General features: G+C 63.8%; 51 protein-coding genes and 1 pseudogene (1 of these 52 running past the window's edge). 25 read left to right on the top strand and 27 right to left on the bottom strand.

What is annotated here, in order from left to right:
* The first annotated feature begins 276 nt into the window (after positions 1-276).
* Positions 277-1407: an AraC family transcriptional regulator gene (locus tag F7D09_RS06060; RefSeq protein ID WP_152234516.1), complete on the top strand. Its 1131-nt coding sequence runs from the start codon at positions 277-279 to the stop codon at positions 1405-1407.
* A 140-nt stretch (positions 1408-1547) separates the two neighbouring features.
* Here the strand turns inward: F7D09_RS06060 and F7D09_RS06065 are convergent, their stop codons facing one another.
* The 3 genes from F7D09_RS06065 to F7D09_RS06075 form a co-directional block, all read right to left on the bottom strand.
* A complete protein-coding gene (locus F7D09_RS06065; protein WP_152234564.1) occupies positions 1548-2837 on the bottom strand; it encodes a uracil-xanthine permease family protein in 1290 nt (429 codons plus the stop codon).
* A 132-nt stretch (positions 2838-2969) separates the two neighbouring features.
* Positions 2970-3653 carry a haloacid dehalogenase-like hydrolase gene (locus F7D09_RS06070; RefSeq protein WP_152234517.1) on the bottom strand — a complete coding sequence of 228 codons (684 nt, stop codon included), beginning with the start codon at positions 3651-3653 and terminating at the stop codon, positions 2970-2972.
* Entirely contained in the window at positions 3650-4789 is a 1140-nt protein-coding gene (locus F7D09_RS06075; protein WP_152234518.1) for a glycosyltransferase, read from the bottom strand. Before F7D09_RS06075 ends, F7D09_RS06070 begins: the two co-directional genes overlap by 4 nt.
* Positions 4790-5107: 318 nt before the next feature.
* Between F7D09_RS06075 and F7D09_RS11620 the strand changes: the two genes are divergently transcribed.
* The 7 genes from F7D09_RS11620 (at position 5108) to F7D09_RS06110 (ending at position 13446) form a co-directional block, all read left to right on the top strand.
* Complete coding sequence (locus tag F7D09_RS11620; protein ID WP_152234519.1) at positions 5108-6379, top strand: zinc ribbon domain-containing protein; 1272 nt, start codon at positions 5108-5110, stop codon at positions 6377-6379.
* A gap of 65 nt (positions 6380-6444) precedes the next feature.
* Positions 6445-8202 (top strand): hypothetical protein, encoded by a 1758-nt coding sequence (locus tag F7D09_RS06085; protein WP_152234520.1) that lies wholly within the window; start codon positions 6445-6447, stop codon positions 8200-8202.
* A gap of 33 nt (positions 8203-8235) precedes the next feature.
* On the top strand, positions 8236-9201 hold the full coding sequence (locus F7D09_RS06090) for a zinc-ribbon domain-containing protein (RefSeq protein ID WP_193312358.1): 966 nt from the start codon (positions 8236-8238) through the stop codon (positions 9199-9201).
* Complete coding sequence (locus tag F7D09_RS06095) at positions 9198-9650, top strand: hypothetical protein (protein WP_152234522.1); 453 nt, start codon at positions 9198-9200, stop codon at positions 9648-9650. The genes F7D09_RS06090 and F7D09_RS06095 overlap by 4 nt, the downstream gene beginning before the upstream one ends.
* 45 nt (positions 9651-9695) lie before the next feature.
* The gene (locus F7D09_RS06100) at positions 9696-11267 is read left to right on the top strand and encodes an AAA family ATPase (RefSeq protein WP_152234523.1); all 1572 of its coding nucleotides are present in this window, start codon (positions 9696-9698) and stop codon (positions 11265-11267) included.
* Between the two features lie 40 nt (positions 11268-11307).
* Positions 11308-11823 (top strand): hypothetical protein, encoded by a 516-nt coding sequence (locus F7D09_RS06105; protein ID WP_152234524.1) that lies wholly within the window; start codon positions 11308-11310, stop codon positions 11821-11823.
* Positions 11824-12387: 564 nt separating this feature from the next.
* Positions 12388-13446, top strand: coding sequence for a hypothetical protein (locus tag F7D09_RS06110; RefSeq protein ID WP_152234525.1), 1059 nt, complete (start codon positions 12388-12390; stop codon positions 13444-13446).
* Positions 13447-13468: 22 nt separating this feature from the next.
* Here the strand turns inward: F7D09_RS06110 and F7D09_RS06115 are convergent, their stop codons facing one another.
* Entirely contained in the window at positions 13469-15610 is a 2142-nt protein-coding gene (locus F7D09_RS06115; protein WP_152234526.1) for a hypothetical protein, read from the bottom strand.
* Positions 15611-15835: 225 nt separating this feature from the next.
* On the opposite strand from F7D09_RS06115, the gene F7D09_RS06120 reads away from it, so the two are divergent.
* From F7D09_RS06120 to F7D09_RS06135, 3 genes are all read left to right on the top strand, one after another.
* On the top strand, positions 15836-16726 hold the full coding sequence (locus F7D09_RS06120; RefSeq protein ID WP_152234527.1) for a hypothetical protein: 891 nt from the start codon (positions 15836-15838) through the stop codon (positions 16724-16726).
* 246 nt (positions 16727-16972) lie between these two features.
* Entirely contained in the window at positions 16973-19219 is a 2247-nt protein-coding gene (locus F7D09_RS06125) for a serine/threonine protein kinase (RefSeq protein WP_152234528.1), read from the top strand.
* 157 nt (positions 19220-19376) lie between these two features.
* Entirely contained in the window at positions 19377-19835 is a 459-nt protein-coding gene (locus F7D09_RS06135; RefSeq protein WP_152234529.1) for a hypothetical protein, read from the top strand.
* 82 nt (positions 19836-19917) lie between these two features.
* Here F7D09_RS06135 and F7D09_RS06140 read toward each other — a convergent pair whose 3' ends face one another.
* The gene (locus tag F7D09_RS06140) at positions 19918-20565 is read right to left on the bottom strand and encodes an alpha/beta hydrolase (protein WP_152234530.1); all 648 of its coding nucleotides are present in this window, start codon (positions 20563-20565) and stop codon (positions 19918-19920) included.
* A gap of 225 nt (positions 20566-20790) precedes the next feature.
* Between F7D09_RS06140 and F7D09_RS06145 the strand changes: the two genes are divergently transcribed.
* On the top strand, positions 20791-21642 hold the full coding sequence (locus tag F7D09_RS06145; protein WP_152234531.1) for a sulfite exporter TauE/SafE family protein: 852 nt from the start codon (positions 20791-20793) through the stop codon (positions 21640-21642).
* Positions 21643-21673: 31 nt separating this feature from the next.
* Here F7D09_RS06145 and F7D09_RS06150 read toward each other — a convergent pair whose 3' ends face one another.
* From F7D09_RS06150 to F7D09_RS06160, 3 genes are all read right to left on the bottom strand, one after another.
* Positions 21674-21997 carry a hypothetical protein gene (locus F7D09_RS06150; protein ID WP_152234532.1) on the bottom strand — a complete coding sequence of 108 codons (324 nt, stop codon included), beginning with the start codon at positions 21995-21997 and terminating at the stop codon, positions 21674-21676.
* Positions 21998-22092: 95 nt separating this feature from the next.
* Positions 22093-22308 carry a zinc ribbon domain-containing protein gene (locus F7D09_RS06155; RefSeq protein ID WP_152234533.1) on the bottom strand — a complete coding sequence of 72 codons (216 nt, stop codon included), beginning with the start codon at positions 22306-22308 and terminating at the stop codon, positions 22093-22095.
* A gap of 209 nt (positions 22309-22517) precedes the next feature.
* Positions 22518-22886: a metallopeptidase family protein gene (locus F7D09_RS06160; protein WP_152234565.1), complete on the bottom strand. Its 369-nt coding sequence runs from the start codon at positions 22884-22886 to the stop codon at positions 22518-22520.
* Between the two features lie 145 nt (positions 22887-23031).
* On the opposite strand from F7D09_RS06160, the gene F7D09_RS06165 reads away from it, so the two are divergent.
* The 4 genes from F7D09_RS06165 to F7D09_RS06180 all read left to right on the top strand — a co-directional run bounded on the left by F7D09_RS06165 (position 23032) and on the right by F7D09_RS06180 (position 26876).
* The gene (locus tag F7D09_RS06165; RefSeq protein WP_152234534.1) at positions 23032-23391 is read left to right on the top strand and encodes a YccF domain-containing protein; all 360 of its coding nucleotides are present in this window, start codon (positions 23032-23034) and stop codon (positions 23389-23391) included.
* A gap of 122 nt (positions 23392-23513) precedes the next feature.
* A complete protein-coding gene (locus F7D09_RS06170; RefSeq protein WP_152234535.1) occupies positions 23514-24071 on the top strand; it encodes a helix-turn-helix transcriptional regulator in 558 nt (185 codons plus the stop codon).
* Between the two features lie 490 nt (positions 24072-24561).
* Complete coding sequence (locus F7D09_RS06175; RefSeq protein WP_152234536.1) at positions 24562-24999, top strand: helix-turn-helix domain-containing protein; 438 nt, start codon at positions 24562-24564, stop codon at positions 24997-24999.
* 116 nt (positions 25000-25115) lie between these two features.
* Positions 25116-26876 carry a protein kinase domain-containing protein gene (locus tag F7D09_RS06180; protein ID WP_226836010.1) on the top strand — a complete coding sequence of 587 codons (1761 nt, stop codon included), beginning with the start codon at positions 25116-25118 and terminating at the stop codon, positions 26874-26876.
* A gap of 216 nt (positions 26877-27092) precedes the next feature.
* On the opposite strand, the gene F7D09_RS06185 is transcribed toward F7D09_RS06180, so the two are convergent.
* Both F7D09_RS06185 and F7D09_RS06190 read right to left on the bottom strand, forming a co-directional pair.
* Positions 27093-28049, bottom strand: coding sequence for a DMT family transporter (locus F7D09_RS06185; RefSeq protein ID WP_226836012.1), 957 nt, complete (start codon positions 28047-28049; stop codon positions 27093-27095).
* Between the two features lie 113 nt (positions 28050-28162).
* Positions 28163-29029: a DUF6591 domain-containing protein gene (locus tag F7D09_RS06190; protein ID WP_152234538.1), complete on the bottom strand. Its 867-nt coding sequence runs from the start codon at positions 29027-29029 to the stop codon at positions 28163-28165.
* Between the two features lie 257 nt (positions 29030-29286).
* On the opposite strand from F7D09_RS06190, the gene F7D09_RS06195 reads away from it, so the two are divergent.
* The 3 genes and pseudogenes from F7D09_RS06195 (at position 29287) to F7D09_RS06205 (ending at position 31748) form a co-directional block, all read left to right on the top strand.
* Positions 29287-30150, top strand: coding sequence for an AzlC family ABC transporter permease (locus tag F7D09_RS06195; RefSeq protein WP_152234539.1), 864 nt, complete (start codon positions 29287-29289; stop codon positions 30148-30150).
* Positions 30147-30482, top strand: coding sequence for a branched-chain amino acid transporter permease (locus F7D09_RS06200; RefSeq protein WP_152234540.1), 336 nt, complete (start codon positions 30147-30149; stop codon positions 30480-30482). The genes F7D09_RS06195 and F7D09_RS06200 overlap by 4 nt, the downstream gene beginning before the upstream one ends.
* A gap of 164 nt (positions 30483-30646) precedes the next feature.
* A pseudogene (locus F7D09_RS06205) lies at positions 30647-31748 on the top strand (IS630 family transposase).
* A 245-nt stretch (positions 31749-31993) separates the two neighbouring features.
* On the opposite strand, the gene F7D09_RS06210 reads toward F7D09_RS06205, so the two are convergent.
* A complete protein-coding gene (locus F7D09_RS06210; RefSeq protein ID WP_152234541.1) occupies positions 31994-32617 on the bottom strand; it encodes a DUF4236 domain-containing protein in 624 nt (207 codons plus the stop codon).
* Between the two features lie 322 nt (positions 32618-32939).
* On the opposite strand from F7D09_RS06210, the gene F7D09_RS06215 reads away from it, so the two are divergent.
* Positions 32940-35699 carry an FHA domain-containing protein gene (locus tag F7D09_RS06215; RefSeq protein WP_152234542.1) on the top strand — a complete coding sequence of 920 codons (2760 nt, stop codon included), beginning with the start codon at positions 32940-32942 and terminating at the stop codon, positions 35697-35699.
* A 520-nt stretch (positions 35700-36219) separates the two neighbouring features.
* Here F7D09_RS06215 and F7D09_RS06220 read toward each other — a convergent pair.
* Both F7D09_RS06220 and F7D09_RS06225 read right to left on the bottom strand, forming a co-directional pair.
* Positions 36220-36819 (bottom strand): GNAT family N-acetyltransferase, encoded by a 600-nt coding sequence (locus F7D09_RS06220; protein ID WP_152234543.1) that lies wholly within the window; start codon positions 36817-36819, stop codon positions 36220-36222.
* 16 nt (positions 36820-36835) lie between these two features.
* On the bottom strand, positions 36836-37477 hold the full coding sequence (locus F7D09_RS06225; protein ID WP_152234544.1) for a helix-turn-helix domain-containing protein: 642 nt from the start codon (positions 37475-37477) through the stop codon (positions 36836-36838).
* Between the two features lie 149 nt (positions 37478-37626).
* On the opposite strand from F7D09_RS06225, the gene F7D09_RS06230 reads away from it, so the two are divergent.
* The 3 genes from F7D09_RS06230 (at position 37627) to F7D09_RS06240 (ending at position 40855) form a co-directional block, all read left to right on the top strand.
* On the top strand, positions 37627-39144 hold the full coding sequence (locus tag F7D09_RS06230; protein ID WP_193312359.1) for an MFS transporter: 1518 nt from the start codon (positions 37627-37629) through the stop codon (positions 39142-39144).
* A 188-nt stretch (positions 39145-39332) separates the two neighbouring features.
* Positions 39333-40646: a Fic family protein gene (locus F7D09_RS06235; RefSeq protein WP_152234546.1), complete on the top strand. Its 1314-nt coding sequence runs from the start codon at positions 39333-39335 to the stop codon at positions 40644-40646.
* A 2-nt stretch (positions 40647-40648) separates the two neighbouring features.
* Entirely contained in the window at positions 40649-40855 is a 207-nt protein-coding gene (locus tag F7D09_RS06240; RefSeq protein ID WP_152234567.1) for a hypothetical protein, read from the top strand.
* A gap of 89 nt (positions 40856-40944) precedes the next feature.
* Here the strand turns inward: F7D09_RS06240 and F7D09_RS11420 are convergent, their stop codons facing one another.
* From F7D09_RS11420 to F7D09_RS06270, 6 genes are all read right to left on the bottom strand, one after another.
* A complete protein-coding gene (locus F7D09_RS11420; RefSeq protein WP_226836014.1) occupies positions 40945-41133 on the bottom strand; it encodes a hypothetical protein in 189 nt (62 codons plus the stop codon).
* A gap of 14 nt (positions 41134-41147) precedes the next feature.
* A complete protein-coding gene (locus F7D09_RS06250) occupies positions 41148-41963 on the bottom strand; it encodes a zinc-binding dehydrogenase (protein WP_152234547.1) in 816 nt (271 codons plus the stop codon).
* Positions 41963-42274: a DUF2442 domain-containing protein gene (locus F7D09_RS06255; protein WP_152234548.1), complete on the bottom strand. Its 312-nt coding sequence runs from the start codon at positions 42272-42274 to the stop codon at positions 41963-41965. The genes F7D09_RS06250 and F7D09_RS06255 overlap by 1 nt, the downstream gene beginning before the upstream one ends.
* Positions 42275-42370: 96 nt before the next feature.
* On the bottom strand, positions 42371-43195 hold the full coding sequence (locus tag F7D09_RS06260) for an HAD family hydrolase (RefSeq protein WP_152234549.1): 825 nt from the start codon (positions 43193-43195) through the stop codon (positions 42371-42373).
* 224 nt (positions 43196-43419) lie between these two features.
* The gene (locus tag F7D09_RS06265; RefSeq protein WP_152234550.1) at positions 43420-44508 is read right to left on the bottom strand and encodes a glycerol dehydrogenase; all 1089 of its coding nucleotides are present in this window, start codon (positions 44506-44508) and stop codon (positions 43420-43422) included.
* 27 nt (positions 44509-44535) lie between these two features.
* Positions 44536-45774 (bottom strand): MFS transporter, encoded by a 1239-nt coding sequence (locus tag F7D09_RS06270; RefSeq protein WP_226836016.1) that lies wholly within the window; start codon positions 45772-45774, stop codon positions 44536-44538.
* Positions 45775-45947: 173 nt separating this feature from the next.
* On the opposite strand from F7D09_RS06270, the gene F7D09_RS06275 reads away from it, so the two are divergent.
* Complete coding sequence (locus tag F7D09_RS06275) at positions 45948-46961, top strand: AraC family transcriptional regulator (protein WP_226836020.1); 1014 nt, start codon at positions 45948-45950, stop codon at positions 46959-46961.
* A 196-nt stretch (positions 46962-47157) separates the two neighbouring features.
* On the opposite strand, the gene F7D09_RS06280 is transcribed toward F7D09_RS06275, so the two are convergent.
* From F7D09_RS06280 to ychF, 3 genes are all read right to left on the bottom strand, one after another.
* Positions 47158-47574: a tautomerase family protein gene (locus tag F7D09_RS06280; RefSeq protein ID WP_152234553.1), complete on the bottom strand. Its 417-nt coding sequence runs from the start codon at positions 47572-47574 to the stop codon at positions 47158-47160.
* A 127-nt stretch (positions 47575-47701) separates the two neighbouring features.
* Positions 47702-48007 (bottom strand): hypothetical protein, encoded by a 306-nt coding sequence (locus F7D09_RS06285; RefSeq protein ID WP_193312360.1) that lies wholly within the window; start codon positions 48005-48007, stop codon positions 47702-47704.
* Between the two features lie 178 nt (positions 48008-48185).
* On the bottom strand, positions 48186-49283 hold the full coding sequence (ychF, locus tag F7D09_RS06290; protein ID WP_152234555.1) for a redox-regulated ATPase YchF: 1098 nt from the start codon (positions 49281-49283) through the stop codon (positions 48186-48188).
* A 70-nt stretch (positions 49284-49353) separates the two neighbouring features.
* On the opposite strand from ychF, the gene F7D09_RS06295 reads away from it, so the two are divergent.
* Positions 49354-51909 (top strand): beta-L-arabinofuranosidase domain-containing protein, encoded by a 2556-nt coding sequence (locus F7D09_RS06295; protein WP_193312361.1) that lies wholly within the window; start codon positions 49354-49356, stop codon positions 51907-51909.
* Between the two features lie 1017 nt (positions 51910-52926).
* On the opposite strand, the gene F7D09_RS06300 is transcribed toward F7D09_RS06295, so the two are convergent.
* The 5 genes in view from F7D09_RS06300 to F7D09_RS06320 are tightly spaced (at most 17 nt apart) and all read right to left on the bottom strand, a layout consistent with a single transcriptional unit that may run on beyond the window.
* On the bottom strand, positions 52927-54147 hold the full coding sequence (locus tag F7D09_RS06300; RefSeq protein WP_152234557.1) for a pyridoxal phosphate-dependent aminotransferase: 1221 nt from the start codon (positions 54145-54147) through the stop codon (positions 52927-52929).
* A 17-nt stretch (positions 54148-54164) separates the two neighbouring features.
* The gene (locus F7D09_RS06305) at positions 54165-54845 is read right to left on the bottom strand and encodes a methionine ABC transporter permease (protein WP_152234558.1); all 681 of its coding nucleotides are present in this window, start codon (positions 54843-54845) and stop codon (positions 54165-54167) included.
* Positions 54838-55995, bottom strand: coding sequence for a methionine ABC transporter ATP-binding protein (locus F7D09_RS06310; protein ID WP_152234559.1), 1158 nt, complete (start codon positions 55993-55995; stop codon positions 54838-54840). The genes F7D09_RS06305 and F7D09_RS06310 overlap by 8 nt, the downstream gene beginning before the upstream one ends.
* A complete protein-coding gene (locus F7D09_RS06315; RefSeq protein WP_152234560.1) occupies positions 55992-57020 on the bottom strand; it encodes an alpha-ketoacid dehydrogenase subunit beta in 1029 nt (342 codons plus the stop codon). The genes F7D09_RS06310 and F7D09_RS06315 overlap by 4 nt, the downstream gene beginning before the upstream one ends.
* Positions 57013-57671, bottom strand: partial view of a thiamine pyrophosphate-dependent dehydrogenase E1 component subunit alpha gene (locus F7D09_RS06320; protein ID WP_152234561.1) — the 3' portion only. 328 nt of this gene lie beyond the right edge of the window; 659 of the gene's 987 nt are visible here — the last part of the coding sequence; its start codon lies off the right edge, out of view — the gene reads right to left on this strand; its stop codon occupies positions 57013-57015. The genes F7D09_RS06315 and F7D09_RS06320 overlap by 8 nt, the downstream gene beginning before the upstream one ends.

Genomic DNA, 57671 nt, shown 5'->3' on the forward strand with positions numbered 1-57671 from the left:
GACATGGCTTGTGTCCTCGCTTCCAATCGCGGTTTTCTATGTTTGGCGACTGAAAATCGTACACAGGACACGGGCCATGTTCTCAACCCAAGCCAGAACCAAAGTGCGCAAAACTTCGGGCGTTATCTGACGAAGTATTAAAATAGTATTTCGACGGTGTGAAGCAACGGTGATAGGCGACAGGCGGCGGCAATGACGACAACGACGACAGCAACAACAACGGCAACGACGACACAGACGTCGGCAACAGCAGTGTCGGCGATGATACAGCCGACGATGATCGACGTTCCCCCGACGGACCGGACGGCGAAGAATGCCGCAAAGGCCGGCGGCCCGGCACCCCGACGGCACGGCTCGCCGGCAACGCAATCCACGCATGTGCACGCGGCATCCGCCGCCGCACCGGCGAAACGAATCGTCGTCTCCTCCGACCTGTCGGAGCGCGTGCCGTACAACGACCCCGAACTGCCGGTCTACGCCAGCTTCGATTCGCTCTCATCGTTCGCGGACTTCCGCTGCCCCTGCCACTGGCATCGCGACCTTGAGTTCGTGCATGTGAAGGACGGCGAGATGCGGTATTTCATCAACGGCGAGGTCGTCACGCTTCGCCGCGGCGACGGCCTGGTGGTGAACTCCAGCCGTCTGCATTACGGCTTCTCCCCCGAGCACCGGCAATGCTGGTTCACGTGCGTGGTGGTCGGCACGCAGCTGTTCGACCATCTGACCACGGCGACGACGGCCCGCTGCGAGCACGCCTTCGGCCAGGACATGGCCGACTATGTGCTGCTGTCGTCGGGAGTCGGCTGGCAGCGCGACGTGATGCAGGCCATCGACGATGCGGTGACCGTCGCGTCGGCGGCCCACGCTGAACGGGCCTCCCGCTCCTCCGGCCCGGCCGGCGGCGAGGCGGGACGGGTGGATGCGCTCGCCTTGACTGCGACGGCGATCAGGCTGTGCGACATGGTTCTGGACCGCTTCTCCCCGGTGTCGGGGAACGGCCCGTCCGCGGATGGCGCCGGAGCGGCAGTGCCGGCGAAGGACGGCAGACCCTCCGACGTGCAATCGCAGCGCGACCGGCTTGCCGTGCTCGCCATGACCGGTCTGATCCAGCGTGACTTCCCGCGCCCGCTGTCGCTGGACGACATCGCGTCGGCAGGCGGCATGGGCCGCAGCCGTTGCTGCCATCTGTTCCGCAGGTTCGTGGGCCGCACGCCGAACGAATACCTGATCGACCGCCGTCTCGAAGAGGCGAAGCGTATGCTCGACGGCACCGGCATGGGCGTGGCGGAGGTGGCGCGCGACTGCGGCTTCTCGTCGGCGAGCTACTTCATCAGCGTCTTCCGCCGCCGCTTCGGCATGACCCCCAAGGAATACCGCAACCAGCCCACCCCGGCAGCCTCCATATAACAACGTCGTTGTGTCACAGCGGGTACCTACCCGCTGTGACACAACGACGTCAATCATTGAAAATACCGGATTCCCTCTTTTTTGTCACAGCGTGCACCTACCCGCTGTGACAAAAAAGAGGAGAAGAGCGGCCGGAATCGCTACAGGATGTCCGGGTCGTTCTTCTCGATGGTGCCGGTGAGCTTGCCGATGGCCTTGAGGCCGTGGTAGGCGACGAGGATCACGATCGTGCCGATGGCGATGCCGTTGAACGAGATGCCGCTCACGGTGAACGCGAACTGGCCGATGGCGATGATCATCGTGATCGCGGCGACCATGATGTTGAGCGGCTTGTCGAAGTTGACCTTGTTCTCCACCCAGATGCGGATGCCGATCATGCCGATCATGCCGTAGAGCAGCGTGGTGACGCCGCCGAGCACGCCGGCGGGGATCGTGTTGATCACGGCGCCGAACTTCGGGCACAGGCTCAGGATCAGCGCGAACGCGGCGGCGCACCAGTAGGCGGCGGTCGAGTAGACCTTGGTGGCGGCCATCACGCCGATGTTCTCGCCGTACGTGGTGGTGCCGGAGCCGCCGCCGAAGCCGGCGATCGCGGTGCCGAGGCCGTCGGCGAACAGGGCGGTGCCCATCTGGTTGTCGTAGTCGCGTCCGGTCATCTGCGCCACGGACTTGACGTGGCCGACGTTCTCGGCGACGAGCACGAGCACGACGGGCAGGAACATCGGCAGGATGGAGAAGTCCGCCTGCGGCAGGTGGAAGCGCGGGAAGCCGATCCACGCCGCCTCGCCGATCGCGGAGAAGTCGACCTGGCCGCGGAAGCAGGCGTACGCGTAGCCGACGAGCACGCCGAGCAGGATGTTGAGTCGGCCGAGCAGGCCGCGGAACAGCACGGCGATGAGCAGCACGGCGAGCAGGGTCACGATGGCCGTGTCGGGGGCCTTCTGGAAGTTCGTCCACACGCTGGGCGCGAGGTTGAAGCCGATGATTGCCACGATGGCGCCGTTGACGACCGGCGGCATGATGATGTCGATCCACTTGGCGCCGGCGTAGTGTACGGCGATGCCGATCAGCGCGAGCAGCAGGCCGGTGACCATGATGCCGAAGCTGGCGACAGCCAGGCCCTTGCCGGCGGTCTTGACGGCGAGGATCGGCGCGATGAAGCCGAACGAGGAGCCCAGGTAGCTGGGCAGCACGTTGCGGTTGATGAGCAGGAACAGCGCCGTGGACAGGGCGGTGAAGAACAGTGTGGTGGAGGGGTCGAACCCGGTGAGGATCGGCACCAGGAACGTGGCGCCGAACATGGCGATGACGTGCTGCGCGCCGATGCCCGCGGTGCGGCTCCAGGTGAGCCGCTCGTCGGGCTCCACGACCTCGCCGGGCGCCAGCGTCTTGCCGTCGCCGTGCAGTTTCCATGTGAACAGACCGGTCAGGTTGCTCATGCGAACTCCTTCATTCTCTCAAGCGGGGCGCGAACGGCCGCCCCGTATAACCGAAGCCATTGTAGCCTGTCCGCCTGTGCGGCATGTTTCGTCGGCAAACGCAGGCGCGACCGCGGCCCGCGCTCACTTCACGCGCGTGATCGTGTTGCCTTTGACCATGTAGGCGGTGCGAGCGAGGTCGATCATCGGCGAGTCAAACGTGCTGTCGGTGTAGAACTCGTCGACCACGGCGTCCTCGCCGTAGAGTTCGCGGAACCGTTTCGGCTTGTTCGTGTTGAAGTTGAGATACGTGACCGTCAACGTTTCGGGATCGATGGTCGAGGCGACGAGACGTTTCAGCCCCAGCCTGCGGCATGCCTCGCCGACCGTCGCGTCGAAGGACGCGGTGAGGATCACGTCGTCGGGGCGCGGCCGGTACCATGGCTTGATCTTGCGCATGTTGCGGTCCCAGAACGAGCGCACGAGCGTTTCGAGGCCGCCGGTGGTGGAGCTCTCCTCGATGACGGTGACCTTGTCGGCGAGCACGTCGTCGCCGAGCCCCAGCTCGCGGGCGCCTTCGAGCGGTGCGGTGCGCAGGCCTTCGATGCGCCGCGAACGGGACACGTCACGCAGGTATTTGGAGGTGACGTCGCCGACGCCGCGCTCCATCTGCTCCAAGGTGCCGCGGCCGAGCTTGTATTTGATGGCGTAGCGCAGCACCGGCGCGAGATGCCGGAACACGCGCGGGTCGTAGCGCGCGCTGTACAGGTACAGGTCGAACAGGCTTTCGCCGTCGTATATCGTGCCGTCGAAGTCGAACACCCTCATCGTGCGGCCGGCTCCCTTCCGTCGTCGCCGTCGGCGGGATCGGCCGTGTCGCGCTCGACGCCGGGCTCAAGCACGCCGCGCATGTATTCCTTCCATCCGCGGCCGAGCTTCTTCCATTCCTCGCGCATCTCGCGGAATCCGTCGCGAGCACCGTCGACCGATTTGCGCAGTGTGTCGATCAGGTTCTTCGTGGATTCGGGGACCTCGCCGCCGTCATCGGCCACGTCCCTGCTGAGCGTGTCGATGCGCTTGCGGATCCGCTCCGAATCCTCGGGGTCGATCTTGAACTTGGCGACGATCGACTGCCGCATGGTCTCGTAATCCAGGTTGGCGAAGAACGTGAGCTGCTGGATCCGCATGAACGTGCGCAGTTCGGGGAACCGTTCGTCGATGTACGATTCGCGGTCGTCCACGGCCTGCATCCAGTCGCGGGTGAGCTGCATGTTCCAGCTGCCGGTGATCGAGCCGCGGCGCATCCGGTAGTGGTAGAGCACTTCGGGGATGCGCACGACGCGGTGCGACTCGCCGATCACGTTGCAGATGCGCGCCATGTCCTCGATCTTGCGGCCGATGGGGAACGAGAAGCCGTGGTCCCGGTAGATGGGCGCGGCGGCCATGAACGACCAGAAATACCCGTCGATCTCCGCCTTGACCTGCGCCTTGATGGCGTCGACCGGCGCCATGACCTTGATGTCGTCGTAGTCGTTGTGCTTGTACGCGCTGGTCAGCGGACGGCCGGTCTCGCTGATGGTGTCGAACTGGAACATGACCAGATCGGCGGCGTAGTCGACCATGGTGGTCACGCAGCGTTCCACGAGGCGCCGGTCCACGGTGTCGTCGGAGTCCACGAAGTAGATGCAGTCGCCACTCGCCTGCGCGAGCCCCGCGTTTCGCGCGTCGGACAGGCCGCCGTTGGCCTTGTGGATGACGCGGATGCGCTCGTCCTTCGCCGCCCATGCGTCGCACATGGCCGGGCAGCGGTCCGGCGAGCCGTCGTCGACGAGCAGGATCTCCAGGTTCCGGTAGGTCTGCGCGACCAGCCCGGCCACGCACTCGTCGAGGAACCGCTCGACCTTGTACACCGGCACGATGACCGAGACCAGCGGATGCTCCTTGTCACTCGTTCCAGTCGTCATATGGCTCCTCACCGCCCCTTGTCTCTCATGTCATGACCGGCTTGCGCCGCCTCATACTCGTTCCATGATAGACTCGTTATCGCTGTTAGGCACTCGCCTCCCCTTTGTTGACCACATCGCAATGATGTGTTCATCACGATGCCGGCGGAAGTTCCCCGTCCGTTCACGTTGCCGTGACCGGGCCGACATCGACGGTGGCCCATCATTGATGATGAATGCAGAATCAGGGAAGGGACGCGCCCGCGTGAGATCGAAGGGCTCCATCCTCCGCACGCCTTCTCGCCACACGGTGCCCGACAGGAGCGAAGGAGAGGGATCATGGCCGCGAACACGTCGTTTGACAATGAGACGCCGCGCCGCATCAGGGATTTCGGCATCCCCTACGGCGTCGAGGACCCGAAGACGAAACTGTACCGTTTCCTTGACCAGACCGAAGGCGGGGTGTTCTATTCCACTGCGCCGATCGAGCGCGTGCTCGACGCGGTGAACGCGCATCTGCAAGGTCTGGACCTGTCACGTTCACGGCATGTCGGCGGCGGCATGATGCGTATGGCCGAGGATGGCGACCTGTTCTGGATGCCGCTCGACGGGCCCGTCGGCTCCGCGGTGGTGTTCATCCCGGTCGGCGACGCGATCGACAAGCATGACGCGGAACCGTACCGGCAGCTACTGCCGGTGCCCGGCGCGCTGCAGGCCGGCCTGCCGTTGCGCGGCGGCGTCATCAGGGGGATGCTCACGCAGGCGGGGGCCGCCGACATCATCGGCAAGGGTGACGTATGCGCCGCTTGGGCCGTGCCCGGTTACGAGCTGACCGCCGAACCGTACGGCGGATCCGGCGAGCGCGGGCAGGATTCGCTCGTCATGCCGGCCTCACTGCGCCGCACGGTGGCCGGCTGGCGGCGCGAGATGTACAGCGCGTACGCCAAGGATTTCCATGATCATGAGGGCAACGCCTGCACGGTCGCGGTGATGATGGCGGTCGAAGACGCGTCCGGCCCCTCGCTGGTCATGCCGTTGTCGCGGATGTCCCGTCGCAAGGTGCGTTCGCGGTTCGGCGGCATGAGCGTGATGGGGTACGGCACGACTGTGCTGGACGGTGACGGCACCGGCTGCGTGTTCCGCACCATCACCGGATCGGAGACGGCGGCACAGCTCGACGAACTGGCGCAGTGCATGGTCGACGACGCCACGTACTGGGTCGAGCACCATGCGCCGCGACCCCGGACGACGCCGGCCGCGCAGCCGGCCACCGCGCAGCCGCCAGCTCCGGCGTTCCAGCAGTTCCGACAGACGGCGGCGACCATGCAGGCGCCGGCGACCAACGCACCAGCGCCGGCGCCAACGGCATACGCAGCCCCGGCGCCGCAACCGTCGCCGATGCCGTTCCCGCCGTATGCATCGCCGGCGGTCCCGCCGCAGCCGATACCGCCGGCGGCATCGGCTCCACCGGCGCCGGGCGCGCAGGCGGCAGCCGCCCAAGCCGTCACGCCGGCCGCAACGCCGGTGTTCCCGAAGCGGTTCTGCACGGAATGCGGGGCGAAGCTGCCGCCGAACGCACGGTTCTGCGGCAAATGCGGCACCAGGGTGTGACGTCGGGCGACCGATGACACCAGCCAGACCATCAGACAGCAACACCATCAAGGAGGAGGAACCGCATGGGGGATTACATCGACCTACGGCCGATTCTGCGGCAGATGCAGGATATCCAGATGCAGCTGAGCAACGAGATCGACACCGTCGACGTGCGCGTCAAGGAGGTCGACGGCAACGTCAAGATCATCAACTCCAAGGTCGAGCAGCTGGCAGAGGACTTCGACAACTTCGTCAACATGCAGACCAAGGCCAACCGTCTCGGCCAGGCCGAGACGAGGCTGGTGAAGATCCGTCAGGAACTGGAGAAGAAGTACGGCCACTACGATCTGGTGCGCCGCACGACGACCGGCATCCTGCAGGCGAACGACCTGGGGCTGGTGAAGAAGTCGACCATCACCAACGCCAGCGAGGAGCTGATGATCTCCACGCCCGGCTACTGGCTGGCACCCTGCCTGGTGGCGCTGGCCGCCTGGATCAACGACCAGCGGGACCTCGCCTACAAGGCGCTCGCCGAGGGCATACGCCGCGACGACGAGAAGACCTCGCTGTTCCTGGCGTTGGTCTGCCGCCGCGCAGGCCGCAAGCATGCGAGCCTGCAATGGGTGCAGCGGTATCTGGCCGCGCAGGATGAGGAGAACCTGAACCGCAACGCGGTCGTGATCCTGGACGCCTACGCCTCCGGCCTGCTGGGAACGGACACGGAAGGCACGGTCTCCAAGCAGATCGACACGTGGATGGGCCATCTGACCGCCAAGCCCGGGTTCGTCGAACAGCAGACGAAACAATGGTCGGACGCGATCAACCTCAAGCGCACGCCGATCACGGGCGACGAGGGATACCGGTATCTGTCACGATACAGCCACACGTGGCCCGCGCTCAAAGAGGTCATGGAAGGCGCCCGGCTGCATGCGACGATCCTCGACTACTTCAACGGCATCTTCGCGCAGAAGTCGTCCACCGACGAGGTCAAGGCGCAGCTGGACGAGATCCTCACCAGCCTGGTCACCGACTTCGACGACGAGGAGCTGCCGCTGCGCCGCAAGGAGCGATTCGAGCAGTTCGTCGTCGACTACCAGGGCGATGAGGCGAAGGCCAAGTCGAGCATGACGGTCGAGAAGACCGCGCTGGAGGAGCATAAGGACTTCACCCAGCTGCTCACCGACTCGGCCATGAAACCACAGGTCTCGCACGCGAACCCCTCGACGCAGAAGTTCGCCATCGCGCTGTCGCGCGACTGGATCCGCGACGCCTACAACGACATCATCGCGAAAAACCGGGCCGCGGTGCCCCACAACATCGAAATCAACGTGGACACGTTCAACTACTCGACCGTGGACGGCAGCAACGAGCAGGAGACGCTGCAACGGTTCAACGCGCTCATCGACCACGAAATGAACGATGCGCTGATTGCCCTCGCGATGACGCCGTTCGAGAAGTTCATGCTGCCTGGCGCCATCGGCCTCGGCGTCATCGCGCTGATCGGCTTCGTCGTCGGCGGGGGCGGATTGCTGCTCGGCGTCCTGTGCGCCATCGCCGGCATCTTCTGCGGCGTGAAATACTACTCCGCCAACAAGCGGGAGAAGGAAGGCCAGTCCAGAATCCGCTCCGACTACGAGACGAAACGCTCCGAAGGCACGCAGATCATCCGCGCGATGCTCGCCGAAGTGGTGGACTACCGCCGCGAGTTCGCGAAGCAGGACGCCCAGAGCGCACAAGTGCTCGCCTTCATCGACAGCATCACGCCCGAACAGTACGTGCGCAAGATGCCGAACTCGACACGTAAGGTGCGCGTGACCACGGTACCGGCCGCGAAGGCCTGACACAGGGAAATGCACTCGCGAAGAAGGAAGTCCATGATGAACAACGTCAACGCAATCAACCAGGCCGTCGCCGCGACGACGACCTGCCCGTCATGCCATGCCGTGAACCGGCCGGGAGCCAAGTTCTGCGGCGCTTGCGGAGCCAGGATCGAACAGCCCGCCGCCGCAGGAACCGAGACGGCTACGCCATCCCAGCGCGACGTTCCCCGGCCGGATGTCCCCCAGCCGGCTGCGCAGTCCGTCCCCCTGCCGAACGCAGACGCATCGTCCCAGCCGGCTCCCCAGCCGGACGTCGCCGCGTCCGAACCGGCCGTCGCGCCGATTCCCATGCCGACCGGCGCGATACCGGTACCGGCCCCGTCGCACGATGTCACAGCACACACCGACGACGCAGAACACGGTGACGCAACACAAGGTGACGCAACACAAGGTGACGACGCCGAGAGCAATACGTCGGACACGCCGGAGCCCGTGCCCGACACGTCCGCCGAGACGGGTGGCGAGCAAGCGTTCCCGGATGATTCCGGGCAGTCCGGCGCGGCGGCGTCGCAGCCGGCGTTCCCGGCCCCGCCGCACGACGAGCCGAAACAGGAATCCCCGGCCTCGGAAACCGCATTCCCGCAGCCGTCAACGGACGCGCTGCCGTCACTCGATGCCGTAGCGGGCACCGCTCCGGCGAGCGCCGCTCCAGCAGACACCACTCTGTCAGATACCGCGGCACCGGTAGCATCGCCGGCACCCGTTCCCGAGCCGACGGCGTTCCCTGCAACACCGGCACAACCGGCATCCGTGCCGTTCCCCGCCGCCACACCGTCTGCCGGCGCGACATCAGCAACGTCAGCGGCCCCGGCATTGCCGGCGTTCCAGTCGCAAGCCGCCGATGAGCCGGAAGACGACGAACCGACCGCGGTGTTCGCCGAAGGCCTGCCCGACTGGGACATCACGCCGCCGAACATGCCGGTGAGAAGGAAGCACCGCAAGAAGGAGGCCCTGCAATGACCATCACACCACCGCAGACCTACGCCCAATGGATGGACGTCATCGACGCGCTTGCCGCAGGCGGCAACGACGACACCGTAATCGCCGCAATGAACCAGGGCACGCTCGTCTGGCAGTCCGGCGTCTCGGAGCGCTTCGTCCAGCATCTCATCGAAGCCATCAACCAGCGCCTGTCCTCGGCGGCCGACCGGTTCGCCAAGGCGCAGTCCCGTGCGCGCAGCGAACGCGACGTCATCCAATCGTTGCTCGACCTGCGCAAGAACCTCGCCACGCTCGCGCAGGCCGGATCCATACCGGCGATACCCGAACCGTACCGGTCCCAGATCCGCGGCTTGGTCGTCCAGCAGGCGAACGACATCCAGAACACGCTGGAACGTTCCGCCGCCACCGTCGACCGCACCGGCAGAATGGCGCACATCATCCGCACCCATCCGGTCAACACGCTGTGAGACGCAAACCTGCACGACCGCACTTGAGACCACAGAAAGAGCACCATGACCAACATCGCACAATCGCATGAACTGCTGAAACGGTATTCGATCGCCCGGATCCCGTTCATCGCCATCAACACCATCGAACGCTCCCGCATCCTCGACACGCTCAAGGACATCGGCGGCGAGCTGAACCTCCCCTTCTACGTGCATACCCTGTCGAAAGGCCTGTACGACCTCGCCTCCGGCCAGGTCGTCAACGACGACAAGTCGATGTACGGCGCCATCGACTACATGAGCGAGCAGATGAAGCGCAAGCAAAACCTGACGCTGATCCTCACCGAGATCCCCGACCTGTCGACGGAGAACCCGGATTCGCGCCAGCTGCTCGACCTGGTGACGCTCGCCAACGAGAACGGCGGCGTCATCATGGTGCTGACCAACAACTCGGTGTGGAACCAGCTGCAGCGCCAGGGCATGCTCATCACCGTGGACCTGCCGAACGAGGACGAGATGTACGGCATCATCAAGGAGTACATCGACGACTACCTCAACGAGATCCCCATCGAATGGGACGACAACGACGTGCGTGAGGCGGCCACGACGCTTGCCGGCGTGACGCAAATCGAGGCGGAGAACGTGATCGCCGCGCTCATCGCCAACCGGCGCATCACCAAGGCCGACATGGACGAGGTGCGCAACGCGAAGAACCGCCTGTTCTCCGACATCTCCGGACTCGAGAAGATCGAAGTGGACGACAGCGTCAAGGAGGTCGGCGGACTCGCCGGGCTGCGCCAGTGGCTCGACGAGAAGAAGGCGCTGCTGTCCGCCGCCAAACGCGAGGAGCTCAAGGCCAAGGGGCTGCAACCGCCGCGCGGCATCCTGCTGGTCGGCGTGCCCGGATGCGGCAAGTCGCTGAGCGCGAAGTCGATCGCGGCGAACTGGAAGCTGCCCCTGTACCGTCTGGACTTCGCCACCGTGCAGGGCCAGTATGTGGGCCAGTCCGAGCAGCAGCTCAGGGACGCGCTCACCACCGCCGAGAACGTGTCGCCGTGCATCCTGTGGATCGACGAGATCGAGAAGGGCCTGGCGGGAGCCGGTGGCTCCGGCGACGGCGGCGTCTCCACGCGCATGGTCGGCCAATTCCTCTTCTGGCTGCAGGAGTGCAAGAAGCACGTGTTCGTGGTCGCCACCGCCAACGACGTGTCCATGCTGCCCAGCGAGCTGCTGCGCCGCGGACGCTTCGACGAACTGTTCTTCGTGGACCTGCCGACCGCGGCCGAACGCCGCGAGATCCTCAGCCTCTACATGCGCAAGTACCTCAACGTGAGCTTCGCCGGTGCCCTCGCCGACCAGATCGTCGAACAGACCGAAGGGTTCACCGGAGCCGACCTCGAATCCACCGTGCGCGACCTCGCCTACCGGTCCGTGGCCAACCCCGCGTTCACGCTCACCGTGGAGAACGTGGTCAACGCCTTCGACAACGTGGTGCCGCTCTCGCAGACCAGTCCGGAGAAGATCGAGGCGATCCGCAACTGGGGCAAGGAACGGGCGGTGCCCGCATCCGGCCGTCCCATCGGCGAGGAGCGTCTGAACAAGCCGGCATCCCCGCGGACCCGCAAGGTGCTCATCTGACGGCGACCATGCCGCGAACAACGCAACAAGGAGGCACATCATGCCACGACCAATGCTCAGGCCGACCGGCGGACAGACGTCCGCCCGGACCACATCGCAGAACCGGCTCGCCATGTCGCTCGGCAACGAGCAGCGGCAGCACGAGCAACAACGCGCCGCCACCGACCATGCCATGCTCGAGAGGACGCTGCGCAAGCGCCGCTCCCCTGGCTACATGGCGGCCATCGCCAAACTGGACGCCGGCGGCCACACCATCACCCAGGCGCAGATCGACGGCATCGTCAACGCCCTGCGCGCCGAATTCCCCGACGTGAGCATCACCGGCATCCTGCAGGGGGTGACGGCGAAATGCTATCTGGGAGCCCCGTTCGAGGTGCATAGCCTCGACCCGATCGGCGGCATCGTGGAGCATTACGAGGTCGGCCGCCCCATGCCCGGCGCGTTGGAGAAGTCCCGTTCGCTCGCGGCGTTCGGCAACTACGCGTTCATCGAGGTGTACAACGACTGCCTGCGCGCGGTGGATGACGGCGGCAACGTGTCCGTGATCCCCGTGTGACGGCGGATGCGCGAACGCGAGGTGGGGCCGCAACGGCGCGGCCTCACCGCTCGCCGCGGGCCGATCGGGCCACGGTAATGACGTCATGGTACGATACCCCATGAGTTCGAAGCACTGGCTTCCTCCCTTCAGTCACAGCCGATTCATCGTCAGCTAGGCGCGCGTGTCACGCGAACGCCGACGCCGACGTTCAGGGAGAAGAAGCAGCGCATGTCCCCAATGGCAAACATCGCAGACCGCAGGTCCGCGCCCGGCACAACCATGCCCGGTTCCGGATACGGCCAGTCAACTCGCAAATCGCTTAGGGGGGGGCTTGCTTCACGGCCTCGCTGATGTGACTTCACGCTTCGCCGCGACACATGTGTCGTGACGTTCCGCATCACACGTCAGCCGTCAGTACAGCCTTCCATAGAGCGCCATGTTTGCCAACACCCATACAGTCTTTCTTCCGGACGCATCATCGATTCTCGTATCCGAATCCCGTGTCATCTCGACATCACCGTCTGCGACAGATATCGCAGAGCGACGCCGACCGTCAGTCGGCGTCGAAGGAGGATTCCGGACATGCTGACGTTCCTTGATGCCAATCCCGCAACCGTCACCACCACAATGCAGGCTCGCCGCCTCGCCGCGCATATCGCCGACGAACGGCGCGTCAGGGCCGTGCTGGTGGTTTCGACGCGCAACGGGGCACCTGAACCGGATATCATCCCCGAATCCATCGTGCAGCAGGTCGAGGGGCGTATCGACGTCGTGGTCATCGCCGACGACCGGCTTGCCGAAACGATGGCCGAAGAGCTGGACGCGCTTGGCTACGGCATGCATCCGGTGTACAACGGCGCGGCGCGACTGTTCATGCCGCGCGACCCCAGCCGTGACGGCACGCCGCTGTACTACACGGATACGAACAGCCACCGGCAGCGGCTCGTCGCCGACCTGCGGCGTCGTTTCTCCCTTGGCTCGCAGCCCGCCAGCGGTACCGGACCGGCCACACAGTCAAGCACCACACAGTCAAGCACCACACAGTCAGGCACCACGCAATCCGTAACGACGCACGCCGGCAACGCCAACGGCTCCGGCGCCGGCGTGCATGGCGACGGGACGGACAATCCGCTGCACTTGCGCGACCCGCACACCGGCTCGCCGATCAGCGGAAGCCCGCAGGAGGTCGAGAACCTGCGCCGCTCCTATCGTCCGCTGTTCGTGCGCACACCGCAACAGGCGCGCGACCTCGCCGGACTGCTGCTCTCCGACACACGGGACAAGCCGGTCGTGGTCGTCTCGAAATCGCCGACGCAGGACAAGCCGTTCGTCGACGTGAACCTTATCGCCGGACTCGTGCACAATCGCGCCGTCGTCGCGCAGATCGACACGAAGGAAGCCGCCGACACGCTCAAGAAGCTCATCGCCAAGCCGGCTTGGGTGTACGGGGACGCGGGACGTGTGTTCCCGGTCGGGTCGGCGTGGAACAGCGAGACGGCCAAGCTGCGTCTGTTCCTGCCCAACGTGCACGTCTCACGCATGCTGCTGACGAACATGATGATCGTCGAGGTGCTCGCCCAGTGCTTCGGTCAGCCGTCGCCGCAATCGCAAGCCGAAAGCGGTCGCGAAACGGGCCGCTGAGCCGCACACGGACACATCCGACTCAGCGGCCCGCGTTCAGGATCCGCTCAAGATCAAGCATCACGCGCTGGGCATCGGCGTGTTCGCCGCAACGCTCCAGGCATACAGCCGCCCGCCGGAACTGCGGCTCCCATTGCGGCCGTTCGGCGCCCGCGCCGGCGAGCGCCGAGCCGAGCGCCCATCTGGCCTTGCCTTCGAGCCGCACGTCGCCCATGCTGAGCGCGGATTCGAGTATGGATTGCGCCACCGCCGTCTTGCGTCGCTCATCGTCGAGCGCATCGTACAGGTTGAATTCGGCGTCCACGACGAGACGGCGGTCGTGGGCGCGGCGTGCCGCTTCGACCTGACGGGTGCGGGCCGTGATCTGCATGGCGCGGTTGCCGAGCCGGGTTTCGGCGTATACGGCCACCCAGCCGTGGACGTCGGCTTCCAAAGCGGCGGTGCGGCGCGACTCGAACGGGGTGGGCCACGCGAAGGTCGGCGCAGCGTCGAGCTGGCGAATCACACGGTCTGCGAGGATGAGGAGGTCCTGTTGCGATTGTGGCGAGGCATGGCATTCGGATGCGAGCCGACGGTACAGCAGGTAGGCCATGGATTGCGCGTCGTCGGGGTCGCGGTAGATGGTGTTTCCAGGGGCCGGCTCGTTGCCATGTGCGGTGTCGAACGCGTGGATGAGCCGCGTGTATTCGGCCACCGCGTCATCCCATTCGCCGATCTGCTCCAAGGCCAGTGCGCGGCGTGCCGACTTGATGGTTTTGCGTACGGTCGCGCCCGGTCTGCCGGGACGCATCGCCGCGCCTTCATGGAAGGCCTGTTCGATTTCGTCGCGGCTGACGGTCTGCACCGGGTTCGGGTCTGCTGCGATACGGCCGGAGGCTTGGTCGCCGGCGAGTCCCTGCAGCCAATCCAGTTGGGCGTTGAAGCATGCGATGGCGTACAGGTACGTGGTCCAGTCGTGGCCGAAGCCGAGCAGCCAGTGGACCGAGCCGTCGTCGTTGACGCGGAAGCCGACCATGGTGGGCACCGGGATGGTGGCGGCTTTGCGGTATTCGTCCTTGTTGACGCCGAGCGCGTCGAATGCGGGCCATAGCCGCTGTTCGATGCCGTCATCGATGGGCGGGATGAGGAACAGACATTTTCTCAGCAGGCCCCATTGTTTCAGATGCTCGATCTCCCAATGCAAGGAGACCGTAGCGCCCAGCGTGAAGATGATGCCTCTGACGCGGAAGGCGGTGAGCCGTACGCCTTCACGCCAGTCGTCCTGCGCATAGTAGCCGCGTACCGCGCCTGCTCGGGGCAACCGTTCTCCGGGACGGCCGACGGTGATGAGTCCGCGGGTGTTGGCCGCAGAGCAATTCGCGATCATCTCCTCGAATGAGATGCGCGGCCAGAGGAGGCTGCGCAGGTTCGTGTTGCTGTCGAATTCCGCGACCGGCGTCTGGATGGACTGCCTGTCGTCCTGAAAGGAGCGCAGGTACAGCATGGTGTCCTCGTCGGCGCGCAGTTCGAACCGCGGCGAGGAGAACATGCGTGACAGACGGCCAGCGAACCGGGTGACGCCGTAGGCGGTCCATAGGCCGGCGATGAATACCACGGCGCAGAGGCATGTCCACAGCCATGACGGGATTCCGGCGAGCATTGATGATGCGGAAGGCCCGGCGGCTGCGGCCCATGCCCGGATCTGCTGCGGGGCCGTGCAGCCGAAGGCCAATGTCGCGGTCAGTATGCCTGCGGCCAGCAGGTCGCCGATGATGGCCGTCAATGCCTCCGCTCTCGTCATGGGGACTTTCGCCGCGCCATTGCCGCTGTTTCGCATCGCGATCCGGTCGAGCATCGGCAGGAACGCGATCATCAGGCCGGCGAGCCACGTCCACTGCCAGACCAGGCCCGGCCACGCCCACGTCAGCAGATACGACCCGGCGATGAGCAGCACGACACGGTACGTGGTGTCGAACATGATTCTGGCACTGATGTGCCTGGCAGCCATCGAGATGTCAGCCAGCTCCCAGTCCACGCCGGCGGCGTTCGCCTCGGTCATCATGTCATGGTCGAAATGCCATCGGCCAATGCGGCTCGAAGCCAGCCAATGCTGGATGTTCACCCGGTTGACGCGCACGATGCTCTGCGCGGCCAGTATCAGCAGGAACGCCGTCAGCAACGTCATCGCCGTCTCCTTTTTCTCACGGCACTTTCTCCGTGTATTGGTGCGCGTCCGGATTGCGCCGCCGCGCAACGAGCCGCCGTCATATCATCAACGATACCGCGAAACCGTACAATGCGTTGATCACCGTATAGACGCCATCGAACGTCGGAAACCATTCCGTCATATGCTTGAGCCAATCGTCGTCGACGGCATAGCCGACGACCGTTCACGGAAGGAACCGTTACCATGACCTATCCATCCATGTCGTCGAATCCGGCGACGCAGGCGTACGCCGGACCCCAATCCCCCGCAACGCCGCCGAAATCCGCCAAGGACGTCGAGCGTCAGTGGAAGCACCGGTTCACCATCGGCTCGATCATCACGCTGGTCGGCATCGTGGCCACGGCGGTCGGCGTGTTCCTGCCGGCATGGACCATCAGCGGGCCGGCCGACCTGATCAAGACCGCGATGTCGAATCTGTCCAGCGACGACAAGGCGTTCGTCGACCTTGTACAGGACAACACGTCGATCCGCATGACGATGACCGGCCGTTTCACCGTGCCGTTCTGGGTGTTCATGGCGCTGCTCGCCGTCATCCTGCTGTTCACGCTGCTGCGGCTGCACATCCCGACACTGGTTTTCTCCATCATCATGACCCTGTGGATCGGCGTATTCGCCGGGTTCACGTGGTATGCGGACAACCGGCTGTCTTCGCTGATCAGCAAGGCCGATGCCGGCGACATCGGCTCGATAATCCAGCACGGGCTCTCCTACGGCCTGATGATCATGGTCGCCGGCACGCTGCTCATGGTCGCCGGCTCGATCGTCTCGCTGGTGCGCCGCGGCCAGCTGCGCCGCAAGACGTTGAACGCGCTGGCCGCAGGCCAGCAGGCACCTGCCGCTTTTGGCGGGCAGCCGTCCTACGCGGCCGCGGCTCCCGCACCGCAGGCCGACTGGCAGGCCGCACCGGCGACCCAGCCTGTGGCCACATGGCAGTCACCGGCGGCGCAGCCTTCGCCGTTCATGCCGCAGACACCCGGCATCCCCGTCCAAGGTCAGGCCGCGCCGGCACCCGGGCCGATGCCGGCGGCGGGCGGGCAGTCCATGCCGTCGATTCCGCTGCCGCCGAAGCGGTAGCGCGGCCCGTCACCGTTCACGATTTGGCGGCCCCGTCAAATCGTGAACGGCCCTTATGTTCGCTTTGCCGTGAAGAACGTCGGCATGAAGCCGTTCCTGCGGAATGCTATCGCACATGATCTGTGCGATAATGTGCGTTTGGCGTTCACGATTTGCCAAGGCCGTCAAATCGTGAACGGTGCATCATGCTATGATGACATCAGCCTAGACACTTTCCTATCATTCACACAATAATGAGGGGTCGTCATGCTGACTTGTCCGAACTGCGGCGCACTATGCAACGCCGATGACCGTTTCTGCGTCAACTGCGGGTCCCGGCTCACCGTCCCCACCGCCTCGCCGCAGACCGCCGGCATTTCCCTGCCGCCAATCCCAGCGCCGCCGACGCCCGCAGCCGGCCATGCCGACCCCTCCTCCCGATCGATTCCGACCATGCCGATACCGGTCACGCCGACGCCGTCACAACCCGACGACGGAGGCCCCGCCGCGGCAGCCGTCTCGCTGTCCCGCAAGCGGCGCCGAGCCGTCATCATCCTGATCGCCGCCATACTGGCGCTCGCGCTCGTCTGCGGCGGCGGCATCGCCGTGTGGAAGCTGGAGCTGATCGGACCGCGCACGGTGCCGGCCATCAGCTCGGGCAAGGCCGACGACGTGGCCAAGCAGCTGGAAGGCAAGGGGTTCGTCGTCAAGCGCAAGCAGGTCTTCTCGGCCACTCGCAAAGGCACGTACATGCGTATGGAAGGCGCGAAGTCAGGCGACCGGCTCGACCGCGGCTCGCAGATCACCGTCGTCGAATCACGCGGACCTGGTGTGCCCGAAGGCACGGTCGGCATGACGCCGGAGAAGGCCGAAGCACGGCTCAAGACGATGGGCGTCAAGGTCGTCGAGCATGAGGTGGTCGCCGACCATCCGGGCAAGGTGTCGGTCACCGTACCGGCCGACGGCCAGCCGCTCAACGACCCGTCCGATGGCATCCACATCGGCGTCGGCGTGGACGGCGACGGCATCCCGGTGGAGATCGCCGGCATGGACAAGGACAAGGCGAAGGACGAACTGGAGTCGCGCGGTTTCACGGTCACGCTGAAGCCGCTGTTCTCCAGCCGCAAGAACCTCGGCAAGATCGTGCGCGCCGACCCCGGCATCGGCGTGATGACCGACACCGACAAGGCGACCCTGTATTACGGCGTGGACGCGAGCGAACGGTACAACGTGGTCGGCGAGTCGATGGACAACACGATGGCGATGACGAACACCGGAGCACTGGCCGGAGAATACTGCACGGACGACGGCGACTGCATCACGCTGAGCGTCGGCAGCTCCGACGCCAAGCCGACCGGGCTCATCGTCGACGGCAAGGAGCCGGACAGCACGTGGGACGAGCTCACGCTGTGCGATTATTCGCAGGATGCAAGCGGCTGCGAGCCGGTGGACAAGGACGGCAAGCCGCTGCTCAAGGACTTCCTCATCTCCGGCACGACCGGCGCGATGGAACTGTACGCCGGCATGGGCCTGCCTAACTGCGGCACGTCGGTGTTCTCGGGCGACAACCCATATGCTTATTGCGAGAATGACGTACCTCGCGAAGTCGATTCCAGCAAACCGTGGAGGGATGCGGACGTGACGATCCATGATCGGGACAGCCGCGAATCGCTCGTCTACAAGGCCAAGGAGCTGTTCGTGGTGATGCCGGTGGGCGCCGACCTCAAGCAGCTTGAGACCGACGGATACTTCTCCGGCAGCTCCACGTACCAGCCGGATGCCGACCGGCCGTATCTGATCCGCCGAGACAACGAGGCATACAAGGACGTCAAGGCGTACAAGGAATCCGGCGACAGCGCCATACAGGACGACCCGTACGCGCCGGGACCGCATATGAAGCGGTTCGACAAGGCTCCAAACGCCGGCAACGTCTACTATCTGGTCGAGAATCCGGTCGACTTCAGCCAGTTCACGGAGACGACCGTCTCCGGCAAGTCGGATGGCAAGTCCAAGTCCGACGCCGGCGGCAAGTCGGATAAGAACGCAAAGGGCGACGACAAACAAGGCAAATCCAGTAAGTCCGGCTCCCCGGATACATACTTCAACAGCACCTACCAGTACAGCGTGGACATCCCCAGAGGCTACACGTGGGGGCCGGAGCCGGATATCGGAGACCATGGCCGCTCGTTCACGTCACCGGACGGCACGGTCACCATCGACGCGTTCGCCTATTACAATATTTCGTTCCGCTCCCCGCAGGAGGAACTGGACTTCCTCAAGGAGAACCTTGACGCCGACGCGAGCGTCGCACTCGCCGAGGTCCATGGGCAGAGCGTGTATCTGAGCTACTCGAGCGGAGGCAAGATCGTGTACAAACGCGAGATCGTCATCGACGACAGTGACGGTGCAACAGGCCGTATCCTCAGCGTGACGCTCACCTACCCGTCGGACGCCAGGTCCGAAGGCGACCCGTTGACCGAGACGATTCCGCTCACCCTGAAGGATCTGGGATGATGCACGCACCGTCATCGTGACGGATTCGGCGGCGGCCGCATGGCATGATTCCACATGCCTGCGGCCGCCGCCGTTTTTTCATATCCGATTGATTCCCCTCCCCGCCATGTTCCGGGTGTCGGCAGCCACTGGGACTGCCCAACCGGAAGAAGGAATCATGACCGACGGCACTGCTCGCAACGCCATCACCACCGCCACCGTATCTCACACCGTGTCTCCCGTCACCGCCGCCGCCACATGGCTGTCGCTGCAGCCGTTCACCCCATATCTCAAGCTGATCGCCGGCCGTTTCAATGATGTCGTGCTCGCCCAGCGTGTGCTTCCCGCAATGGTCGACGCCGCCTTTGCCGGCGCGGCCGACGTGTGCGCGACGTTGTGGGCGATGCTTGGCGTGAGCGTGCTGCTGGGCGCGGTGTCCGCTCTTGTCATGGCGGCCGTTGCCGTCTCCACCGTGGCGGCGGTGGCATTGCCGCTCACGTCCGCCGTCACGGCGCTGCTGGTGTCGGCCGTGACGCTGCTTGTCGCGCTGCTCATGTCCGCGAGCGCGATGCGCGCCTCGCAGGTGCGCAAGCTGGACGTGCGCGACGGCAACACCGTCCGGGCGATGCACGCCTGACTGTCCGTCTTACGAGAAATCCCCGGATGCTCCGATTCAGCATCCGGGGATTTCTCATGTCGCAACACGCTTCTCGGGGCTTTCACCAGATGCGAGGCCGAGTAAAGCCGTTGTCCACGAGGAACTTCGCCACGTCGCGCATCTCCGGCATGTTGATGCTGTGCGTCATGCCGGGGTAGATCCGCTCGGTGAGCGTGGTGTGCGTCTCGTAGAAGGCGCTCATGGCCTCGACTTCGGAGTCGGGGAACACGTCGTCGGCCGAACCGTGGCCGTAGAACATGGGCGGCTGCAACCGCTGCAGTTCATCGTCACCCGTCAGCGGACCGTGCGCGAGGAACCCGGAGAAGCTGACCGCGCCGGCATAACGGCTTGGATGGAGGCGCAGCATCTCGCCGGCGAGCAGGCCACCCTGCGAGAATCCCATGACCACGACCGGCCGCTCGTCCTGCAGGTTCTCGGCGACCCATGTGTCGATGGCTTCGGCCGCCGCCTTGGCCTGACGGTCGAGCGACACGCCGGTCGGTACGCCCTCGTAATCCCATTCGCCGAACCACGTGTAGCCGGGCCCGTATGAGATCGGAGCGCGCAGCGACGCATAGTCGGCGCCGGGCGCGCAATAGTCGAGCAGACCCGGCAGGTCCAGCTCGTTCGACCCCCATCCGTGCAGCAGCAGAAACACCGGTCCGCCGCCGTTCGCCGGCAGGCTGGTCGCAGCGTGTTCGATTTTCATGAGTTCGGCTCCCCTCATACGAATGCGGCGCAACCGCCGCGTCATCGGATTCATTGTAGCCCGTGTTTGCGCATGGAGGGGCGTGCCGGCTGCCGCACGGCCGTGACCATCTGGCGAACGTCCGGACGGCATCACCGTTGCCGAACCGTTAAGCTTCATGCGGGCTTGCCGGCAGGCCGCCAGCCGCCGGAAGGCATCGGAAATCGAACAGAAGGGAACACCGATATGAGCATTGCGGGCATTTCCGTGGTCACGCTGCTGCTGGTGGTCGTCGCCGGCATCGGCGCGGGATTCGTGGGCTATGCGGTGGGAGCCTCGTCGCTGGTGTCCTACCCGGCGTTGCTGGCGCTTGGCGTGCCGCCGGTGCTGGCGAACACGACGAACACGGTCGGCGTGGTCGGCACCGGCGTGGGAGGCTGCATTTCGGCGCGGCGCGAACTGCACGGGCATCGTGCGCGCGTGATCCTGTACGCCATCATCGGCGTGGTGGGCGGCGTGCTCGGCGGCGTGCTGCTGTTGGAGCTGCCGGCCGTGGTGTTCGAGTATCTGGTGCCGCCGCTGATCCTGTTCAGCGCGCTGATCATCGCGGTCAACCCGCGCGGCCGTGCGCAGGCGAGGGATGCTGTCGGCGCGGCGTTGGGCCCGGATTCCGTGCAGGCGCGCGAGGCCGCGGCGCATGAGGCCGGTCAGGCGTTCCCGCGCGACGACATCCGCCGCGACCCGTGGTGGATGTGGCTTGGCATCGATTTCGTGGGCGTCTACTCTGGGTATTTCGGCGCGGGCGCCGGCACGCTGGCGTTGGCGATGCTGGATCTGGGCCATATCGGCTCGTTCCACGAGATCAACGCCCTGAAGACCGTGGTCGGATTCGGCGCGAACATCACCGCGTCGGTCATGTTCATCGTGCGCGGCTCGGTGAACTGGCCGTTCGCCATCGCCCTGTGCATCGGCTGTTTCATCGGCAGCTACATCGCGCCGCCGATCACCCGGCACATCCCGGCGAACATCATGCGCGCCGCGGCCGTGCTCGCCGGCGTCATCCTCGCGGTCAAGCTCGGCTGGAGCACCTACCTGTGAGGCGTCGCCGGCGTGACGTCGCGGCGACGCCTTACTTGAGCTGCGACGTAATGCCCGAGAGCTCGTCCTGCACCCGGTCGTACGCCTGGTTGAGCAGCAGGTTGCCGGGCACGGTCGTCAACAGGAACGCGAGCACGGCGGCGATGATCGCCGAGACGATGCCCTTGATCAGCCTGATGACGATCTTGAAGGCGATGTAGGCGACGATGGCGCCCAGCACCAGTGAAATCACCGTCTTCACACCGGCGGGCAGCTCGCCGTACCACACCACGAACCGGTCCCACGCCGACAACGCCTCAGCCGGGATGGCGACGGCCGCGGTCGTGACGGCGTGGTGCATCATGTCAAATCCCATGTCTATCCTCCATTTGAATTGTTCTGTGGCGGGTGGCGCTCCCCCAGTCTTCGCTTCGCTCAGACAGCGTCCTCCACCGAGGGGCGAGAGTTCGGTCAGCCGCCGATGAGGAAGTCCAGCACGTTCATGCCGGTGCCGGACTGCGCGCGGTAGAGTTCCGTGTATCCGCAGTTGCGGCAGCTGACGGTGACGAACTTCTTGTTCTGGATGTCGAACAGTTTCGCGAAGTTGCCGCCGGTCGCCTGGAACTGGTCGCTGTCGAACGACCGGCATCCGCACTTCACGCACACATACTGCATCTGCTGGGGCATGGCTGTTCCCTTCCGTACTCGACGTCGCATGGCCAGCGGTCCCGCCTGCGATGTCATCCGATATGTCCACTCACCCTAACAGAGGCCGCGCATCGGGCACAGGCCGACATGCGGCCCACACAGTATCCGTGCGGTTTCGTCACCATGTCTTCATGATTCGTTCGAGCCTGCCGTGACCGTCAGGTGACGTGCGTGCCGTGACGAGCGTTTCAGTAGCCGTGGGCGTGCAGATAGTCGTCGTCGAAGCCGAAATAGTGGCCGATCTCATGCAGTACTGTTTTACGGATCTGCCGACGCAGCTCTTCCGGCGTGTCGCAGACGCGTTCATGCGGGCCCTTGAAGATCGTGATGACGTCGGGCAGCACCCCGCTGTACCCGGTGAACCGGCGGGTGATGGGCACGCCCTCGTACAGTCCGAGCAGTTCGCCGCACCGGCTTTCCATCGTCGCCCGTTCGCGTTCGTCCGGCTCGTCGGCGACCGCGACGCCCACATTGTCGAGCACGTCGCGGAACCGTTGCGGCAGGTCGGCGATCGTCCGCTCCACCTCATGCTCGAATTCCTCGTCGCTGATCCGCATGGCCGCCTCCTTGACGATATCCTCCCCACATCGAACCACAGGCGCTCTACCTTGCCGGCCCCGACGCCGCGGCAGGTTCTTCACAAACGCCCTGCGATAATGATTGGAGCCACACCGTATCCCGTCACCATAAGGAGCGCGACGCATGAGACTCATCGGCAACATCATCTGGCTGGTTTTCGGCGGATTGGAGATCGCCTTCGCATGGATGGTGCTGGGCCTTGTGCTGTGCATCTCGATCGTCGGCATCCCCCTCGGCCTGCAGGCGTTCAAGATGGCAGGCCTGACGCTCACCCCGTTCGGCAAGACCGTGACATACGGCGGCGGCGCGCCGTCGTGTCTGGCCAACGCCGTCTGGGTGGTGCTGGCGGGATGGTGGATGGCGCTCGGGTACGTGATCGCCGGCCTGATCAACTGCGTCACCGTCATCGGCATCCCGTTCGGCCTGCAGTCGTTCAAGATGGCGAAACTGGCCCTGTTCCCCTTCGGCGCGCAGGTCGTGTGAACGCCTTTTGATAGGGTCAAAGGACCATGCTGCCGGTATGATGGCAGCTGACCGATCGTGGCCCCGATGACAGCGCCACGGATGTGCGGCACACGACAGGCGAGCGTGAAGGGAGGTGCGCGGTGGCGGCGAACGAGATGGAGCAGTGGTGGATCGACCGGTTCCAGGAGAATCTTGGGGCCATCCGCAAGGTGGCCGGCTGGACCACGCAGCAGCTCGCCGACGAGCTCGGCGTGGCGCGTCAGACGGTATCCAATCTGGAGACCGGGCGAAGCCCGATGACCAAGCTGCAGTATCTCGCCCTGCGCACCGTCTTCGGCGCGGAGATCGCCAAACGGGATGACCGCGATCTGGCAAGGATCATCAAGACGCTCGTCGACGATCCGGTCGAACGCAAGATCGGAGAGGCCCTGCCGCAGTCGGGTGCCACAGCAGGCGCCACGGTCGAGCAGGCAACCGATGACAACGAAGTCGACGCCCATGCCGCGGCGGATGTCGCACATGACGGCGTCCTGTCCGCCTCACAGCGTACGCACGAACGCCGCACTCCCCCACGCAACCGGCTGAGCACCGCCATGCAGGCGCTGGCCGTCATCACCGCGGCCCTGGCCAGCGGCACCGCGGCAGGCGTGCTGACATATCTGATATTCCCCGACTCAGGCTCTGCGAAACGGCACTGACGCAGCTCGCCGGACGCCGGCGGCGCCCTGACGCGCCGTAACGCCGCACCGACCGCTTATGCCGTTCGCCGAGACGCATCGCCGTCGGCATCCGCGCGACGCGACACGACGTTCATCAGACGCATCACCATCATCGAAGCGACGAGTCCGCAGACCGCCACCACCAGTCCAACCGCAACGGCAAGCCTGCGACGCTCCTCCATCGGCCCACCCTCCTCCTATGACGCTGATGCCGAACTGCCACCAGTGTAAATCGTTGTGATAATGTAATCAAATTAGCATTATGTCGTCGTTATTTACATATTGCCGTATGCAGCCGCCCATCGTTCACGCGTCGGATCGGCCGCAACGTCGATATTGTCGCACCGACGAACCGGGCATGCCTCAGCCGGCGACTGAATTCACCGTGTCCGCCGCACGCGACGGTAGTATGGCGGAAGGAACATGCACAGCCGGCGTCTCGGCCGGCCGCGCGATGAAGGGAGCATCCATGTCGACGCATGACGACCACCTCACCGAGGAGCTGCTGGACCGTCTGCTGGCCAGCAATACCGTGGAATCGTATCTGGACGGCGAAGGCATCACCGACCGTCCGCTTCCCGATTACCTGCACGAGCTGCTCGACGCCCACGGCCTCACACGGGCGAAGGTGGTGCGGGCATCCGGACTCAACTCCACGGTCGTGTATGACCTGTTCTCCGGCAAAAGCCGGCCGGGGCGCGACAACGCCATCATGCTGGCGTTCGGTCTCGGCTGTTCGCTGGTCGAGACGCAGCGGCTGCTGCGCATCGCGGGGCTCAGCGAACTGTATTGCCGGCAGCGGCGTGACGCGATCATCATCTGGTGTCTGAACAACGGCTACGACCGCACCGCCACCGACGACGAGCTCTACCGGCTGGACGAGCCGACGCTGCTGCGCGCCGACTGACGCGCGTGCCGCGGCCTGGGCGGGCGCAAACGGTGATACCGTGACAGAGGAACGGAAGTCCGGAAGGCTGCACGGCACGAGCGGCTGCCGCACAGCGCAGGGGCATGGCAGGGGGCATGATGAACGAGACACAGACGATGCATGCGATGGGCATCGACGACGCCTATCACGTGGAGCGGGTCCTCGCCTCGGGACCTGCCGGCGTGACCGAACTGGTCACTATCGAGGGCGCCGGGCCGTTCGTGCGCAAGCGGATGCCGCTGCCTGCCGCCCATCGCGAGGCATGGGCCATGATCGGCGCATGCCGCAACGGCCGAATACCGCGGGTGGAGGCCATGTACGAGCTGCCGGACGCGTTCGTCGTCGTGCAGGATTATGTTCCCGGGCCGACGCTCGCACAGCTTGTCGCCGAGCACTGCCGCCTTGCGCCCGGCTACGCGCTCGCACTGATCGGCCAGGTCGGCGAGGCAGTGCGCGAACTGCACCGGCATGGCGTGATCCACCGGGACATCACGCCGAAGAACGTGATCGTCGCCACCGACGGCGCCCACCTGATCGATTTCGGCAATGCGCGGCTGCTCCAGAGGCCTCCGCAGCCGGACGACGATGCATCTCGGCAGCAGGCACGGCAACCGGAGCGTGACACGACCACCTTGGGCACCTATGGGTTCGCCGCACCGGAGCAGTTCGGCTTCGCGCCGACCGACATGCGCTCCGACATCTACTCGCTGGGCCGTCTGCTGGGGTTCATGCTCACCGGCGTCTACCCGGATGATGCGCGCTACGGTCGGCTGCTTGACGATGCCGCCGTCACGCCGGCGCCGCTGCGCGATGCGATCCGCAGCGCGTGCGCCTTCGAGCCGAGCGCAAGGCCGCAGGACGTCAACGGGTTCCTGCAGCTGCTCGACGGCAAGCCTGCCACGGCGATGTCTGACCGGCGCGACGGCATACCCCGCCGCCAGCCGGATACGCCGCAACCGGCTCCATCCCCGATGCAGGCAATTCCACAACCCGATGACGCCGATCATCGGCCGGCATCATGGCGGGCGGCCGCCTCGCCGGCATCGGCTCGCGACAGGCGCCTGACCGCACGGCGACGGGCCGTCACCGTCACGGCCATTGCGGTCGTGCTTGTCGCCGCCATCGTCGGTGGCATCATGCTGTGGGTCAACCTTCGGGCGGGCGGCGGCAAGGCAGACGAGGCCGGACAATCCTCCGCACAAACCACCCCAAACGGCTCCGGTTCCACGAACTCCGGCGAATCCGGCACCACCGGCGACGGCAGCGACGACAATGCCGCGACCACGCTGACGCTCAAGGAGTCCGGCTGGTCCATAGACTCGTCGGGCTACGTCAATCTCGTCGCGGTCGTGCACAACGCCAGCGCCGACCGCACCGTCGCATTCCCCTCGGTCACCGCCACCGGACGTGACAAGTCAGGCAAGGTGCTGTTTTCCGAACAGCCCCTCATCGGGCAGGCATACCCCGGTCAGGACGCCGTGCTGACGGCGCAGGCAGGTGACGGCACGGTCAAGCCTGCCACCGTGGATTTCGCGGTGAAGCAACCGGGCGCGATCGATCTGACCGCCACGCGCGGCGCGGTCTCGTTCGCGGTCGACGACGTGACCGCACGCAGTGACGGCACGATGACGACGTTCGCCGGCGAGGTGACGCCGCATGAACGCGACGGCTTCCAGCGCCCTGCGGGCAGCATGATCGAAGTCATCGTCGTGCTGCGCGACAAGCGGGGCGGCATCATCTACGGCTGGTCCGGCATGGTCGACTGGCCGGGCGCCGGCAAGCCGCAGGCGTTTTCGGTGTCATTGCTCAATCCGCCGGCGTATGCTTCCTACGATGTGCACGCGCAAGTGAACTGATAATGGCCGCACCCGAAGATGTGGGTGTTTTGCCGGAACAGCCTTGCAGTGCCCCAACATCGAAATCGGCTTGATTCCAACGTTCTTGCCGCCAGACACCGCGGCGTATGCGGCAAATCGGCGAAACGAAACACCCACATCTCACGATACGGTGTGCCGGATACGGCAAAGACGGCATTCCACGCGGAACAATAGGTCACATCGTCGCCACATGTCTTATAAATCACCCGATCGACGACTCATCAGCGTGCGCGGGCTCGGCAGCTGGACTTCGGAGAGCAGGATCGCGCAGAAGATCAGCACGAAACCGGTGACGGAGCCGACCGTCAGCACTTCGCCGAAGAAGCACACCGAGACGAGCACGCCGAAGATGCTCTCCGTGCTGAGGATGATCGACGCCTGGGCGGTGGGCAGGTGCTGCACGGCGATCGTCTGGAACAGCTGCGCGATCACGGTCGAGCCGATGACCAGATAGGCGAGCCCGGCGATGATGTCCCAGCGCAGCCATGAGGCGGACGGGTATCCTTCCGTCAGCCCCGCGCCATCGAGGAACAGCACGGAGGCGAACGCGAACTCCATGAACATGAGGGCGGAAGCGTCGTAGCTGCGGCCGAGCAGACCCACAATCACCAGGTTGAGCGCGTAGAACAGCGCGCCGACGATGGTGATGGCGTCGCCGAAGCTCATGTGCATGAGGTCGGCGCCGCCACCGCCGCTCAGCGAGACGAAGCCGATGCCGACGACGCATACGGCGGTGGCGACGAGCTGCTGCCATGTCGGATGCCGTTTGGTGAACGCCCAGATGAGGAACGGCACCATGACGCAGTAGGTGTCGGTGAGGAACGCGTTGCGGCCGGGGGCGGTGAGCGAAAGACCCCACAGCTGGAACACGTAGCCGAGCCAGTACGTGACCGCGAGGATGAATCCCGGGATGACGTACATGCGCAGGTTCGTGCGGCGCAGTCGCGGCCAGAAGATCAGCCCCATGATGACGGTCGCCGCGGCCATGCGCATGGTCATCATCCACTGTGTGGGCACCGTCTGCTGGATGTGCTTGAGGATCGTGTACCCCGATCCCCATACGGCGGCGTTCACCACCAGCATGAGGCGCGCCACAGCTGGCGAGACGACGCCCTTGGCGTTCTTCTGCTGTTCTTCTCCGTGCTCAGTCACGCTACGGTACAGTAGCATTCAACCGCGCCCGACATGCGTCGGACGCCTGAGAAATGAGGATTGCAACGCAGGCGTCCGGCGGGTGCCGTGTGCGGGACAGCGCCCTGTCAGGGTCACTCGCCTTTGGCGTACAGGTTGATGGTCATCGTCTCATTGTCGGGGAAATACAGCACCGACAGGCTGGAGCCGTCCGCCCCCTTCATCGAAGCGGAGTTGTCGCTGCTGCTGTCCACCGTGAAGCCCTTCTTCTTGCACTCCTCGACGTAGCTGGAGAACTGGTCGTGCGTGGACCCGTAGACGCTGTAGCCGACGCTCGTGTCGCTCGTGGAGCCGCGGATGATCGTGGGTTCCGGCGTAGGCAGCGTCTTGGTCAGCTTGTCGTCGCCCCACTGGTTCGCGTCCGCCTCGTTCTTGCTGAGCGTGGTCTTTTTGTTGGCGAAATCGTAGGTGGCCATGCCGATCGTGTCCTTGTCCTTGAGGTAGGCGACGGTCATCTGGTCCGGTTCCATGAGCGACGTGAAGTCGCCGATCGCCTTCCAGCCGCCGATCACGCACTGGCCGTTCTCGCCCTTCGCGCCCGGCTTGACGATCAGCTCGCTCGTGCACTTGAGCGGCTCCTCCTTGAGCTCCTCGTAGTCGGAGTCCTCGATCATGGTGACCGCCTTGCGCAGGTCGGCGAACGCGGCCTTGCGCTGGTCGTCGGTGACGCCATCCTTCTGCCGGTACTGCAGTTCGACCGAGACGAGCGTGACGCCCGTGTTGTTGGTGAACGACATGACGTCCTGCCGCTGGCTGTCGACCGGCGTGGATTCGACGCTGTATTCGACCTTGGACAGGTCGAGCGGCTGCGATGCGGTCGCGCCGGTGTTCGTTCCGGTGCCGCCGTTGCCGGTCGTCCCGTTGCCGGCGCCGCAGCCGGCCAGTATCATCGCCGCAAGGGTCATGCAGGCGACGCCGCCCGCGAGCTTGCCGTTCTTCATCGTTTCATTCTCCTTTACAGTGGATGGCCCAATGTGCCACTGTCCATAGTGCGCGCAACACGCCGGAGATTCCTCAGCTGGCAACTGAATTTCCCGCGGCGCCTCCTTTCCCTTCCCCCGTCACAGCGGGTGTTCGCACACTGTGACGAAAGAGCGGACGCCGGCGGCGTCATTTCAGGCCGTCCTACTACAATCGCTGCGGCGCCAGTACAGACATCACGGGCACGGATGACGAGCACATCAGGGAGGAAGCAGACATGGATTTCGCAACGCCACGCCGCGCGTTCAAGACGGCGTTCCCGCTCACCGTACCCATCGCCGCGGGCTTCCTGTTCCTCGGCTGCTCGTATGGTCTGCTCATGCACGCCAAGGGGTTCGCGTTCTGGTATCCGGTGGCCATGGCGTATTTCATCTTTGCCGGCTCGATGGAGTTCGTCACCGTGAACCTGTTGCTCTCCGCGTTCGCGCCGGTGTCGGCGTTCCTGCTCGCGCTCATGGTCAACGCGCGGCATCTGTTCTACGGTCTGGCGATGCTGGGCAGGTTCCGCGGACTCGGCTGGAAGAAACCGTATCTGATCTTCGCCATGTGCGACGAGACGTTTGCCATAAATTCGAGCGCGCGCATCCCCGACGACGTGGACCGCGGCTGGTTCATGATGACCGTCTCGCTGCTCAACCGCTGGTATTGGATCATCGGCACGGCGCTGGGATGGCTGGTCGGCGGACTGCTGCCGTTCGACACGAAGGGCATCGAGTTCGTGCTCACCGCCCTGTTCGCGACGATATTCCTCGACCAGTGGATGGACGACGGCAGCAACGGGGACAAGCAGCGGCACGGCAACAAGACTGCTGTCGCACAGCGCAAGCTTCGGAAGGGGTTCAGCGAGACGCTGACAACCGCCGTCCGGGTGCATATGCCGGCGATGGTCGGCGTGCTGGCGTCGGCGGTCTGCCTGATGGTCTTCGGAGCGAACCGGTTCATGATTCCCGCCATGACGCTCATGCTGGTGCTGTTCGTCGCGCTCAGGCCGTATCTGGATCGTCAGCCTGAAACGCAAGAGGCTGCCGCGCACGACGAATCCGGCGAGGCGGCTACGACCGGCAAGGAGGCCTCGCTATGACCATGACCGTATGGCAGTCCGTCATCACCATCGCGGCGGTCGCCGCCGGCACCATGCTCACCCGATTCCTGCCGTTCCTGCTGTTCCCCGATTCGAAACGCCCGCCGCGGTTCATCGAATACCTCGGCCATGTGCTGCCCGCCGCGATGGCCGGCCTGCTCGTGGTGTACACGCTGCAGAACGTGTCGCCGTTCTCCGGCTCGCACGGGATCCCGGAGGCGATCGCCTTGGCGGCGATCATCGTGCTGCACCGGTGGCGGCACAGCATGCTGCTGTCGATCGCCGGCGGCACCGTGCTGTACATGCTGCTCGTGCAGTTCGTGTTCGTTTAAGAGGTGGCCCAAGTAGTAACACCCGGATATTGCGCGCTGTGGGCTTCCGCGCAAAGACGGACGAATCAATTGTCGCAATAGTTCGGCCGTTACTACACCAATCTCTTCTGTTAACTAGTGGTCTGTTTTTCAAATAATTGAGTGGTGTTTGGTATGATGGGCGTATGAGTCATGCCGCGCCCGCACTTGAGTTGACGAACGCCCAGAGGGACGAACTGCTGAGAATCTCGCGTTCCCAGACGCTGCCGCACCGTCAGGTGCGGCGCGCGCTCGCGCTGCTGGACGCCGCCGACGGGGTGGCGAACGAGGAGAACGCGCGCCGGCGCGGGGTGCGCGCGAACACGGTGCGCGTGTGGCGCCGTGAGTTCGCCGAACGGGGCCTGGAGGGGTTCGGCGCGGTCGCACCGGGCCGGGGCCGCAGGCCGTCGATCCCGCAGGCCGTGATCGACCGGATCGTCACGCTGACGACCACGTCGAGGCCCGAGGGGCGCACGCACTGGTCGTGCTCGTCGATGGCCCGGGAGACGGGGGTGAGCCGTTCCACGGTCAACCGGATATGGCGGGAGCTGGGCCTCAAGCCGCACCTGACGGACTCGTTCAAGGTGTCGAACGACCCGCGGTTCGACGAGAAGGTCGCGGACGTGGTGGGCCTGTACGTGGATCCGCCGGAGCACGCGGTCGTGCTGTGCGTGGACGAAAAGAGCCAGATCCAGGCCCTGGACCGCACCCAGCCGGGCCTTCCCATGGTCCCCGGACGGGCCGGCACGATGACGCACGACTACAAGAGGAACGGCACGACCACGCTGTTCGCCGCGCTCGACGTGGCCACCGGGCGCGTGATCGGCGAGTGCATGGGCAGGCACCGGCACGACGAGTACCTCAGGTTCCTGAGGACCATCGACCGGACGGTGCCCGCGGGCCTGGACGTGCACGTCATCGCGGACAACTACGCCACGCACAAGCACGCCGCCGTCAGGGCGTGGATTGGGGCGCACCCCAGGTTCCACGTGCACTACACGCCCACGTCGAGCTCGTGGCTCAACCAGGTGGAGCACTGGTTCGGCGACCTCGAGCGCGACGCCATCCGCCGCGGCGTGTTCCCCAGCCTCGAAAGCCTGGTGGACAGCATCAACCGGTACATCGAAGCGAACAACCGCAACCCCCCGCCCCTACACGTGGACCGCCAGCGCCGAGACCATCCTCACCAAGGTCAAACACGCCAAAGAGGCGCTCAACCACTCAACCAAAAACGAGACGGACCACTAGTATTGATGCGCCACTGTCGTCGGCGTCACAGAGCAATGCCGCATCATGCAGCCGATGACCGCCATTCTATTCTGATGCCGTAGACTCTCCCACTGCAAAGATCGTGCGGGAATCACCTCCATTTGTCCCGTAATATCTTGCATCGGGAATCAAAGGGTACACCGCATGACATTACAGGAACAGACGATGGAAAACCTGCATAGTTGCATAGTACATACGTGGCCATTCCCACGGTATAAAGACATTCACGCTCGTGGTCTGGCTTCCGAATCCTTGCGCAATGAAACAAGAAACGTAATGATGGCGGCAATGACGATAAGCGAACACATCGCTCCTACAATCAGCGCAATGGCACTGCCGCGCACATTTTCAGGGTGAATCGCAACGCGCGAATACCCATACCATGCAGCGCAGAAGAACAATATCGCTCCAATAAATGCCGGAATCGCAAGAAGGTACAGAACGGTCGCACTGACAGGTAAGCCGCCTTTGACATTCGTCATGGTTTTGTCTGTAGATTCTGATGAATCTACAGACAGGTCGCGTTCGCCAAGCCACGTGCATCCTGTCATGTGATTCTCACAAACTGTGTCATGAACCCTTTTGTTCTTCTTCTCCGATTCTTGCGATATGGAGCGGCTTGCACCTTTCAAAGGAGACACTGTTGATTCGGTTCCAGACCGTTTTCCTTTTCTTCCACTTGCAAGGTTTGTTTCATAACTGACACCGGGTGCAAGATGGGTGGTCACCTTACCTCGTGTGTTCAACGTAGTGTTTCCAATTTTCACTGATGTTGACAAACCACGTTTCGATACATTGACTCTAACGCCTTTTGCAAGACGTATTGATTTCCGCATTCGTAATCCCATAAGTGAGCCTCCTTGCTCTGCTCTTGCTGTTTCCGGTAACATTGCTTCAGAAAACTACAACACGCATATTTTATCATGCCATTCTATATGAGTTGTGCTCCTTATCAGAAAAAAGATGATCCAGCAAACAGGCAAGACCAGCGTTTCGCGCTCACTCTCAATGAGGCACCACTCAGACTACAGCTCACTTTCAGACGATAAAGCGCCTCGCATCTCTTCAGAGTACATAAAATATAATGCACGCGTTACCATGCATTCACGGCACAAATGTCTTATGCTAGGTGAGTAACACGAGAGAATCACAAAGAAGAAGCGACGACCCATGCCCTCCACTTTGATCATCGTCGTCAACGGCGTGCGCTATCCGGCCGATCCGACGAGGCCCATCACGATAGGGCGCGCACCTGACTGCGATATCGTCATCCCCAACCCGCACGTATCGCATCATCATGCGCGACTGCAGTATTCCCAGCGCGGGTGGCTGCTGGAAGACACCAACAGCGCCAACGGTCTGACCCAGCACGGCATCCGGGTGCCGTCGCTGCTCATCACCAGCAGCACCAGCGTCCAGCTGTGCTCCACGACCACGGTGTCGTTCATCATGCAGCAACCGGCTGCGCCGCGGCCTGGTGGCGCGGCCGCGGCGGTTTCCGTTCCGGGCGCACCGGTCGTTCCCGCCGTTCCTGCTCCGTCAATCCCGGCGAAAGTCCCGGCCATTCCAGCGCAAGTCCTGGTCGTTCCGGCCGTTCCGACACGGATCGCGCCCGCCGCTCCCGTTCCGACGGTTCCCATGACGTCGTCGGCCGCGGCGTTTCCGGTGGCAGCGGCACGGCCGGTGCCGGCCGCCGCCATGCCCGCCGCAACGATCGCGGCAGCCGGCATGACCGCCTTCCCCTCGCTCCCTGCCGCGACGGCGGCGCCGGTTCCGGCGATGCAACCAGCCGCGCCGCAACCGGCCGTTCCGTTTGCGGCCGCGCCGGCGACGCCCCGGCCCATGGCCGCCGCTCCCCTGCCGAGCGCACCCGGGAAAGGCACGTTCTTCACCAACGTCAACACCGTATTGCGCAACAGCATCGATCCGAAAACGCTGGAGCAGCGCACCACGCATACCGTGCTCGGCACGTTCAATCCGATGGACGACAAGTCCGGATACATCGGCCGTGACGTGGCCTGCGTGATCCGCATCTCCGACGTGCTCGCCTCGCGGCGCCACTGCCATGTGGAGGCGGGCGCGGACGGCATCGTGCTCACCGACCTCAACTCCGTCAACGGCACGTACGTCAACGGTCGCCGCATCGTCAAGGTGTGGCTTGAGGAAGGCGACGTGATCACGATCGGCAACACCGATCTGGTCCTGCATGACGGCGTCATCCAGGACCGCTCACCGCTGGTAAGTTCCGAATCGGTGATCGCCGAAGGCATCGGATTGACGGTCGGCAAGGGAGCCAAGAGAGCCACGTTGCTGCACGACGTGAACGCCGTGTTCGCCAAAGGCACGCTGACCGCGGTGATCGGCCCGTCGGGCGCCGGAAAATCGACGTTCACCTCGATCGCGGCAGGTCTGAACTCGCCCACCGAAGGGCACGTGTACTTCGACGGATACGACGTGCACCGGAACATCGAACTGCTGCGTTCGCGTATCGGATTCGTGCCGCAAGACGATGTCGTGCACCGCAAGCTCACCGTCGACGCGGCGCTCAGCTACGCGGCGAAACTGCGTCTGCCGGCATCCACCAAGCAGGAGCGCCGGGAGATCATCGACAACGTGCTCGGCGAGCTGGAGCTCACCGAACGCCGCCGCAACCGCATCGACCGCCTGTCCGGCGGGCAGCGCAAGCGCGTGTCGACCGCGATCGAGCTGCTCACCGGCCCCGAGCTGCTCATCCTCGACGAGCCGACATCAGGCCTCGACCCGTCGCTCGACAAGACAGTCATGGAGATGCTGCGCAAGCTCGCCGACGCGGGAGGCGTGGTGCTGGTCGTCACGCACTCGTTGTCATACATCGACGACATGTGCGACAACGTGCTCATGCTCGCCCCTGGCGGCTACCCGGCGTTCTTCGGCGACGTGAGAGAGCTCAGGGCGGCGTTCGGCAGCAAGCCGTGGGCGGACATCTTCACCCAGGTGACCGACGATCCGACCAAGGAATACTCCGTCTCCGACCCGCGCACACGTGCGAAGGAGGCCCGCAAGATCGTCAACGAGCACGGTCACAGCAAGCATGAGCGGCCGGCGCGCGCCCACCGGATCAAGCAGATGTTCACGCTGATGACCAGACAGCTGCATCTGGTGGCAGCCGACCCGGGACTGCTGATATTCCTGCTGTTGCTGCCATTGCTTCTCGGCCTGCTCTCGCTGGTGGTGCCCGGGTCGCATGGTTTGGGCGAACCCGATTTCAAGGATGCGGCGACCGAGCCGAGCCAGCTGCTGGCGTTGATCATCCTAGGCGCGTGCTTCATGGGGTCGGCGTTGTCGGTGCGCGACATCGTCTCCGAACGGGCGATTTACGATCGCGAGCGCGCGGTAGGGCTGTCGCCGACCTCATACACATTGTCGAAGTTGCTGGTGTTGGGGTTGGAGACCGTGTTGCAGGCGGCGATCCTGACCGCCGCAGTGGCGGTCGGCAAGCCGCATCCCGAGCATGGCATACTCACCGGTTCGGGCATTCCCGAACTGGTGCTCATCGTATGGCTAACCGCATGGGCGAGCGCCATGCTCGGCGCGGTCGGGTCGGCCCTGGTCAGGTCTGGCGAGCAGACGATGCCGCTGCTGGTGGTGCTGGTGATGGCCCAGCTGGTGTTCTCGGGCGGCATGATCCCGGTGACCGACCGCGGCGGGCTGGAACAGGTCAGCATGATCTTCCCCGGGCGATGGGGGTATTCGGCGGCCGCGTCCGACATCGACCTCAACGGTCTGCTGTACGGGCCGACCAAGGTGCCGACATTCAAGAAGGACGAGCTGTGGGAGCACACCACCGGCCAGTTCTGGACGGACATCGGCGTGCTGGCCGTGATGGTGGTGCTGTTCACCATCGTGCTGCGCGTGTGCGTGAGCAATATGGTGTGCAAGAACCGGCGGTAGGCATGCGGTAACGGGCGCGGCCGGGGCTGGGGGCTGCGGCTGGGCGCGAGACGAAGCCGCTGGCCGTTGGCAGGCAGGCATCCGAGAAGGCGAACGTCATCGGATGGACACGGCGTGAGGAACCATGCAGACGTCCACGACCGCCGCGTGCCGTGGGACGCGAAGCAGAAAACCCGGTTTTCGTTCCAGCGTCCCAATGCCTTGTGGCACGCAAGGAGTTGTAATCGGTTACATGGGCTCGCGTACCATGAAATCGCGGGACGCGAGCCCATGTAACCGGTCACGCATCCTTGTGTACCAAATCACAGTGGGACGCGAAGGCGAAAACAGCGATTTCGGCCTCCCATCCCACAGCACCACGTACCACAGCACCGCATACCGGCAGACCGCATCGAATCCTCTGGTACCACAACCTCCGAACACGCAGCCTCCCCACACGACAGCGGCCGCTCCCCAATTCAGTCCGACTTGTTCCCCGCCGCGCCAAATATCATCGGCACATAGATACAGCGCAGCCTGCCTACTTGGCGGCATCATGATCGGCCCACCATTCCTCGGCGGTGATGATGCGGAGGAACTCATCGTGGTATTCGCCGATCAGATTGAGGACGTGCCACGACTCCCCCGCCATCCACATGCCGCATCGTTCCATGACGCGGCCGGACCGCACATTCTCCTGGTAATAGGCACCCCACACCGCATTCGCATGCAACGCAGTGAACGCGTGGCCGATCACGGCGTCCAGCGCTTCGGACATGTAGCCGAACCCCCAGAACGGCCGGCCAATCCAATAGCCCACTTCAAGCACATTGCCGCTGCGGTACCGCTCGCAGTCGGGTTCGACGGAACCGGCGATGCGTTTCACAGGCCTGAGCTCGATGCACCCGATCGGCTCGTTGCCGTTGCCTGTGCCGTTGACGGTAATGGCCCAGTTGTTCTCGGCCGCGAACACATCCCGGATGATGTTCGCACTCCCCTCGACGCTCGTATGCGGCGGCCAGCCGCACATCGGCCCGATCTGCGGGTCGGAGGCGTACCGGAACAGGGAGGCCGCATCGGCCTCGTCGCCGACCTTCCAGGGTCGTAGCAACAGCCGTTCGGTATCGATTGTTTTGGTCATGATGCCTCCTCTCCAATCAGGATGTGCATGGATTGACAGCGGCGGCCCGCGCCAGCCGCTCGTAGTGGTCGACGAGCGGGAGGAACAGTTCGTCGACCGTGGCGACGATGTCCGCTTCGGACAGGGGACGCATGTCGCGCAGGATGATCGCGCGGCCGAGCTCGCCGGGCATGCGCAGCAGCGATTCCGGCAGTTCGCAGGTGATGTCGCCGCGCGCCCGCGCATCGTCGATGGCCATCATGATGCTGGGGCGGTCGCTCATCATCGTGCGTTCGTACAGTTCATGCGCGCTCACGCCGAGCCAGTCGGCGTAGACGCCGAACTTGGCCAGCACCATCACCGCGTCGGACTGCTTGCGGTTGAGCTGCATGAGGATGGAGATGACGTCGCCCCTGAGCGTGCCGGTGTTCGGCCGCTCGATGGCGGCGTGGCCGCGGTGCCGCCTCACGGCGGCCACGAACAGTTCCGTGCGGTTCGGCCATCTGCGGTACAGCACCGGCTTGCTGGTGTGCGCCCGGGCGGCCACGTTGTCGAAGGTGAACTCCTCGGCGCTGCATGTGGACAGCTGCTCCCACGCGGCCTCCAGAATGGCCGTCGCCAAAGCCTCGCCGCGGCGGCGCGTCCGCTTCGTCTTGGTGTTCGCTTCATTCGTTTCCATTGGTTCGCCTCCATACGCGACATGGGTGCCGTGCCCGACGGCCACCGTTCATGCCCCTTCCTACAAGATACCATGGCGTTTCTTATTGCCAAGCGTTATAATCATCCATGGTTTTTAAGAAACAGACCAGTATCTTAAAGGGGTGGATTATGCATGTCGAAGAGGGACGGAAACGGAGCCTGAACCGTTCGTTGATCTGCCTGTGCGCGGCCGAACTGGTGATGATGGTCAACACCACCGCGTTCAACGTGGCGCTGCCGAACATCGCCGAGTCGCTCGGGGCGGGCATGGCGGAGCAGCAGTGGATCGTCTCCAGCTACAACCTCGTGTTCGCGGCCGTGGTGCTGCTGGCCGGGTTCATTGGCGACCGGCTCGGCCATCTTAGGACCATGATCGCCGGGTTGGGCATGTTCGTCGTCGCGTCCGCGATCGGCCTCATGGCCGGGAACGTGCCGGTGCTGCTCGTTTCGCGGTCGATCATGGGCGCCGGTGCGGGCGTGGTCATTCCGATGGGACAGGCGCTGCTCGGCATTCTGTTCCGTGGCCCCGAACTGTCACGCGCCATGACCGCGTGGGCGATCGCCGGCACCCTGGGCGTGCCGTTCGGTCCGCTCGTCGGCGGAGCGATCACCGCCGCGCTGGGATGGCGCGGCATCTTCGGGTTCGACGGCGTGGTGTTCCTCGCCGTGATCGCGGTCATCCGCATGAACGTTCCGCGGACGGGCGGATCACGCAAGTCCCGCCCGCTGCACGTGCCGTGGGCGTCGGTGGCGATGATGACCTCCGGATTCACTTTGTTCTCCGCCGGCTTGGTCAACGCCCAGCATGGCGTTCTGGCCGCGAGCGCATGGATCCCGATGGCGGTCGGCGCCGTGCTGATCGCGGGATTCGTGCTGCACGACCGCGCGGCCCGCAACCCGCTGATGGAACTCGGCCTGATGGCAGACCCGTCGTTCGCGGCCTGCGCGCCGGCGCTGATGATGCTGAACTTCTCGATGTACGGCATCATCTTCATCATGCCCGCCTATCTGGAGACGGTGCTGCGCCACGGCGCGCTGATCGGCGGCATGCTGCTGATGCCGTTGGTCGTCGCCTCCATAGTGGGATCGCGGATGAACGACTGGATCGTCTCCCGGCTCGGTTCGCGCGGCACGAGCCTGCTGGCCTTGGGCTGTCTGGCCGCCGGGATGCTGACGATCGGCGTCGCCATGTGGTGGCCCGGCGATGTGGCCGAACAGTCGACGACGATGATCGGTCAGGTGGCTGCCGGCTTCGGGTTGGGCGTCGGCCAGCCGGCGATGCTGACCTGGGCCATGGGCCGGGTGCCGATCGAGCGATCCGGCGCCGGCTCCAGTCTGCTGACCGTGTTCCGGCAATTCGGTTCCATCATCGGCGTGGGAATCTTCGGCAGCATACAAAGCGGACTGTATACGGCGGACTTCCGCGATCTCGCGCAGGCCGCCGGACTGAACCCGCAATCCGCCGGTTCCGTGACGCTGGACTTCCAGCAGGCGGCCGGACTCGCGGACGCGACGGGCGACCTCATGCGGCAGACGGCTTCCCGCGCCTACGAATCCGCGATGACCGGCAGCTTTGCCGCGGCGTCCGCGGTCATTCTCGTCACCCTTATGGTCGTCGCGCTGATATCGCGCAGGGCGTCGCGGTGAGGATCGAACACAAGTTCGACGGGGATGGCGGTGACTCGGCATAGGCCGGCTTAGTCTTGCGGCGACACGTTTGGCCGCCGCCGGATTGATATAAGCTATGTTTTAGTGACGTTTATTCAACTTATCCCCCCTCTCTATCTTATAGTTTCTATAATTAATAACGGAATCAGAAAAAGAAAGCCGGTGCGATGAACATGAAATATAGAAGTTTGGCAAGGGCATTCCACGCCGACAAAACAAACGACGCCTTCAACAACCATGCGAAGCGCGCCCAGCAGCGACTCGAGGCGGACTCCGCGTTCAGGACCAGAATCATCACGCCATTGGGTGAACTATTCACCGCCACGCCACGCGAAACATCCATGCTCACCGAGAAAATACTCTTCGCGGAACGGCGGGTGTCCCGGCTATGGAACCAGATTCCCGGCGTCATGCGCTGGGACTACATACGGCATTCCATCAGCGAGGAACTGTTCGCCACCAATGAGATGGAAGGCGTGCGCAGCACCCGCAAGGAAACCCAAGACGCCGTGGATGCGGCTGATAGGGCAAGAAAGGACGGCGACGACCCCAAGGCGCGGTTCGGCGAATTCGCCAAGCTGTACCTGAACCTCACCGACAAGGACTCCGCACCGCCATCGGGGATTGCGGACATCCGTGATATCTACGACAAGGTCGTGTTCAACGAAATCAACGAGAACGACAAGCCAGACGGCGAGCTGTTTCGGAAAGGCGACGTGGAGATACAAGGCCCGCACGGTCTCGCGATCCACAACGGCGTCAAAGGCGAAGGCAACATCAGCGCGCTTCTCACTGACATGATCCATCTTGCGGTTTCCGATGAGATTCCCCGCCTGCAATCGGCCATCATGTCGCATTTTCTGTTTGAATACGTCCACCCGTTCTACGACGGCAACGGCAGAACCGGCCGATATCTTCTGGCCCTCTATCTGAACCACGACCTGACCATGCCCACGGTACTGTCCCTGTCCCGCACCATCGCGGAGAACAAGAACGCCTACTATAAAGCGTTCATGGAGGCGGAGGACAAACTGAACTGCGGAGAGCTCACGTTTTTTGTGAACACCATCCTCGAGTTCATCAGAAAGGCCCAAATCGAGCTGATTGACGAACTCGAGGCCAGAGTCGATCAGCTTGACAAGGGCAGGGTGGTCTGTGACCGGCTTGAACGGAGGCACGACCTGTCCGCGAAAGCAGTCGCAATACTATACGGCGTGATTCAGGAGGAAGTGTTCGACTCGTCCAAGTCCCTTACGCTGAACGATGCCGCATACCACATCAGACTGTCCAAGCAAAGCGCGAGGAAATATGTAGGAGAGCTCATGGACGCGGGCCTCGTCATCCAGTCCGGGAGACGGCCGCTAAAGATACGGGCATCAGAATCGCTGAAAGACATTCTTGAGTCCGGGCTAGACGAGGACGCCGAAAAGTCCGACAATCATGGTGGCAGCAGACAGCAAGAAAAAACAGGAAAGGCATGATGATGACCGAACGGTTCCTAAGCCTCAAAGAAGTCGGCGAGCGTCTTGGTGTGAAGAACCCCGCATCGAAAGGCTACAAGCTTCCCGAACCTGACGCCCTGATCGGCACGACGCGCGGCTGGCTGCCGGAAACCATCGATAAGTGGAACGCGGCACGTCCCGGTCGCGGGGCCGGGGGCGGTAGGCCGCGCAAACATCCCGAGGAATAGACAGGAACCGCCCCGACGCCCATAGCACCAGGGTCGTAGCCGAATACGGCTGCGATGCTGCACGTCAACAACAGTCTCCCCCTGTCCCCTTACGGCGCACAGCACCGGCGGCGCTTTTCTGTTTTGCGATGCTGATTCATCGCAACGCCGGCCGCACCCGTTTGCCGCATGATTTCGGCAGCGACCTTGGCGGTACTGCCCACCGTGGTCTTCCCTACCGCATAGTTCTCGCCGGTGCGCGAGAAGTACACGACCACCGTATCGCCGTTGTTGCTCATGGTGATGTTTCCTCTCAGATTTCACTGACGTTGATGAGCGACTTGATGGCGCGGCGCCCATCCATCGCCTCGTAGGCGTCCTGAACGTGGTCAAGGTCGAACGTGCCGGTGAACATGATGCCGGGGTCGATCATGCCGGAGAGGACCGCGGGCAGCAGCACGTTGCGGTCGTACGTGGCGACCGATGCTGGGCCGCCCTTCAATCCGATGTTGCGCCAGAACAAGACGTCCACGTCGATGTGCGCGTCGTGCGGCACGCCCACGCGTCCGACCGTGGAGCCAGGGCGTCCCACACGCACGGCGGTTTCGATGGACTGTGCCGAGCCGACGCATTCGAGCACCGCGTCCGCACCGTCGCCGTCGGTCAGCTCCATGACTCGCGCCACGGCGTCGTCGCCGCGTTCGGGCACGATGTCGGTCGCGCCGAACTGTCTGGCGAGCGCCGCGCGATCCTCATGCCGGCTCATGGCGATGATGCGCGAGGCCCCGCGCATGCGTGCGGACAGTACGCCTGACAGGCCCACTGCGCCGTCGCCGAATACGACGGCTGTGGCTCCGGGCCTGACTTCTGCCGAGACCGCAGCGTGGTAGCCGGTGGCCATCACGTCGGCGAGCGTGAGCAGCGAGTTCAGCGTCGCGTCGTCGTATGATTTCGGGTCGCCGGGGACCTTCACCAGTGCCGTGTCGGTCTTGGCGGCGCGCATGACTTCGGCCTGATAGCCGGCGTTGCCGCCCGGTTCGGCGTTCATGCAGTTCGCCTCGAATCCGGCTCGCAAACCGTCGTCATGCGCACGGTCGCCAAGACGGCCGTACGGCTGCACCAGCGCCATCACACTGAAACCAGTTCACCATGAGCGGCATATTCATATGAGTGTTCGTACAGATACGTGGGAGATATGTCAATATCACCGCCACACCAGGTCAAGATGCCATGGTCGATGCGGAAGTCCTCGAGCGTCTTCTCATCCCGCAGCGGAGCGAAGGCGGGAACGTCGTCGTGCATCTCGGTGAAATCACACAGGCACGTCTCGCCGGTGGAGAACGTCACCAGTATGACATGATCATCCGCAACATGAGCCGAACGGACTTCCAACTCCCGAGCGGACTCATCCGCATACATGATGCCGCTCGCTTCAAACATGACAGACTCCTCCCCTATATACGGAACGACCCTATGCTGAGTATATTCCCGCAGCAGGAGCGCCGTCACTGGCAATCGGCATGCGCACGGTCATGGTCACGCAGAAAGACCCTCATCCCTTAATAAATCGGCAAGGAAAACCCCTACCCCATCCTGCTGGTTGGACGGAGCAATGGCGTCAGCGGCGGCTTTGATCCGATCATCAGCGTTTGCCATAGCGACGCCCATCCCCGCCGCGCGCAGCAATGGAACATCATTGAGCCCATCACCAAAAGCGATGACATTTCTCAAACCAGCGCCCAGGCTTTTTGCCCAGATCTGCGAAGCATGCGCCTTGTTCGCATGAGCGTTTGAGATTTCCATAACACCGCCGCTGGAATCGGTAACTGTGAAGTCCTTACCAATCAACTCATGGCAACCGTCAATATACCGGTCCGCTTGGTAGCCGGGCGTTGCCATGACAAGTTCAAGAACCGGAGCATTCGGAACCGACGATATGCGTTGAGGATCCGGATCGCGCAGTATTCCTCCATGCGCGCGCAGGTCCCAAAATGTTTGATCGCAACCGAATCCTTCCCTGTACTCCCACCCGAATCCAGCCTGCGGATATTTATTTTTCAGCATGGCGATAATGCCAACACACTGCCTCTCATCAAGCAGTTCGGAATGAATGACATGGCATGTGGCCGTATCCACAATCTGCGCACCGTTGGACGCAAACAAAGCGGAGAATAAAGGCAATACCGGTCCCAGTACTTGCTTTACCAAGCGAAGCGGACGCGCTGACGCCGCGGCGAAAAGAACGCCGGCATTATTAGCTCGGCCAAGCATGTCTTGCAATCGAGAGGAGACCCGCCCATGCTCATTGAGTAGCGTGCCGTCAAGATCGGTGACAACGAGAATCGGCAACTTAAGACTCATAACGGACCCCTATTCGCGCATTACAGCGATGCGCATAATCGAATCTGACAAGAAGTGCAATTGTAACAGGAGCAACCGAAGGCCTTGGAATCGTTGGATCCTGAGGCCCTCGGCGCTATACAGCAATCACTTTTAAGCGTTGGGGAGAACTTGAACTCGACGATGTCGCTATACGGCATCAGGCTGTTTCTCCAGCAACAGGCCGTTCATACGGACAAGTCCCGCTATCCGACTACGGCGTCGAGCGAGTCCACTGCACGCAGGGCGGTGGCCACGTCGGACGGAGTGACCTCGAACGGCATGTTGCCCATCGTGTCGTCCGGTGAGCAGGCCAGTTTGCCCACGCGCAGCAGGTCGGCGTCCGTGGCGTCTGCAATGCCGATGCCGGCCAAGGTGGTTGGTAAGCCGACCGCGCGGAAGAATCCAAACGCCTCCTCGAAATCAGCCATCGGCCGGTCCTCCAGCACGAACTGCGTGAGGGTGCCGTATGCTACTTTTTCTCCGTGCAGATATTTATGCGTGCCTTCCAGCGCGGTCAGGCCGTTGTGCACGGCGTGCGCCGCCGCCAATCCGCTCGACTCGAAACCGATGCCGCTGAGCAGCGTGTTCGCCTCGACCACCTGTTCCAAGGCACGGGTGCGCAGACCCTTACGCGCCGCCGCCAAGGCCTTCACGCCGTCGGCGATGAGCAGGTCATGACATAGGCGTGCCATCGCTTCGGCGGCATTGGTGGCATGGCCGCCGGCCATGGTGACCGCGTTCGATTTGATGCAGGCAAGAGCTTCGAAATAGGTAGCGTAGGCATCACCGAAGCCGGCCGTCAGGAGTCTGGCAGGTGCCTTGGCGATGACGTCCGTGTCCATGATCACCTTTTCCGGGTTCTTGGGCAAGGGCAGATACTTGTCGAACTGCCCGTCGTCGGTGTACAGCACCGAAAGCCGCGAACACGGCGCGTCCGAGGACGCGGCCGTCGGCACGATGACGACCGGCAACCCGGCGAGATGCGCCACGGCCTTGGCCGTATCGAGCGACTTGCCGCCTCCGATGCCGAGCACTACGTCGCATTCGCCCAGCCGCTCCTGATGTCGGCGAATCTCGGTCATCGAGCATTCGCCATTGAACGCCTCGTAGTGATATGGGGTGTTCGTAGCGTCGAAATTCGAAGTGATTCGATCGTGGTACATCCGGTCGATGAACGGGTCGACGATCAGATACGCGCCTGCCGAACCGAGTTCCACGTATTCCGAGGCGAGCGAGCCTAATGCGTCCTCCTGCTGGATATAGCTGCCGGGTGAGCACAGCACTGTTCTCATGATTGCTCCTTTTACTTCATTGTTGGATTATCTGTTCAAAAATAGAGTTGTCCATCGAGTGATGTCGCGTGACTCCGCACGCTTGAGCAGCACCAGCACGCCGACCGAACCCAATGCCAGCACCGCGCCAAAGAGGCCGAGCCAACGCAGTCCCAGATGCGTCATGGCCAGTCCGCTGATGGTGGACCCCAAGGTTATGCCGATGTTGAATGCCATCGCGTTCATCGAAGAGGCCAATGTCATGGACGAGGGGAACCGTTCGGCAGCGATGGCGGTATGCAGTACCTGCGACGGCGAATTCTGCAGGTACATGAGACAGGCCAGTGCGAGCAGATCCACGGCCCCGAGCGCCGGAATTATACTTGCGAACGGCAGTACGGCCAGGCAGACAGCCTGCAACAGGTACAGCGGAATCAGACCGATGATCGGATGCGAGCCGGTGCCACGAGCCGCCAACTTGCCGCTGTACAGGTTGGACCACAATGCCGCAAGACCGATCGCGGTCAACGCAAGACTCAGGTACCGCTCGGGGACGCCGATTTCCTCGGTGAGGATGGGGGAAAGATATGTATAGAAGGAGTATGTCGCCGCCGCACCGAAAACGACCGCAAGCATGCCGCACCAGACCCGCACGTCGGTGAACAGACGGAATTGCGGCAGAAAACGCGTGGCTCCGGTCATATATGAGGTGCGTGGCAGACAGCGCAGCATCGATATGATGACGAGCACGGTCAGCAGATTGATCAGATGGAATGACCATCGCCAGCCGAACTGTTGTGCGATGAATGTACCGATCGGCACGCCGAAGACCGCGGCGATGGAGATGCCGGAAAAGATCCAGGACATGAACCGGGGCCGATCAGATGCGCCGACCAGATCCGGTGCGAACGTCATGGGCACGGCCACGAGTGGTCCGCTCACTGTGGCGATGACGATGCGCCCCACCAGCAGCATCGGATAATTCAGGGCAAAGGCGCACAGGACATTGCCGGCCAAGAAGATGCCCGTCATCGCCATCAAGGCATGGAATCGATTGAATTTGGCGGATACGGCCGCTCCGATTGGAGTCATCGGCGCGTATACGAGCGCGAAGGCGGAGACCAATGAACCGATGGCCGCCAACGAAACGCGCATGTCCGAGGCAATCGGCTGCATGACGCCAACTACGATGAACTCGCTCAATCCCAGCAAAAACGTCAATGCGATAAGCGTGACGACCGGCACGGTGAAGAACCGGGATCCACTTCGCGTCTTCGTGGCATCCACTATGAGCATCCTTTCCTGGACAACACGATTAACTATCGAAATAAGGTGAACATGATGATCGATATGTTCACATTACCCACTTAGAAACTACTGTTATATTAGTGATACGAACTCGATGAGATACGAGACGAACCATCACTATAGTTTCCATTACTATAGAAATCGTGACAACAATGACTGCCGAGCGAACGATTGATCAGACCTCTCCGAAGAGTCCCAATCCTCTGACCATTTTCTCCGACCTTTCGGAAACCCCGCACTACAATCTGCCGGGATTGCCGATGTACGCAAGACGCGACGACATGCGTCGTTATGGCTTCCGCATGGCGTGTCATTGGCATCGCGACTTGGAATTCATCCATGTTCTCAACGGCCATCCACGCGTATTCGTCAACGGCGCGCTCATTCCGTTGCATGCAGGCGAAGGCATCTTCATCAACTCGCGTCGCATGCACTATCTGATATGCGACGACGGCGACGATGCCGGATTCGTCTCGACGGTAATCGATGCTTCACTGCTAGGCGCGATGTACGCGCCACTGGCAGCCGCCATGCTCAAACGCATGGATGACACCGCTCCTGATTACGTCGTACTCGACTCAACCCGCGAACGGGACCGCACGTTGCTGTTCGGTATCGACGAGCTCGAACGACTGTTGTCCCGGTGCGAAAGTCAACAGGAGACAGGCGACGCGCTGACGGTGCTGCCGGCAGTCGCCCAGTCTGCACACTTGTGCTTTCTGGCGTTGGAAAGAATCAACGAAGGAACCATCACCGCCGAACCCAAGACGGTGGACCAAAGAACCTCGGAATACCCAACTCCTTCATCGGCACATGCCGCGGCAAACGATCCGGGGCCTGAGTTCAGGTCTTTCCTGCTTATGATGGCCTTCATCCGCGCCAACGCATCACACAAGATCACCCTTGACGACATCGCGCGAGCCGGCATAGTCGGCCGTCGCGTCTGCTGCGAGCTGTTTCGCACATATGCCGGGCAGACGCCAATCGACTACCTCACCGATTATCGCCTTGGCAAGGCCCGTGAGTTGTTGTCCGAGGGAACCATGTCCATCAAGGAGATTTCGCAGGTCTGCGGATTCTCATCACCCGCTTATTTCAGTTACGTGTTCCGGCAGCACATGGACACCACCCCACGCCAGTGGCGAGACCGAGAAATGACGAACTGAGGAGAGCATAAGTGGTTGGTCAGCGTTGCTCCGTTATCCGCGACCAACGGCGGCAAAGCTATCTCACATGCCATTACAAAATCAGGGTCTTGGAATCACTAGAACTCCAAGACCCTTGGCACTACTCAGCAATCACTACTTGGATTCGGCTGACTTGCCTTCCTTCCCCCGCGTACCGGCTGGTACGGTCAATGAATCAGTCATCAGTCTTGGCAGCGAGTCTGCCGGCAATGTACCGATATTCCTGCGTGAGACCGGCGAAACCCCACGAGTCCGGACGCACGTTCTGAACCACGATGTAGCTGGCTTCGGACACCGTTCCGAGAATCGCCGCCATGCCATCGAACGCACGCCGAACGAACAACGCCTTATCACCTTTGGCGTTGGTGCCCTCGGTGATCTTGATCTCCACATAGAATGTGCCCTCGCCACGATCCGGCACAGATCGCCCGCCGACGAACCAGCACGCAGGATCCGCGAAGTCCACGTCCACGGACACCACGTCACGCTGCTTCCCGAGAACGTCCACCGCCAGACCGGTGAGCAAATCCGCAACCTTGGCTGCGATTTCCGTTGATCCATCTCCCGCAACACGAGCCCTGATGTACGGCATATCCGTCTCCTTCAATACAAGATATTGCATTGCGAAGTATACGGTACAACATCTACCGCCACCTCCGGCTGGTGGCTGTGTTTGGATTCCTCGTAACGACAGGGATGATGCGAACCGGCCATGACCATCAACCCCGACTTACGGCACCGCCAGACCTGAGACTGGTGACGCGCACGGCCAACGTGGTCGGCACCAGCTTGGCGAACACATGGTACAGCTTGTAGAACGTCAGCGGCGTGTAGTTCGCGCATCCGCGTTCGGCCTTCGCCAACGCTTTCGCCGTTTCCCTGCGCAAATCAAGGTACGGCAGCCGAGCCAGTTTACCGGATGCGGCGCCGCGCACGTTCATTTCGGTGTCCATGTTGCCGGGGCTGAACAGCAGTACATTGACGCCGCGCGCACGTTCCTCCTCATGCAACACACGCCATCGCACGGCGGAAGAAGCCTAGGGTGAGGCCACAAGTTCAAACCCACTTTGATGAAGCGTGCCCATGCGCAGACCTCGAATACGTCATTCCCGACACGGCACACACATGCGACCATTGATTCCACATATGACAGGGGGTCTTGGAATTACCGAAATTCCAAGACCCCCTGTCACTACGCGGCAATCACTTCTTGCTCACGTTGAACTTGAACTCGACGATGTCGCCGTCCTGCATCACATAGTCGCGGCCCTCCTGGCGGAGCTTGCCCTCCTCCTTGATCTGCACCATGGAGCCGTTCGCGGCAACGAAGTCGTCGTAGGAGACGATGTCGGCCTTGATGAAGCCCTTTTCGAAGTCGGTGTGGATCACGCCGGCGGCCTGCGGGGCGGTCCAGCCCTTGTGGATCTGCCAGGCGCGAACCTCCTTCTCACCGGCGGTGAGGAACGTCTGCAGGCCGAGGATGTCGAAGCCCACGCGCGCCAGCTGGTCCAGGCCGGACTCCTTGAGGCCGGCGTCCTCGAGCATCTCGCGGGCGTCCGCCTCGTCGAGGTCCGTCAGGTCGGCCTCGAACTGGGCGTTGAGGAACACGGCGGGCGCGGGCGCGACCGACGCGGACAGCTGCTGCTTGAGGTCGTCGTTGGCCAGCTCGTCGTCGTCCACGTTGAACACGTAGATGAACGGCTTGGCGGTCATGAGGTGCAGGTCGTACACGGAGTCCTTGTCGAAGCGGCCCTCGCGCGCGGCCTTGTCGAGCGTCTCGCCGTTCTCGAGGATCGTCTTGGCCTTCTTGACCGCATCCAGGTACGCCGGCTCGATCTTCTTGCCGCGCAGGTCCTTCTCGAGCTTGGGCAGCGCGTTCTCGATGGTCTGCAGGTCGGCGAGGATCAGCTCGGTGTTGATGGTGTCGATGTCGTCGGCCGGGTCCACCTTGCCGTTGACGTGCACGATGTCGTCGTCCTTGAAGGCGCGCACGACCTCGCAGATCGCGTCGGCCTCGCGGATGTTGGCGAGGAACTTGTTGCCCAGGCCCTCACCCTCCGAAGCGCCCTTGACGATGCCTGCGATGTCCACGAACGTCACCGTGGCGGGCACGATCTTCTCGGTGTGCACGAGCTTGGCGAGCACGGGCAGGCGATCGTCCGGCAGGGGCACGATGCCGGTGTTCGGCTCGATGGTGGCGAACGGGTAGTTCTCGGCGAGAACATTGTTGCGCGTCAGCGCATTGAACATGGTGGACTTGCCCACGTTCGGCAGGCCCACGATTCCGATAGTAAGAGACATGATTCCCAGTATTGGCTGTAAGGTGGACGTCAGGAGGATGCTCCGACGCATCCTCGGCAAGGAGGGGACCATGGCAGGCAATCGTTCCACATCACATATATCAGAGGACTCCCGGCTGGCGAGGCTGGACGCGGAACTGCTGCATATCGGCAACACCGGCACCGTCGAGTTCGACCTGACGTTGCCGTCCGTCGGCGCGAACGGATCGACGGTCAGCTGGTCGAGCGGCGACGACCATTGGCTGGAGCCGGACGGCACCGTGCACCGGCCGCAGTTCGGCCGCGGCGACCGGATGGTGACGCTCACCGCAACGGTCCGTCACGGCGCGGCGAGCGAGACGCGCACGTTCGAAGTGCGCGTGCTGGAACAACGTGCCGGATTCACCGTCATCGACGCGGCTCCGCTGTCGCTGACGGCCGACGCCGGAGCACGCTACGATCTGCCGGCGTTCGTGGCCGCGCATACGGACGACGGGCGGACCGTCGCCGTACCGGTCACGTGGGATGACGGCACCGCGCATACGGCGAGCGTCACGGCCGGCGACACAATCGTCCATCATGGCGTCGTCCAACATGCCGGCTCGCCGGACGACATTGCCTCACCGGACGACATCGCCTCACCGGACAACGTCGCCTCACCGGACAACGCGGCGCCGAACGCACGTCGCGGCACGGTTCCCGTCACCGCGACAATCCATGTGGGGACGTCCGGCAGCCAAACCGAAACCGCACCTGCACGCACCGTGGCATACCAGCGCATCTCCCCCATCCCCTTCAGCCATGCCAGGCTCGCCGGCGAGTGGCCGCTGTCCAGGAACCAGCAGGACCGGTTCTTCTATCTGCGCGACCTCGATCTCGACCGGCCTCTGCGCGAATTCAGGCGTACGGCCGGGCTCGATGACCATGGCGCCGAGCCGATGACCGGCTGGGATGCACCGGACTCTCAGCTGCGCGGTCACACGCTGGGCCACTTGATGTCCGCATACGCGCTGGCATACGCGGCGACCGGCGACGGCACGATGCGGCACCCGCTCGACTATCTGGTCGGCTCGCTCGCCGAAGTGCAGCGCGCGCTCGCAGCGCGGCCCGGCATCCATCCGGGGTTCCTGTCGGCGTACGACGAAACCCAGTTCGATCTGTTGGAACGTCTCGTGACATATCCGACCATCTGGGCGCCGTATTACACGCTGCACAAGATCCTCGCCGGCCTGCTCGACGCGTACCGGTATGCCGGCAACGACACGGCGCTGGACCTGGCCAGGGGCATCGGCCTGTGGACGTATGAGCGGCTGCGGAAGCTGCCGCGTGAGCGGTTGCAGCGCATGTGGAGCCTGTACATCGCCGGCGAGTTCGGTGGTATGAACGAGTCGCTGGCCATCCTGTACCGGATCGACGGCGATCCGAGGTTCCTTGAGGCGGCCCGCATGTTCGACAATGACCGCCTGCTCACGCCGATGCTTCAGCACGAGGATGCGCTCGGGGGCATGCATGCGAACCAGCATATCCCGCAGGTCATCGGCTGGGTGGAGATGTTCCGCGTGTGCGGCGATCGGCGGTATCTCGACGCGGCGAGGTTCTTCGCCGATACGGTGCTCGACCACCATCTGTATGCGATGGGCGGCACCGGTGAAGGCGAAATGTTCCATGATCCGGACGCCATCGGCTCGCTGCTGGACGACGACACTGCGGAGAGCTGTGCGACATACAACATGGTCAAGCTGGTTTCGCGGCTCTATGAGTTCGACCCCGACCGCCGGTACGTCGACTATCTGGATTGGGCGTTCCTCAACCATATTGCGGCGAGCGCCAGCCGGCGCGAAGACGGCGGCAGCACGTATTTCATGCCCACGCGGCCGGGCGGGCGCAAGAGGTTCGATCTTGAGGAGAACAGCTGCTGCCACGGCACGGGGCTGGAGTCGCACTTCCTCGCAGCATCGTGCGCGTTCGCCTCGGATGCGCGCACGTTCATGGTGAACCGTTATCTGCCTTTGCTCTTCCACGATCAAACGGCATCGCTGTTCATGCAGAGGGATTACACGAATCCGGGCCGTGCGACCATGTCCTTCACGCGTCTGAACCGGCGTGCGATCAGCTTCCATGTGCCCGATTGGAGCGCGGATGGTTCGGTGACTCTCCGCGTGCGCAGCCGGCGCGACGCCTTCGACCTCATGGATGACGCCGGCGCGCGCATCCATGTCGGCGCGGCCACGAGGGAGCCCGGCGCACTGTTGCCGACGCCTAGTGATCCCGTGACGTTGCGCAGGTCAGGCGTCAGGCAGGTGACGATCACGCTGCCTGACGACGAGGATGAGCGGACGTGGAGTAATGCGCTGTTCGAGTTGACGTTCACGACGCGCTTCCGCCTGATTCCCACGCCCGACCGCCCGGATGTCGCGGCGGTGGCGTGGGGACCGTACGTGCTCGCCGCGCTTGACGACCGTCAGGAGATGCTGACGGCGGATTTCGGGCAGGCGGACGGCTCGGGGTGTTTATCGGACGATGAGTTCGAACAGGGCGGGGATCCGCTCACGTTCATCCACCGTCGTTCGGGATTGCGTTTCGTCCCGTTGACGTTCGTGGAAGCCGACAGGCCGTATCACCTGTACGTACGGGCGGTACGGGAATAGCGCAGGCTGAGCCTCCGGATCGTGCCACTCCCCTGCCGGTTATACCGGCAGCGGCAGCCGGTCGGCTCGCCGCCCCGGCCTCCTCCGCCGTGAAAGGCCGAGCCTTATAGCAAACACCATGGGCGTTTATAGGCGAGGAACGAGCGACAGCGATCCAGCATTGAACCGGCCGTAGGCCATCCTTGATTGCAGGACACTGACTTTCGCTTGGCCGACCGACCCGCAACCCTGGCCCCCTCGGTGGAGGGGGCTGTCTGAACGAAGTGAAGACTGGGGGAGCGTCACCCGCGACCGCATCAGCATCAGCCGACACGAACGACGCTGACTGGTCCACGCGCATTGCCACAACCTTGCGAAAACGCCGGTTTCGTCGACTTGTGGCAAACGGGCGAACGCCATGACGACGCCGGGAGCGCCTGGGTGCCCGCGGCGGGAGGCTTCCTGTGTCCCATAAGTGCAAAAACGCCGATCTTGTCGTTATGGGACGTCCCATAACGACATTGCAGGCGTTTTTGCACTTATGGGACGTCCCACAACGACATAGGAGGCGATTTCGTCGTTACGGGACACGCGGCTGTCGGGATCGACTGGCTGCCGATATCGCAGAATCGTTGGAAAATGGCGATTCCTGACATATCGCCGATATCAGGATTAGCGGCGCAGAGGGACGCGCATGCTCCCGCAACGGCAAAAACGGCGATTATGTCGTTACGGGACGTCCCATAACGACATTGCGGGCGTTTTTGCGCTTATGGGACACAGTCAGCGCGAAGAACCAGCGGAAGGCTCCGAAGCGGACGGCCACCCTCAGTCTCGATGCGCTCGACAGTTCCCGCCAGCGGGAGCACAGCGAATCCGCCCCACGCTGGCGGCGAAGCCGACTGGGGGGATGCCGTCGCGGGTGACGCTCCCCCAGTCAGCCTACGACCGACAGCCCCCTCCACCGAGGGGCCGAGTGACGGGCCGAGCGCGATGCTCATGCCGTCGAGGTTTCCTCCACTGAGGACGGCCTGTCGTCTAGCGCAGCCCCAGACGGTCGCGGGCGGCGTCGATGCGCTGCACGGCTTCGCGCAGCTGCGCTTCGTCCTTGAGCAGGCTGAGCCGCACCCAGTCGGCACCCACGTGGCCGAAGCAGGTGCCGGGCAGTCCGGCCACTTCGGCCACGTCGAGCAGCGTGTCGGCGAACCGCTGGCCGCTCCAGCCGTCCGGCGCCTTGAACCACACGTAGATGCCGCCGGCCGAGTCGAACACGTCGAAGCCGAGCGCACGCAATCCGCCGGCGACGATCTCGCGGCGACGCGCATAGCGGTGCGCCAGCTCGGCCACGCATGACTGGTCGCTGTCGAGCGCGACGACGCCGGCGTCCTGGATCATGCCGGTGACCATGGAGCCCATCTGGTAGTGGTACTGCTTGAGCCGGGCGACGACATCCCGGTTGCCGGCGACGAATCCGGCTCGCCAGCCGGCCATCGCATACATCTTCGACAGGGAGTCGACCTCCACGGCCACATCGATGGCGCCGGGCACGGCGAGCAGGCTGACCTGCTGGTCGTCGTCACGCACGCCGAGGCCCGTGTAGGCGAAGTCGTGCACGATGAGGAACCCGTACCGTTTGGCGAGCGCCACCGCATGCTCGAAGAACGATGCGGGGGCCTGCGCGCCGGTGGGGTTGTTCGGGTAGTTAAGCACGAGGACGCGCAGCCGCCGCCATACGGATTCGTCCACGGCGTCGAGGTCAGGCAGCCAGCCGAGTTCGGCGCGCGCGGGCAGCAGGATCTCCTCGGCGCCGTGCATGACGGCCATGCAGTGGTACGAGGGGTAGTACGGGTCGGCGAAGGCGACGGCGTCGCCGCGGTCGACGAGGATGGCGAACAGTCCGGCGAGGCCGTCGACCGCGCCTTCGACGGCGAACAGCTGGGTCGTCCAGTCGAGGTCGACGCCGTGCACGTTGCGGTACCAGTGGGCGGCGGCCTCGAGGAACGCCGGCTTGCCGTCGAACGGCGTGTAGCGCGCGTTGAGCGGGTCGTCGACCGCTGATTTGGCGACGTCGCGGATGAAGTCTGCCGGGTAGGCGTCCGGGTTGCCTTTGGCGAGGTCGATGACGTCGGCGCCGGCGGCCCGCGCGGCGGCGACCTTCACGTCCATGTCGGCGAACACGTTCGGCGGGATGGTCTGCGCGATCGGCGTGAACCGGGGCGTCCAGACGCGGTCCCGGATGTCGGCTTGAGCGACGCTCATGGTGGTTGAGGCTCCTTTCAGTGTTGCAGCCGCTTGGCGAGCAGGTTGCAGATGATCTGGCTGACGAACACGATGACGAGGATGATGAGCGTCGCCACGAGCGTCACGTCCCCTTGGAAGCGGTTGTAGCCGCGGATGATGGCGAGGTTGCCCAGGCCACCGCCGCCGACCACGCCGGCCATGGCGGAGAATGCGACCACGTTGATGAACGATAGCGCGGAGACGCGGATGATCGGCACGCGGCCTTCGCGCAGGTAGACGCGCCAGATGATGTCGAGCGTGCCGAGGCCGGACGCCTTCGCCGCCTCGACGAGGCCGGGGTCGATCTCGAGCAGCGCGTTCTCGACCTGCCTGGCGTAGAACGGCACGGTCGCGCCGACGATCGGGACGATCATCGCGTCGGTGCCGATGGACGTGCCGACGATCAGGCGCGTGACGCCGACCAGCAACGCCATGAGGATGATGAACGGGATGGAGCGCACGATGTTGACGATCTTGTCGAGGATGTTGTAGACGACCACGTTCTGCGTGAGCCCGCCGCGGCGGGTGAGCAGGAGCAGCAGGCCGAGCACCAGGCCGAGCGCGTAGCCGATGGCCGCGCCGATGATCACCATGTACAGCGTCTCGTACGTGGCGTCCCAGACCTCGGGCCAGATCAGCGACACGTTCGGCAGCCAGGTCTCCAGCAGTTCACTCATTGTCGTCTCCCCTCTCGCTCGCCGTCGCCGCGTCGGCCGCGGGCGTCTCGTTCTCTTCGGATTCGTTCACGTGCAGCTCGGCGAGCGGCGTGGCGCCCACGCCCACCGACTTGAAGTAGGCAAGGGCGTTGTCGATCGCCGCGTCCGGCCCATCGAGACTCACCAAGATCATGCCGACCGGCGTGTTGTGGATCACGTCGACGTTGCCGAACATGATGTTGCCGGTCACGCCGAACCGGTCGTGCGCGTCGGCCATGAGCGTCTCTTCGGCGCCCGAGCCGACGGAGGAGAGCAGGTACACGTGGCCGGCCTCGCGTTCGCGGGCGAACAGGGGGTGCGTCTGCATGAGCGTGATGCCCTTGTTCATGTTGCCGGACGTGTAGATGAACTCGCGGGTGAGTTCGCTGGAGGGGTGGTCGAACACGTCGAGGATGGAGCCGGAGTCGACGACGCGGCCATGGCTCATGACCGCAAGGTCGGTGCAGATGTCCTTGACGACCTGCATCTGATGGGTGATGAGCACGATGGTCAGGCCCAGCCGTTCGTTGAGGTCCTTGAGCAGTGCGAGGATCGAGCGCGTGGTGCGCGGGTCGAGCGCGCTGGTCGCCTCGTCGCACAGCAGCACCTCCGGGTCGCCGATCAACGCCCTCGCGATGGCGACGCGCTGCTGCTGGCCGCCGGAGAGCTGACGCGGATACGCCTTCGCCTTGTCGGCGATGCCGACGAGCTCGAGCAGATGCATGGCCTTGGCGCGCGCGTCCCGTTTGGAGATCTTCTCATGAATGAGCGGCAGGGTGACGTTGTCCAGCACCGTGCGCGAAGGCATGAGGTTGAAATGCTGGAAGATCATCGCGATCTTGCGGCGCAACGGCAGCAGACGGGATTCGGAGAGGGCCCCGATGTCGGCGCCGTTGAACGTGACGGTGCCGCTGGTCGGCCGCTGCAGGACGTTCATCGTGCGCACGAGCGTGGACTTGCCGGCGCCGGAGAAGCCGATGATGCCGTAGATGGAGCCCTTGCGGATGGTGAGCGAGACGTCGTCGACCGCACGGAAGCGGTTCCTGCCGTGGCCGAATTCGACGACGATGTGGTCAAGGTCGATGAGCGGCGCGCCGGCGCCGGCCGTCGTGGTGCGGGTGTCGAGGCTCACGCCGCCTCACCCGCCTTCGCCGCGTCGTCTTTCGTGGTAGCGTCTGCCGGCGCCGCCGCGAGCACGGCGCCGAGGATCTCCTTGACGCCGGCGAGCACGTAGTCCTCCATCACGGGGCTGAACGGCAGCGGCGTGAAGCGCGCGCCGACGCGCAGGATGGGGCCGCGCAGATAGTCGAAATGGTTTTCGGCCACGCGCGCCGCGATCTCGCCGCCGACGCCGCCGATCTTGATGGCCTCATGCGCGATGACCAGATGGCCGGTCTTCTTCACCGAATCGTAGATCGTCGGCATGTCGAGCGGCGTGATGGAACGCAGGTCGATGACCTCCACGCTCACGCCGTGCTCGCGCTGCGCGACTTCGGCCGCTTCGAGCGCCTTGGTGAGCATGAGACCGTAGCTGATGAGCGTCACGTCGGCGCCGGGGCGGACGACCTCGGCCTTGCTGATGTCGATGGGCGGCAGGTCCTCGGGCACGTCGCCCTTGACGGGGAACAGGCCTTTGTTCTCGAAGTAGATGACCGGGTTCGGGTCCTCGATGGCGGCCTTGAGCAGCTGCTTGCCGTTGGCCGGCGTGGAGGGCACGACCACGCGGATGCCGGGGATGTTGGTGAACCAGGTCTCCAGGGACTGCGAATGCTGGGCGGCGCCGTGCTTCATCAGGCCGTCCGGCGCGCGCAGCACGAGCGACATGGACGCCTGGCCGCCGAACATGTAGTGCGCCTTGGCCATCTGGTTGAGCACCTCGTCCATGGCGATGCCGATGAAGTCGGCAAAGTGCAGGTCGATGACCGGCTTGGCACCGGCGATGGCCGCGCCGACGCCGGCGCCGACGAGTGCGGTCTCCGAGATCGGCGTGTCGAGCACTCGTTCGGGGAACTCGTCCTTCATGCCGGCGAACTGGCCGAAGATGCCGCCCTGCTTGGCGATGTCCTCGCCGTAGACGAACACGCGCTCGTCGGCGCGCATCTCCTCGAGCATGGCTTCGCGAGTCGCCTCGCCGAATGTGATGATTCGCTCACTCATACAGGTTCACCTCTCCGGAGAAAACATCGTCCAAGGCGTCCTCGGCCTTGGGGAACGGGCTGTTGGCCGCGAATTCGAGCGCGGCGTCGAATTCGTCGTCGAGACGCTGCTCGGCGGCGTCAAGGTCGGCCTGCGTGACCTTGCCTTCGAGCAGGATCTTGCGGCGGAACCGGTCGATGGGGTCGTTGTAGAGCTTCCACTCCTCGACCTCCTCCTGGCTGCGGTACTTCTGCGGGTCGGTGATGAAGTGGCCGTCACGTCGGTACGTCTTGCATTCGAGGATGCTCGGGCCTTCGCCGCGGCGGGCGCGGGCGATGAGCTTCGCGGAGGCCGCGCGCACGGATTCCACGTCGTTGCCGTCGACGGTCACGCCGGGAATGCCGTATCCGGCGGCGCGTTCGGACAGGTAGTCGACGTTCTTGATGTCGTCGAAGCGCGTGGTGGACGCCCACGCGTTGTTCTCGCACACGTAGATGACCGGCAGCTTCCAGCTGGCCGCCAGGTTGACGGCCTCGTGGAACGTGCCGCGGCTGGACGCGCCGTCGCCGAAGAAGCAGACGGCGACCTCGCTGCCGTGGCGCTGCTTGACGGCGAGCGCCGCGCCGGTGGCGATGTTGAAGCCGCCGCCGACCACGCCGTTGGCTCCGAGCA

Origin of the sequence: Bifidobacterium leontopitheci, from assembly GCF_009193355.1 — a bacterium.
GTDB classification, from domain to species: Bacteria; Actinomycetota; Actinomycetes; order Actinomycetales; family Bifidobacteriaceae; genus Bifidobacterium; species Bifidobacterium leontopitheci.

What these genes read in the sequence shown, in the direction of transcription:
- F7D09_RS06255 (WP_152234548.1), bottom strand. Translation starts at nt 42,274, where the DNA reads ATGTTTGAAGCGAGCGGCATCATGTATGCGGATGAGTCCGCTCGGGAG.
- F7D09_RS06070 (WP_152234517.1), bottom strand. Translation starts at nt 3,653, where the DNA reads ATGAGGGTGTTCGACTTCGACGGCACGATATACGACGGCGAAAGCCTG.
- F7D09_RS06300 (WP_152234557.1), bottom strand. Translation starts at nt 54,147, where the DNA reads ATGAGCGTCGCTCAAGCCGACATCCGGGACCGCGTCTGGACGCCCCGG.
- F7D09_RS06315 (WP_152234560.1), bottom strand. Translation starts at nt 57,020, where the DNA reads ATGAGTGAGCGAATCATCACATTCGGCGAGGCGACTCGCGAAGCCATG.
- F7D09_RS06225 (WP_152234544.1), bottom strand. Translation starts at nt 37,477, where the DNA reads ATGGAAACGAATGAAGCGAACACCAAGACGAAGCGGACGCGCCGCCGC.
- F7D09_RS06280 (WP_152234553.1), bottom strand. Translation starts at nt 47,574, where the DNA reads ATGCCGTACATCAGGGCTCGTGTTGCGGGAGATGGATCAACGGAAATC.
- F7D09_RS06250 (WP_152234547.1), bottom strand. Translation starts at nt 41,963, where the DNA reads ATGGCGCTGGTGCAGCCGTACGGCCGTCTTGGCGACCGTGCGCATGAC.
- F7D09_RS06190 (WP_152234538.1), bottom strand. Translation starts at nt 29,029, where the DNA reads ATGAAGAACGGCAAGCTCGCGGGCGGCGTCGCCTGCATGACCCTTGCG.
- F7D09_RS06210 (WP_152234541.1), bottom strand. Translation starts at nt 32,617, where the DNA reads ATGGGATTACGAATGCGGAAATCAATACGTCTTGCAAAAGGCGTTAGA.
- ychF (WP_152234555.1), bottom strand. Translation starts at nt 49,283, where the DNA reads ATGTCTCTTACTATCGGAATCGTGGGCCTGCCGAACGTGGGCAAGTCC.
- F7D09_RS06165 (WP_152234534.1), top strand. Translation starts at nt 23,032, where the DNA reads ATGAGACTCATCGGCAACATCATCTGGCTGGTTTTCGGCGGATTGGAG.
- F7D09_RS06085 (WP_152234520.1), top strand. Translation starts at nt 6,445, where the DNA reads ATGGGGGATTACATCGACCTACGGCCGATTCTGCGGCAGATGCAGGAT.
- F7D09_RS06230 (WP_193312359.1), top strand. Translation starts at nt 37,627, where the DNA reads ATGCATGTCGAAGAGGGACGGAAACGGAGCCTGAACCGTTCGTTGATC.
- F7D09_RS06060 (WP_152234516.1), top strand. Translation starts at nt 277, where the DNA reads ATGATCGACGTTCCCCCGACGGACCGGACGGCGAAGAATGCCGCAAAG.
- F7D09_RS06135 (WP_152234529.1), top strand. Translation starts at nt 19,377, where the DNA reads ATGACCGACGGCACTGCTCGCAACGCCATCACCACCGCCACCGTATCT.
- F7D09_RS06100 (WP_152234523.1), top strand. Translation starts at nt 9,696, where the DNA reads ATGACCAACATCGCACAATCGCATGAACTGCTGAAACGGTATTCGATC.
- F7D09_RS06220 (WP_152234543.1), bottom strand. Translation starts at nt 36,819, where the DNA reads ATGACCAAAACAATCGATACCGAACGGCTGTTGCTACGACCCTGGAAG.
- F7D09_RS06150 (WP_152234532.1), bottom strand. Translation starts at nt 21,997, where the DNA reads ATGGGATTTGACATGATGCACCACGCCGTCACGACCGCGGCCGTCGCC.
- F7D09_RS06140 (WP_152234530.1), bottom strand. Translation starts at nt 20,565, where the DNA reads ATGAAAATCGAACACGCTGCGACCAGCCTGCCGGCGAACGGCGGCGGA.
- F7D09_RS06115 (WP_152234526.1), bottom strand. Translation starts at nt 15,610, where the DNA reads ATGACGTTGCTGACGGCGTTCCTGCTGATACTGGCCGCGCAGAGCATC.
- F7D09_RS06125 (WP_152234528.1), top strand. Translation starts at nt 16,973, where the DNA reads ATGCTGACTTGTCCGAACTGCGGCGCACTATGCAACGCCGATGACCGT.
- F7D09_RS06095 (WP_152234522.1), top strand. Translation starts at nt 9,198, where the DNA reads ATGACCATCACACCACCGCAGACCTACGCCCAATGGATGGACGTCATC.
- F7D09_RS06240 (WP_152234567.1), top strand. Translation starts at nt 40,649, where the DNA reads ATGACCGAACGGTTCCTAAGCCTCAAAGAAGTCGGCGAGCGTCTTGGT.
- F7D09_RS06110 (WP_152234525.1), top strand. Translation starts at nt 12,388, where the DNA reads ATGCTGACGTTCCTTGATGCCAATCCCGCAACCGTCACCACCACAATG.
- F7D09_RS06265 (WP_152234550.1), bottom strand. Translation starts at nt 44,508, where the DNA reads ATGAGAACAGTGCTGTGCTCACCCGGCAGCTATATCCAGCAGGAGGAC.
- F7D09_RS06275 (WP_226836020.1), top strand. Translation starts at nt 45,948, where the DNA reads ATGACTGCCGAGCGAACGATTGATCAGACCTCTCCGAAGAGTCCCAAT.
- F7D09_RS11620 (WP_152234519.1), top strand. Translation starts at nt 5,108, where the DNA reads ATGGCCGCGAACACGTCGTTTGACAATGAGACGCCGCGCCGCATCAGG.
- F7D09_RS06105 (WP_152234524.1), top strand. Translation starts at nt 11,308, where the DNA reads ATGCCACGACCAATGCTCAGGCCGACCGGCGGACAGACGTCCGCCCGG.
- F7D09_RS06090 (WP_193312358.1), top strand. Translation starts at nt 8,236, where the DNA reads ATGATGAACAACGTCAACGCAATCAACCAGGCCGTCGCCGCGACGACG.
- F7D09_RS06260 (WP_152234549.1), bottom strand. Translation starts at nt 43,195, where the DNA reads ATGAGTCTTAAGTTGCCGATTCTCGTTGTCACCGATCTTGACGGCACG.
- F7D09_RS06120 (WP_152234527.1), top strand. Translation starts at nt 15,836, where the DNA reads ATGACCTATCCATCCATGTCGTCGAATCCGGCGACGCAGGCGTACGCC.
- F7D09_RS06200 (WP_152234540.1), top strand. Translation starts at nt 30,147, where the DNA reads ATGACCATGACCGTATGGCAGTCCGTCATCACCATCGCGGCGGTCGCC.
- F7D09_RS06175 (WP_152234536.1), top strand. Translation starts at nt 24,562, where the DNA reads ATGTCGACGCATGACGACCACCTCACCGAGGAGCTGCTGGACCGTCTG.
- F7D09_RS06215 (WP_152234542.1), top strand. Translation starts at nt 32,940, where the DNA reads ATGCCCTCCACTTTGATCATCGTCGTCAACGGCGTGCGCTATCCGGCC.
- F7D09_RS06235 (WP_152234546.1), top strand. Translation starts at nt 39,333, where the DNA reads ATGAACATGAAATATAGAAGTTTGGCAAGGGCATTCCACGCCGACAAA.
- F7D09_RS06160 (WP_152234565.1), bottom strand. Translation starts at nt 22,886, where the DNA reads ATGCGGATCAGCGACGAGGAATTCGAGCATGAGGTGGAGCGGACGATC.
- F7D09_RS06155 (WP_152234533.1), bottom strand. Translation starts at nt 22,308, where the DNA reads ATGCCCCAGCAGATGCAGTATGTGTGCGTGAAGTGCGGATGCCGGTCG.
- F7D09_RS06075 (WP_152234518.1), bottom strand. Translation starts at nt 4,789, where the DNA reads ATGACGACTGGAACGAGTGACAAGGAGCATCCGCTGGTCTCGGTCATC.
- F7D09_RS11420 (WP_226836014.1), bottom strand. Translation starts at nt 41,133, where the DNA reads ATGAGCAACAACGGCGATACGGTGGTCGTGTACTTCTCGCGCACCGGC.
- F7D09_RS06180 (WP_226836010.1), top strand. Translation starts at nt 25,116, where the DNA reads ATGATGAACGAGACACAGACGATGCATGCGATGGGCATCGACGACGCC.
- F7D09_RS06195 (WP_152234539.1), top strand. Translation starts at nt 29,287, where the DNA reads ATGGATTTCGCAACGCCACGCCGCGCGTTCAAGACGGCGTTCCCGCTC.
- F7D09_RS06295 (WP_193312361.1), top strand. Translation starts at nt 49,354, where the DNA reads ATGGCAGGCAATCGTTCCACATCACATATATCAGAGGACTCCCGGCTG.
- F7D09_RS06145 (WP_152234531.1), top strand. Translation starts at nt 20,791, where the DNA reads ATGAGCATTGCGGGCATTTCCGTGGTCACGCTGCTGCTGGTGGTCGTC.
- F7D09_RS06305 (WP_152234558.1), bottom strand. Translation starts at nt 54,845, where the DNA reads ATGAGTGAACTGCTGGAGACCTGGCTGCCGAACGTGTCGCTGATCTGG.